This is a genomic window from Corynebacterium sp. HMSC036D03, assembly GCF_001836185.1.
Lineage (GTDB): Bacteria > Actinomycetota > Actinomycetes > Mycobacteriales > Mycobacteriaceae > Corynebacterium > Corynebacterium simulans.
Window position 1 is genome coordinate 169431 of sequence record NZ_KV827737.1, and the last position, 55663, is coordinate 225093.

Annotated in this window: 60 protein-coding genes and 2 pseudogenes (2 of these 62 only partly in view); 11 read left to right on the forward strand and 51 right to left on the reverse strand. The window is 59.5% G+C overall.

Translation table 11 applies throughout. The annotated features are described in order from the left end of the window. A protein-coding gene (gene guaA, locus HMPREF2692_RS05525) for a glutamine-hydrolyzing GMP synthase (protein ID WP_062042179.1) crosses the window boundary here: on the reverse strand, positions 1-1551 show its 5' portion. The gene continues 24 nt to the left of window position 1, outside the view; 1551 of the gene's 1575 nt are visible here — the first part of the coding sequence; the start codon lies at positions 1549-1551; its stop codon lies beyond the left edge, outside the window. Positions 1552-1672: 121 nt separating this feature from the next. After that, positions 1673-1804 (reverse strand): hypothetical protein, encoded by a 132-nt coding sequence (locus tag HMPREF2692_RS13490; RefSeq protein WP_256374585.1) that lies wholly within the window; start codon positions 1802-1804, stop codon positions 1673-1675. 9 nt (positions 1805-1813) lie between these two features. Here HMPREF2692_RS13490 and HMPREF2692_RS13540 point away from each other — a divergent pair, with 9 nt between their 5' ends. Further along, the gene (locus HMPREF2692_RS13540; protein ID WP_062042182.1) at positions 1814-2179 is read left to right on the forward strand and encodes a hypothetical protein; all 366 of its coding nucleotides are present in this window, start codon (positions 1814-1816) and stop codon (positions 2177-2179) included. Here HMPREF2692_RS13540 and HMPREF2692_RS05535 read toward each other — a convergent pair. Together HMPREF2692_RS05535 and guaB are read right to left on the reverse strand one after the other, a co-directional pair. After that, positions 2176-3312 (reverse strand): GuaB3 family IMP dehydrogenase-related protein, encoded by a 1137-nt coding sequence (locus tag HMPREF2692_RS05535; protein ID WP_070432348.1) that lies wholly within the window; start codon positions 3310-3312, stop codon positions 2176-2178. The genes HMPREF2692_RS13540 and HMPREF2692_RS05535 overlap by 4 nt on opposite strands. A 24-nt stretch (positions 3313-3336) precedes the next feature. Continuing rightward, positions 3337-4857 (reverse strand): IMP dehydrogenase, encoded by a 1521-nt coding sequence (gene guaB / locus HMPREF2692_RS05540; protein WP_062042188.1) that lies wholly within the window; start codon positions 4855-4857, stop codon positions 3337-3339. 162 nt (positions 4858-5019) lie between these two features. Here guaB and HMPREF2692_RS05545 point away from each other — a divergent pair, with 162 nt between their 5' ends. After that, complete coding sequence (locus HMPREF2692_RS05545; RefSeq protein ID WP_070432349.1) at positions 5020-5391, forward strand: DUF5319 domain-containing protein; 372 nt, start codon at positions 5020-5022, stop codon at positions 5389-5391. A gap of 52 nt (positions 5392-5443) precedes the next feature. On the opposite strand, the gene HMPREF2692_RS05550 is transcribed toward HMPREF2692_RS05545, so the two are convergent. Both HMPREF2692_RS05550 and HMPREF2692_RS05555 read right to left on the reverse strand, forming a co-directional pair. After that, on the reverse strand, positions 5444-6247 hold the full coding sequence (locus tag HMPREF2692_RS05550) for a hypothetical protein (protein WP_210385628.1): 804 nt from the start codon (positions 6245-6247) through the stop codon (positions 5444-5446). Between the two features lie 62 nt (positions 6248-6309). After that, positions 6310-6873 (reverse strand): sigma-70 family RNA polymerase sigma factor, encoded by a 564-nt coding sequence (locus tag HMPREF2692_RS05555; RefSeq protein ID WP_061920618.1) that lies wholly within the window; start codon positions 6871-6873, stop codon positions 6310-6312. Positions 6874-7176: 303 nt separating this feature from the next. Between HMPREF2692_RS05555 and HMPREF2692_RS05560 the strand changes: the two genes are divergently transcribed. Continuing rightward, positions 7177-7467: a WhiB family transcriptional regulator gene (locus HMPREF2692_RS05560; protein ID WP_061920616.1), complete on the forward strand. Its 291-nt coding sequence runs from the start codon at positions 7177-7179 to the stop codon at positions 7465-7467. Here the strand turns inward: HMPREF2692_RS05560 and HMPREF2692_RS05565 are convergent. The 11 genes from HMPREF2692_RS05565 to glmS all read right to left on the reverse strand — a co-directional run bounded on the left by HMPREF2692_RS05565 (position 7464) and on the right by glmS (position 18772). After that, positions 7464-9812 (reverse strand): ATP-binding cassette domain-containing protein, encoded by a 2349-nt coding sequence (locus tag HMPREF2692_RS05565; protein ID WP_070497816.1) that lies wholly within the window; start codon positions 9810-9812, stop codon positions 7464-7466. The genes HMPREF2692_RS05560 and HMPREF2692_RS05565 overlap by 4 nt on opposite strands. Positions 9813-9878: 66 nt before the next feature. Further along, a complete protein-coding gene (gene groL / locus HMPREF2692_RS05570; RefSeq protein WP_062042194.1) occupies positions 9879-11495 on the reverse strand; it encodes a chaperonin GroEL in 1617 nt (538 codons plus the stop codon). A gap of 6 nt (positions 11496-11501) precedes the next feature. Further along, positions 11502-11801, reverse strand: coding sequence for a co-chaperone GroES (groES, locus tag HMPREF2692_RS05575; RefSeq protein WP_269465448.1), 300 nt, complete (start codon positions 11799-11801; stop codon positions 11502-11504). Positions 11802-11964: 163 nt separating this feature from the next. Then, positions 11965-12393: a hypothetical protein gene (locus tag HMPREF2692_RS05580; protein WP_062042197.1), complete on the reverse strand. Its 429-nt coding sequence runs from the start codon at positions 12391-12393 to the stop codon at positions 11965-11967. A gap of 105 nt (positions 12394-12498) precedes the next feature. Next, positions 12499-13548, reverse strand: coding sequence for a tRNA (adenosine(37)-N6)-threonylcarbamoyltransferase complex transferase subunit TsaD (gene tsaD / locus HMPREF2692_RS05585; RefSeq protein WP_070823060.1), 1050 nt, complete (start codon positions 13546-13548; stop codon positions 12499-12501). Next, positions 13545-14015 (reverse strand): ribosomal protein S18-alanine N-acetyltransferase, encoded by a 471-nt coding sequence (rimI, locus tag HMPREF2692_RS05590; RefSeq protein WP_061920604.1) that lies wholly within the window; start codon positions 14013-14015, stop codon positions 13545-13547. The genes tsaD and rimI overlap by 4 nt, the downstream gene beginning before the upstream one ends. Beyond that, positions 14012-14680, reverse strand: coding sequence for a tRNA (adenosine(37)-N6)-threonylcarbamoyltransferase complex dimerization subunit type 1 TsaB (gene tsaB, locus HMPREF2692_RS05595; RefSeq protein WP_070823061.1), 669 nt, complete (start codon positions 14678-14680; stop codon positions 14012-14014). The genes rimI and tsaB overlap by 4 nt, the downstream gene beginning before the upstream one ends. Continuing rightward, on the reverse strand, positions 14680-15147 hold the full coding sequence (locus tag HMPREF2692_RS05600) for a hypothetical protein (RefSeq protein ID WP_061920600.1): 468 nt from the start codon (positions 15145-15147) through the stop codon (positions 14680-14682). The genes tsaB and HMPREF2692_RS05600 overlap by 1 nt, the downstream gene beginning before the upstream one ends. 65 nt (positions 15148-15212) lie before the next feature. Beyond that, the gene (gene tsaE / locus HMPREF2692_RS05605; RefSeq protein ID WP_061920598.1) at positions 15213-15677 is read right to left on the reverse strand and encodes a tRNA (adenosine(37)-N6)-threonylcarbamoyltransferase complex ATPase subunit type 1 TsaE; all 465 of its coding nucleotides are present in this window, start codon (positions 15675-15677) and stop codon (positions 15213-15215) included. Next, positions 15670-16764 (reverse strand): alanine racemase, encoded by a 1095-nt coding sequence (alr, locus tag HMPREF2692_RS05610; protein ID WP_061920597.1) that lies wholly within the window; start codon positions 16762-16764, stop codon positions 15670-15672. Before alr ends, tsaE begins: the two co-directional genes overlap by 8 nt. A gap of 136 nt (positions 16765-16900) precedes the next feature. Next, entirely contained in the window at positions 16901-18772 is a 1872-nt protein-coding gene (glmS, locus tag HMPREF2692_RS05615) for a glutamine--fructose-6-phosphate transaminase (isomerizing) (protein WP_061920595.1), read from the reverse strand. A 152-nt stretch (positions 18773-18924) separates the two neighbouring features. On the opposite strand from glmS, the gene HMPREF2692_RS05620 reads away from it, so the two are divergent. After that, positions 18925-19752 carry a dienelactone hydrolase family protein gene (locus HMPREF2692_RS05620; protein ID WP_061920822.1) on the forward strand — a complete coding sequence of 276 codons (828 nt, stop codon included), beginning with the start codon at positions 18925-18927 and terminating at the stop codon, positions 19750-19752. Positions 19753-19814: 62 nt separating this feature from the next. Here HMPREF2692_RS05620 and HMPREF2692_RS05625 read toward each other — a convergent pair whose 3' ends face one another. From HMPREF2692_RS05625 to eccCa, 10 genes are all read right to left on the reverse strand, one after another. Continuing rightward, positions 19815-20078 (reverse strand): hypothetical protein, encoded by a 264-nt coding sequence (locus HMPREF2692_RS05625; RefSeq protein ID WP_062035835.1) that lies wholly within the window; start codon positions 20076-20078, stop codon positions 19815-19817. Then, a complete protein-coding gene (locus tag HMPREF2692_RS05630) occupies positions 20078-21724 on the reverse strand; it encodes a hypothetical protein (RefSeq protein WP_070432354.1) in 1647 nt (548 codons plus the stop codon). Before HMPREF2692_RS05630 ends, HMPREF2692_RS05625 begins: the two co-directional genes overlap by 1 nt. Next, a complete protein-coding gene (locus HMPREF2692_RS05635) occupies positions 21721-22044 on the reverse strand; it encodes a hypothetical protein (protein WP_061920589.1) in 324 nt (107 codons plus the stop codon). The genes HMPREF2692_RS05630 and HMPREF2692_RS05635 overlap by 4 nt, the downstream gene beginning before the upstream one ends. 147 nt (positions 22045-22191) lie before the next feature. Then, a complete protein-coding gene (gene glmM, locus HMPREF2692_RS05640) occupies positions 22192-23535 on the reverse strand; it encodes a phosphoglucosamine mutase (protein ID WP_061920587.1) in 1344 nt (447 codons plus the stop codon). 125 nt (positions 23536-23660) lie between these two features. Continuing rightward, positions 23661-24203 (reverse strand): 30S ribosomal protein S9, encoded by a 543-nt coding sequence (gene rpsI, locus HMPREF2692_RS05645; protein WP_061920585.1) that lies wholly within the window; start codon positions 24201-24203, stop codon positions 23661-23663. After that, entirely contained in the window at positions 24203-24646 is a 444-nt protein-coding gene (gene rplM, locus HMPREF2692_RS05650; RefSeq protein ID WP_034656527.1) for a 50S ribosomal protein L13, read from the reverse strand. The genes rpsI and rplM overlap by 1 nt, the downstream gene beginning before the upstream one ends. A 324-nt stretch (positions 24647-24970) precedes the next feature. Beyond that, positions 24971-25258 (reverse strand): WXG100 family type VII secretion target, encoded by a 288-nt coding sequence (locus HMPREF2692_RS05655; RefSeq protein ID WP_061920583.1) that lies wholly within the window; start codon positions 25256-25258, stop codon positions 24971-24973. A 46-nt stretch (positions 25259-25304) separates the two neighbouring features. Then, positions 25305-25622 carry a WXG100 family type VII secretion target gene (locus HMPREF2692_RS05660; RefSeq protein ID WP_061920581.1) on the reverse strand — a complete coding sequence of 106 codons (318 nt, stop codon included), beginning with the start codon at positions 25620-25622 and terminating at the stop codon, positions 25305-25307. Between the two features lie 119 nt (positions 25623-25741). Next, positions 25742-26872: a type VII secretion-associated protein gene (locus HMPREF2692_RS05665; RefSeq protein ID WP_061920579.1), complete on the reverse strand. Its 1131-nt coding sequence runs from the start codon at positions 26870-26872 to the stop codon at positions 25742-25744. Beyond that, entirely contained in the window at positions 26869-30609 is a 3741-nt protein-coding gene (eccCa, locus tag HMPREF2692_RS05670; RefSeq protein ID WP_083323816.1) for a type VII secretion protein EccCa, read from the reverse strand. The genes HMPREF2692_RS05665 and eccCa overlap by 4 nt, the downstream gene beginning before the upstream one ends. 236 nt (positions 30610-30845) lie before the next feature. Here eccCa and eccD point away from each other — a divergent pair, with 236 nt between their 5' ends. Together eccD and HMPREF2692_RS05680 are read left to right on the forward strand one after the other, a co-directional pair. Further along, positions 30846-32249 carry a type VII secretion integral membrane protein EccD gene (gene eccD, locus HMPREF2692_RS05675; RefSeq protein WP_070823110.1) on the forward strand — a complete coding sequence of 468 codons (1404 nt, stop codon included), beginning with the start codon at positions 30846-30848 and terminating at the stop codon, positions 32247-32249. Between the two features lie 7 nt (positions 32250-32256). After that, positions 32257-33471, forward strand: coding sequence for a S8 family serine peptidase (locus HMPREF2692_RS05680; protein WP_070823062.1), 1215 nt, complete (start codon positions 32257-32259; stop codon positions 33469-33471). Between the two features lie 18 nt (positions 33472-33489). Here HMPREF2692_RS05680 and eccB read toward each other — a convergent pair whose 3' ends face one another. The 19 genes from eccB to rpsH all read right to left on the reverse strand — a co-directional run bounded on the left by eccB (position 33490) and on the right by rpsH (position 46944). After that, positions 33490-34800: a type VII secretion protein EccB gene (eccB, locus tag HMPREF2692_RS05685; protein WP_070823063.1), complete on the reverse strand. Its 1311-nt coding sequence runs from the start codon at positions 34798-34800 to the stop codon at positions 33490-33492. Positions 34801-34867: 67 nt separating this feature from the next. Further along, positions 34868-35716, reverse strand: coding sequence for a tRNA pseudouridine(38-40) synthase TruA (gene truA / locus HMPREF2692_RS05690; RefSeq protein WP_061920573.1), 849 nt, complete (start codon positions 35714-35716; stop codon positions 34868-34870). A gap of 6 nt (positions 35717-35722) precedes the next feature. Further along, entirely contained in the window at positions 35723-36535 is an 813-nt protein-coding gene (locus tag HMPREF2692_RS05695) for a trimeric intracellular cation channel family protein (protein WP_061920572.1), read from the reverse strand. Between the two features lie 178 nt (positions 36536-36713). Beyond that, positions 36714-37199: a 50S ribosomal protein L17 gene (gene rplQ, locus HMPREF2692_RS05700; RefSeq protein WP_061920571.1), complete on the reverse strand. Its 486-nt coding sequence runs from the start codon at positions 37197-37199 to the stop codon at positions 36714-36716. A 73-nt stretch (positions 37200-37272) separates the two neighbouring features. Continuing rightward, positions 37273-38283, reverse strand: coding sequence for a DNA-directed RNA polymerase subunit alpha (locus HMPREF2692_RS05705; RefSeq protein ID WP_061920569.1), 1011 nt, complete (start codon positions 38281-38283; stop codon positions 37273-37275). A 114-nt stretch (positions 38284-38397) separates the two neighbouring features. Further along, positions 38398-39003: a 30S ribosomal protein S4 gene (gene rpsD, locus HMPREF2692_RS05710; protein WP_061920567.1), complete on the reverse strand. Its 606-nt coding sequence runs from the start codon at positions 39001-39003 to the stop codon at positions 38398-38400. 21 nt (positions 39004-39024) lie between these two features. Continuing rightward, entirely contained in the window at positions 39025-39429 is a 405-nt protein-coding gene (rpsK, locus tag HMPREF2692_RS05715; protein ID WP_034656521.1) for a 30S ribosomal protein S11, read from the reverse strand. Positions 39430-39432: 3 nt separating this feature from the next. After that, positions 39433-39801, reverse strand: coding sequence for a 30S ribosomal protein S13 (gene rpsM / locus HMPREF2692_RS05720; RefSeq protein WP_034656519.1), 369 nt, complete (start codon positions 39799-39801; stop codon positions 39433-39435). 181 nt (positions 39802-39982) lie between these two features. After that, positions 39983-40201 (reverse strand): translation initiation factor IF-1, encoded by a 219-nt coding sequence (gene infA / locus HMPREF2692_RS05725; protein ID WP_004566852.1) that lies wholly within the window; start codon positions 40199-40201, stop codon positions 39983-39985. Positions 40202-40467: 266 nt separating this feature from the next. Next, on the reverse strand, positions 40468-41304 hold the full coding sequence (locus tag HMPREF2692_RS05730) for a L,D-transpeptidase (RefSeq protein WP_070456904.1): 837 nt from the start codon (positions 41302-41304) through the stop codon (positions 40468-40470). 72 nt (positions 41305-41376) lie between these two features. Next, a complete protein-coding gene (gene map, locus HMPREF2692_RS05735; RefSeq protein ID WP_061920561.1) occupies positions 41377-42171 on the reverse strand; it encodes a type I methionyl aminopeptidase in 795 nt (264 codons plus the stop codon). Between the two features lie 6 nt (positions 42172-42177). Then, positions 42178-42723, reverse strand: coding sequence for an adenylate kinase (locus HMPREF2692_RS05740; RefSeq protein WP_070497797.1), 546 nt, complete (start codon positions 42721-42723; stop codon positions 42178-42180). Further along, the gene (secY, locus tag HMPREF2692_RS05745) at positions 42723-44048 is read right to left on the reverse strand and encodes a preprotein translocase subunit SecY (RefSeq protein WP_061920555.1); all 1326 of its coding nucleotides are present in this window, start codon (positions 44046-44048) and stop codon (positions 42723-42725) included. The genes HMPREF2692_RS05740 and secY overlap by 1 nt, the downstream gene beginning before the upstream one ends. Positions 44049-44295: 247 nt before the next feature. Beyond that, positions 44296-44745, reverse strand: a complete 450-nt coding sequence (rplO, locus tag HMPREF2692_RS05750) for a 50S ribosomal protein L15 (RefSeq protein ID WP_070823066.1) — start codon at positions 44743-44745, stop codon at positions 44296-44298. 3 nt (positions 44746-44748) lie between these two features. After that, complete coding sequence (gene rpmD / locus HMPREF2692_RS05755) at positions 44749-44934, reverse strand: 50S ribosomal protein L30 (RefSeq protein WP_061920551.1); 186 nt, start codon at positions 44932-44934, stop codon at positions 44749-44751. Between the two features lie 3 nt (positions 44935-44937). After that, positions 44938-45564, reverse strand: a complete 627-nt coding sequence (rpsE, locus tag HMPREF2692_RS05760; RefSeq protein WP_005527787.1) for a 30S ribosomal protein S5 — start codon at positions 45562-45564, stop codon at positions 44938-44940. A gap of 40 nt (positions 45565-45604) precedes the next feature. Continuing rightward, positions 45605-46006: a 50S ribosomal protein L18 gene (gene rplR, locus HMPREF2692_RS05765; protein ID WP_061920549.1), complete on the reverse strand. Its 402-nt coding sequence runs from the start codon at positions 46004-46006 to the stop codon at positions 45605-45607. 3 nt (positions 46007-46009) lie between these two features. Further along, positions 46010-46546, reverse strand: a complete 537-nt coding sequence (gene rplF, locus HMPREF2692_RS05770; protein ID WP_061920547.1) for a 50S ribosomal protein L6 — start codon at positions 46544-46546, stop codon at positions 46010-46012. 14 nt (positions 46547-46560) lie between these two features. Next, positions 46561-46944 carry a 30S ribosomal protein S8 gene (gene rpsH, locus HMPREF2692_RS05775; RefSeq protein ID WP_061920544.1) on the reverse strand — a complete coding sequence of 128 codons (384 nt, stop codon included), beginning with the start codon at positions 46942-46944 and terminating at the stop codon, positions 46561-46563. Between the two features lie 353 nt (positions 46945-47297). Here rpsH and HMPREF2692_RS05780 point away from each other — a divergent pair, with 353 nt between their 5' ends. Genes HMPREF2692_RS05780 through HMPREF2692_RS05790 form a run of 3 tightly spaced genes read left to right on the forward strand, consistent with a single transcriptional unit; the run spans position 47298 to position 49134 of the window. Continuing rightward, the gene (locus tag HMPREF2692_RS05780) at positions 47298-47543 is read left to right on the forward strand and encodes a DUF6457 domain-containing protein (protein ID WP_061920542.1); all 246 of its coding nucleotides are present in this window, start codon (positions 47298-47300) and stop codon (positions 47541-47543) included. Then, positions 47543-48385 carry a formate dehydrogenase accessory sulfurtransferase FdhD gene (fdhD, locus tag HMPREF2692_RS05785; protein ID WP_061920540.1) on the forward strand — a complete coding sequence of 281 codons (843 nt, stop codon included), beginning with the start codon at positions 47543-47545 and terminating at the stop codon, positions 48383-48385. Before HMPREF2692_RS05780 ends, fdhD begins: the two co-directional genes overlap by 1 nt. After that, entirely contained in the window at positions 48382-49134 is a 753-nt protein-coding gene (locus HMPREF2692_RS05790) for a B3/B4 domain-containing protein (protein WP_070456901.1), read from the forward strand. Before fdhD ends, HMPREF2692_RS05790 begins: the two co-directional genes overlap by 4 nt. Here HMPREF2692_RS05790 and HMPREF2692_RS05795 read toward each other — a convergent pair. After that, positions 49131-49916 carry a formate/nitrite transporter family protein gene (locus HMPREF2692_RS05795; protein WP_062035873.1) on the reverse strand — a complete coding sequence of 262 codons (786 nt, stop codon included), beginning with the start codon at positions 49914-49916 and terminating at the stop codon, positions 49131-49133. The genes HMPREF2692_RS05790 and HMPREF2692_RS05795 overlap by 4 nt on opposite strands. A gap of 194 nt (positions 49917-50110) precedes the next feature. Here HMPREF2692_RS05795 and HMPREF2692_RS13340 point away from each other — a divergent pair, with 194 nt between their 5' ends. Continuing rightward, positions 50111-51133, forward strand: coding sequence for a sortase family protein (locus HMPREF2692_RS13340; RefSeq protein WP_246815644.1), 1023 nt, complete (start codon positions 50111-50113; stop codon positions 51131-51133). A 57-nt stretch (positions 51134-51190) separates the two neighbouring features. On the opposite strand, the gene rplE is transcribed toward HMPREF2692_RS13340, so the two are convergent. The 3 genes from rplE to rplN are packed head-to-tail and all read right to left on the reverse strand — an operon-like array spanning position 51191 to position 52432. Next, positions 51191-51742 carry a 50S ribosomal protein L5 gene (rplE, locus tag HMPREF2692_RS05805; RefSeq protein WP_046646792.1) on the reverse strand — a complete coding sequence of 184 codons (552 nt, stop codon included), beginning with the start codon at positions 51740-51742 and terminating at the stop codon, positions 51191-51193. A 2-nt stretch (positions 51743-51744) separates the two neighbouring features. Next, entirely contained in the window at positions 51745-52059 is a 315-nt protein-coding gene (rplX, locus tag HMPREF2692_RS05810; RefSeq protein WP_005527724.1) for a 50S ribosomal protein L24, read from the reverse strand. Positions 52060-52063: 4 nt separating this feature from the next. After that, complete coding sequence (gene rplN / locus HMPREF2692_RS05815; protein WP_061920530.1) at positions 52064-52432, reverse strand: 50S ribosomal protein L14; 369 nt, start codon at positions 52430-52432, stop codon at positions 52064-52066. Between the two features lie 531 nt (positions 52433-52963). Between rplN and HMPREF2692_RS05820 the strand changes: the two are divergent. After that, positions 52964-53893 (forward strand): annotated as a pseudogene (locus HMPREF2692_RS05820) (hypothetical protein). A 218-nt stretch (positions 53894-54111) separates the two neighbouring features. Here HMPREF2692_RS05820 and HMPREF2692_RS05825 read toward each other — a convergent pair. Further along, positions 54112-55663, reverse strand: a pseudogene (locus HMPREF2692_RS05825) (sucrose-specific PTS transporter subunit IIBC); it runs 501 nt beyond the window's last position.

Here is a 55663-nt window from a genome sequence, read left to right on the forward strand (position 1 = left end):
CGGCTTGGAGGTGCAATCCAAGACCACGCGGTTGACGTCCTTGACCTCGTTGGTGATACGGGTGGAGATCTTCTCCAACACGTCATAAGGCAGGCGGGTCCAGTCTGCGGTCATGGCATCCTCAGAAGACACCGGACGCAGCACGATTGGGTGGCCGTAGGTGCGGCCGTCGCCTTGAACGCCGACGGAGCGGACGTCGGCAAGCAGTACCACCGGGCACTGCCAGATCTCACCGTCTAGGCCAGCATTGGTCAACTCGGTACGTGCGATGAGGTCTGCCTCGCGCAAGGTCTCCAAACGCTCTTCAGTAACCTCGCCGATGATGCGGATGCCCAGGCCCGGGCCCGGGAACGGCTGGCGCGCCACGATTTCCTCGGGCAAGCCCAGCTCGCGGCCCACGGCACGCACCTCGTCCTTGAACAGCAGACGCAGCGGCTCGACGAGCTCAAACTCGACGTCGTCAGGCAGGCCGCCCACGTTGTGGTGGGACTTGATGTTCGCCGTACCGTCACCGCCGCCGGACTCCACGACGTCCGGGTACAGCGTGCCCTGGACGAGGAAGTCAACGGAGGAACCTGCGGGGGCGTCGTTAAGCACGCCTGCAACAGCACGCTCGAAGGAACGGATAAACTCCGCACCGATTGCCTTACGCTTGGCCTCCGGCTCGGTAACGCCGGCGAGCTTGGCAAGGAACGCCTCGCGTTCGTCTGCGGTGACGAGCTTTGCGCCTGTCGACGCCACGAAGTCCTTCTCCACCTGCTCACGCTCACCCGCGCGCAGCAGGCCATGGTCGACGAAGACACAGGTCAGACGGTCACCGATAGCGCGCTGCACCAACGCGGCAGCCACAGCGGAGTCCACTCCGCCGGACAGGCCGCAGATGGCGCGGCCTTCCGGACCAACCTGCTTCTGGATATCAGCGATGAGCTGCTCCGCAATGTTGTCTGCGGTCCAGTTCTGCTCGAGGCCTGCGACCTCGGTGAGGAAGCGGGTAAGCACTTCCTGGCCGTGCGGCGAGTGCAGTACCTCTGGGTGGTACTGCACGCCTGCCATGCGCTTTTCAAGGCACTCAAAAGCCGCCACCGGCGCACCCGCCGAGGAGGCAGTAACCTCGAAGCCTTCCGGAGCCTCGGAGACAGAGTCGCCGTGGGACATCCACACCTTGTGTGTGGCCTCGAGGCCCTGGTGCAGGACGCCGCCGGAAACGTTGACGTCGGTGCGGCCGTATTCACGAGAGCCAGTCGAGGCGACCTTGCCGCCGAGCGCTTGGGTCATAGCCTGGAAGCCGTAGCAGATGCCGAAGACCGGGATGCCCAGCTCAAGCAGCTCGGGCTTCAGAGAAGGAGCGCCGTCCGCATAAACAGAAGACGGGCCGCCGGAGAGAATCAGAGCGACCGGATTCTTGGCCTTGATTTCTTCCACGGTGGCAGAGTTGGGAACAACCTCGGAGTAGATGTTGGCCTCACGGACGCGACGTGCGATGAGCTGCGCGTACTGAGCGCCAAAGTCCACAACGAGGACTGGACGCGGAGTAGTGGTTGGGTTAGTCACGCGCTACAGTCTAGCCCATTGAACCGCCTTTAAATACGGGTACCCCAGTTCGTTGTGGGAAGCGGTGGCCGCTACACTTCGAGCTCTGGCGCGCGGGCGAGCGCGTGCTGCGTTGCCGTGGTTAAAGCGGCGCGGACGTTGCCGTCTGAAAACTCGTCACTCGGATAGTTCCGCGCACGAGTGAGGTCGAGGCGAGGACGCGGGACTCCGCTTCGTCGGAAAGCGCAAGCATTCGACCTGCATATTCTGCCAAAATCTCACCTTGCTCGGTAAGCCGGATACGCCGCCCGACGTCACGTTCGCAGTGCGCGAGTTGCTGCGAGATAGCGGAGTACGTGTACCGCAAAGCTTCCGCCACTGCGGTTACGGTTCCGAGGCGTTGCAGCTCGGTGCGGCGCTCGCAGTGCAGCTTTTCGACGACGGCGGCACCTGGGACCGCGAGCAGTGGCTCGCCGCAGCCGCGCTCGGACTCTCGCTGGGCATGATGAACGGCTTCTTCTACGCGGCCATCGCGCTGATTATCATGGCCTCGGTACTACAGACGATGGTGCTTGCGCGCGGCACAAAACCGAAACTGCGACGGGTGCCAAGGAAGGCACACCGCCGCAGTCGGGCAAAGGTCGGTTAGCGTACTGCCAGGCCAACCTTCTGGAAAGACTTCAGATCCGTGTAGCCGCACTTAGCCATCGCACGCTTGAGCCCACCGACCAGATTCAGCTGGCCGTGTGGCTCATTAGACGGGCCGTGCAAGATGACCTCGAGCGAAACCTGCTCCGGCTCCGATAACGGCGCGTATCCTGCCGCGATGAGGTCCATGTCCGCAGCCTCGATGACGCCGCGTGGGAAACGCGGGTGGCCAGCCGTCGACGGCCAGTAGTAGCCCTTTCCGCCTGCCTCTGCAGCGCGGGCCAAAACCGGGCCCAAGACCACAGAATCAGCGCCGCAGGCAATCGCCTTGGCGATGTCAGCGGAGGTGTAGATGTCGCCGTCGGCAAGCACGTGCACGTAGCGGCCGCCGGTCTCGTCGAGGTAGTCGCGGCGAGCGGCAGCGACGTCGGCAATGGTGGTTGCCATCGGCACATCGATGCCCACGGTCTCGGCGTTGGTATTAACGCCAGAGCCCACGATGATGCCGGCAGCGCCAGCACGCATCAGGTGCAATGCGGTGGTGTAATCAGCCACGCCGCCAGCGATAACTGGCGTATCGATGGAACCGATGAACTCCTTCAAGTTCAGCGGCTCCCCGCCCTGCTGGACGTGCTCCGCGGAAATCAACGTGCCCTGGATGAACAGGATCTCAGCACCCGCCTTGATGACCACCGGTGCCAATTCCCGCGCGCGCTGCGGCGAAACACGCACCGCCACGGTCACGCCGGAGTCACGCACCTGTGCGATGCGCTCTGACAACAGCTCCTCATTCAGCGGCGCTGCATGCAGCTCCTGCAGCGTGGAAAGGTCAAAAGGATTCTCGGTGACCTTCGCCAAGGCTGCCTCTAGGTCCGCGTGACGGCCCCACAGGCCCTCCGCGTTGATGACGCCCAAGCCGCCCTGCTTGCCCATCTCGATGACGAACTCGGGCGTAGCCAACGCGTCGGTTGGGTGGGAAACCAGCGGGGTATCGAAGGTATAGGCGTCGATGTTCCAAGTGGTGTCGACGTCTTTAGAAGAACGGGTACGGCGGGTAGGGACCAAGGAGATCTGATCAAGATCGTAAGTACGGCGTGCCTCACGGCCGATACCGATTTCAACGTAATCGCGCATGTTCTCTTTCCTCGAAAGATTCGTTTAGCGGTAGTTCGGAGCTTCGATGATCTGCTGCAGGTGGTGCGGGTGAGATTCCTTCAGGCCCGCCGCGGTGATCTGGACGAAGCGCTTGGTCTTCAGCTCCTCGATGGTGGCCGAACCGGTGTAGCCCATGGAAGCGCGCAGGCCGCCGATGAGCTGGTGCACAATGGCATCGATGTCACCGCGGAAAGGAACGCGACCCTCGACGCCCTCCGGAACCAGCTTGTCCTCGCTCTTAACGTCGGCCTGGAAGTAGCGGTCCTTGGAGTAGGAGCGCTTCTCGCCGGTAAGGCCGCGGCCCTGCATAGCGCCCATGGAGCCCATGCCGCGGTAGCGCTTGTATTGCTTGCCCTGGACCACGACGATATCGCCAGGCGCCTCGGTGGTGCCTGCAAACATGGAGCCCAGCATGACGGTATCTGCACCGGCAGCCAATGCCTTGGCGACGTCGCCGGAGTACTGCATGCCGCCATCGCCAATGACCGGCACGCCAGCTGGACCAGCCACCGCCGCAGCTTCCATGATGGCCGTAATCTGCGGAGCACCAACACCCGCGACGACGCGGGTGGTGCAGATGGAGCCTGGGCCGATGCCGACCTTGATAGCGTCCGCGCCGGCCTCAATCATGGCCTTCGCCGCCTCGCGGGTAGCGAGGTTGCCGCCTACGACGTCGACCTTGGAGCCGAAGTCCTTCTGTACACGGGAAACCATCTCCAGCACGCGGTTGTTGTGCGCGTGAGCGGAGTCGACGACGAGGACGTCAACGCCGGCGTCGACAAGCGCGCCTGCACGAGCATAGGATTCCTCACCCGTGCCGATACCCGCTGCCACCAGCAGTCGTCCGGAGGAATCCTTGGAGGAGTTCGGGAACTGCTCGGTCTTTACGAAGTCCTTGACCGTGATCAGACCAACCAGCTTGTTGTCATCATCGACGATAGGAAGCTTCTCAACCTTGTTGGAAGAAAGCAGCGCCAGCGCCTCCTCCTTGGCCACGCCCTCCTTGGCCACAACCAGCGGCATAGGGGTCATGATCTCGGAGACTTTGCGGCCGAAGTCCGGCTCGAAACGCATATCGCGGTTGGTGCAAATGCCCAGCAAGGTGCCTTTGTCATCGACGACCGGCAGGCCAGAAATGCGGAAGCGTGCGCACAGCTCGTCGACTTCCTGGATGGTCATATCCGGGCTAGCGGTAACAGGGTCCGTCACCATGCCTGACTCAGAGCGCTTGACGATTTCCACCTGGGTTGCCTGATCCTCAGTGGACAGGTTGCGGTGCAGGACGCCGATACCGCCCTGGCGTGCCATGGCGATTGCCATGCGCGCCTCGGTAACGGTATCCATGGCGGCAGAAGCCAGCGGAACGCCGAGACGAATGTTGCGGGTGAACTGCGCCGAGGTATCCACCTCGGACGGAACGATGTTGGATTCTGCCGGCAGCAGCAGAACGTCATCAAAAGTCAAGCCGTACAGGGCTACCTTGTTTGGGTCATCGCCGCCGGTGAGAATGTGATTATCGCTCATGGGTTAAGGACACTCCTTAAATAAGGCCAAGATGGTTTCGCGGTAACCACAACTGTAGTGCTTAAAGCACCCCGAATGGTAGCCGGGCCGCCCCGTAAGAAAGGTATGCAAGCCCCTATGAGGAATTGCCTAAAGGGGGTAGAAGTTTATAGGCTCGCAAAGGTGAACTTCTTCGCCAATATGCCACGCGACCCATTCGCAGACGATCCCAATGATCCCGCTTCCTTCCTGGAGGAAGACGAGCAGGTCATACCTTTGTCCGAGGAAGAACGCTTGGCTATCATCCACGACCTCGCCTTGGTGCAGGAATTCGCACGCGTGCTGGGCCCGCGCGGAATCGACGGCATCTTCTTTCTGTGCGAGGATTGCGAAGAAAACCACTTCTACGAGTGGGACATCATGGCTGCAAACATGCGCGCCACTTTGGACGGCGAACTCGCCCCGGTACACGAGCCAGGCGCGCAGCCGGACCCCACGCGCTATGTTCCGTGGGATTATGCGCTCGGCTACATGGACGGCCTAGACGCCCGTTAAAAAGAAATTCCCTACCTCGCTGTGAGGCAGGGAATTTTTTAATACTGCTGGTTTACTGCTGCTGGTTTTCGCCGAGGTAACCATCAGGGCCTTGGCCCTCAGCGGTGTCCGTGGCGACTGAAGTTGGTTCGGTCTGCTCGCCAGTTTCCTGCGAGGGCGTATCCGGAGCCACAACCGTAGAGGTGATGGTCTGGTATTCCGTTACGGTTACCGGCGCTGGCTCTGGGCTAGATGCTGGGACTTCCTTTTCCAGGGTCTCCGTCGCAGTTACCGTAGAACGCGCTGCGGGGAATGGCTTGGTAGCCGGCGTGGCCGAGGGCTTTTCCGCGGAGGTAGGCTCCGGCTGCGAGTTGCGTGATTCGTCGATGATACGGCGCGCTTCATTAAGCAATTCGCGAGTGCCGGCCATGTCGCCATTTGCGGAACGACGGTCCATTTCCTCGAGCGTGCCTGCAAGCTCCACGGAGGAAGCATCCGAGCTGCCAAACATGGACTTGTGCACGTCGTAGAGCGGAGAACCAGGGCCTGCGTTGTAGACGGCAGTACCAGTACCGGCAATGACCAAGGTCGCCGCCGCTGCACCAATTAGGCCGTTGACGAAAGGCCGCGAACGACGCCTCTTGGAGGCCGCGGCCAGAGAGATAACCTCAGCTTCCTCGTCGGCGCCTTCGATAACCGGAGCTGGCGGCATTTGCTTTTCGACGTCGTCACGCAGCTCGAGAAGCAAGCCCGCCAACTCGTCTTCCCCAGCAGAAGGGTCCTGGCCCTGAGAAAGGCTAGTCAGGAATGCGTCATCGTCGACCAAAGGCTGCAGTTGCTCAGAGATATTGAGCTGTGGCTCATCCTTCTTCGCCATGATGGCCTCCCTTCCTTGAATGAGATATGGACATATGAGATTTGAGAAGATACGCGCTTGCGCTATTGACCAGAGGCGCCGATAGCCTTGCGCAGTTGTGCCAATGCTCGATGCTGCGCCACGCGTACCGCACCCGGTGTAGATTCCACGATTTCCGCAGTCTCCTCGGCTGTAAGGCCCACGAACACGCGCAAGATGACTATGTCTCGAGCTTTGTCACTTAATGTATCGAGCAACTCCCGCACTCTGTTACTACCATCCGTGACCAGCGCAGATTCCTCTGGATTTGCGTCTTTGGCCGCGCTTTCCGGGACTTCCTCGGCGGGGTTGGAGTGGTCTCGACCCATGGCGCGGTGCGCATCGGTGACCTTGTTGAAGGCAATGCCATAGACGTAGGCCATGAACGGGCGGCCTTTGTCCTCGTAAGAGTCGATGGATGTGGCAACAGCGAGGCAGATTTCCTGCGTGACATCTTCTGGCGTGGGTTGGCGCCCGCCGCCGATGCGTGCGCGGCAGTAGCGCAGCACCTGCGGGTGGATAATCCGCATGATCTTCTGGAGTGCGCGACGGCTGCCGTCAGCAGCTAGCGGCACGAGGTCCGCTAGCTCTTTATCGGTATCGCTCACTGTTTTTCCTTGGGGCTTTCCTTGGGGTTTACTGTTTTAGTTTTCGCCTTGGTTCTTACACCCTAGCCCGTTCGGGTGGATTTATATCCTTTTACTCCCGGCGCGCCAAAAGTTCATACACCGTTTACCTTTGCTGTTCGTGCAGTTCAGACCCGCTAAAAATGCCCTCCGCGTAAAGAATCCATATAGGGGAAACAATCCGGTAACCATTCGTTTACCACGTGCGTCGAAACTTCTATATCGTCTTATTCCTCCATTGTGCGAATTCATGCGCGCAGGGTATTTACTAAAGGAGTTTTGAACATGTCTCAGCCCCATTCACTTCCCGGCCCTAACGCTGACTTTTGGGATTGGCAGCTGCAGGGTGCATGCCGAGGAGAGAATTCGGACGTGTTTTATCACCCAGACGGCGAGCGTGGCCGCGCTCGCGCCCAACGTGAGAACCGCGCTAAGGCAATTTGTCAGTCCTGCCCGGTCCTCGAGCTATGCCGCGAGCATGCGCTAAGTTCCGCGGAACCGTACGGCGTGTGGGGCGGCATGAGCGAATCCGAGCGCGTGGCTGCTTTGCGCACCCGCGCTACGGTCACCGTTTAGGCCACATATTCAGCGAGGTAACGCCCAGTCACAGAGGAGGCGTTGCCGGCGAGTTCGCGAGGGCTGCATGCGGCAACCAACCCGCCACCTGCGGAGCCTGCCCCGGGGCCTAAATCAATGATGTGGTCCGCGTGTGCGACCACAGCTAGGTGGTGTTCCACGCACACCACGGTGTTGCCTTCCTCGACCAGGTGGTCGAGGAATTCGAGCAGCTTATCGACGTCCGCCAAGTGCAAGCCCGTCGATGGCTCATCCAACACCAAAACATCAGCCTGCGCCTTCTTGTCCGCCATGTGGACGGCCAATTTCAGGCGCTGACGCTCACCGCCGGAAAGAGTGTTGAGTGGTTGGCCCAAGGTGATATATCCCAGCCCCACGGCGACCAGGATCTCACAGACCTTCTTCGCAGCGGCAACTTTATTTTCCGCGAAGTAAGCCGCAGCCTCAGCAGCTGGCGTTTCCAATACGTCGGCGATGTTTTTGCCGCCTAGCTCGTAACGCAGCACGTCTTCGGAAAAGCGCCTGCCTTCACAGACCTCACACGGCACGTCAGCGCCGTCCATGAATCCGAATTCCACGTAGATGACTCCCGCACCATTGCAATTTGGGCACGCGCCTTCGGAGTTCGCAGAAAACAGGGCAGGCTTGACGACGTCGCTTTCAAAACTGTTCGCCTTCGCAAACGCCTTGCGGATGGAGTCCAACGCGCCGGTATACGTCGCGGGGTTGGAGCGACGCGAGCCTTTGATCGGGGTTTGGTCGACGAAGAAGATGCGTTCTTGGACTTCTTCTGGCAGGCACGCCAAAAGCGAGGACTTACCGGAACCGGCCACGCCGGTAATCGCGCTGAGCACCCCGAGCGGGATGTCTACGTCGATGCCGCGTAGGTTGTTGCGCTGGGCGTTATGGATTTCGATGGCGCCCGAAGGAGTGCGAGTTTCTTCCTTGAACTGGGCGCGGTCCGCTAGGTGGCGGCCGGTTAAGGTATCCGCCTCGCGCAGTTTATCGACGGAACCGGTAAAGACCACTTCCCCACCCTGGCTGCCAGCGCGGGGCCCTAAGTCGACGACGTAATCGGCAATAGCGATGGTCTCCGGTTTATGCTCCACCACGAGAACGGTGTTTCCCTTATCGCGCAGCTGCAGCAGGAGTTTATTCATCCGGGCGATATCATGCGGGTGCAGGCCGGCGGTGGGCTCGTCGAAGACATAGGTGGCGTCGGTAAGCGCGGAGCCCAAGTGACGGACCATTCGGGTGCGCTGCGCCTCGCCGCCTGAGAGCATGCCCGTGGCACGACTCAAGGTAAGGTAGCCCAAGCCGATTTCCACCGCATTAGCCACCGAGCGCCTAATCGAGGCCAGCAGCGGCGCGGCGGACGGGGCGTCGATGGCAGAAAGCCACTCGTCGAGCTCTGCAAGCTCCATGTCGGAGACGTCGGCGATGGACTTGCCCGCAATAAAAGATTCGCGGGCATGCTGCGCCAGACGTGTGCCGCCGCAGTCGGGACAATCCGCAAAGACCACTGCGCGTTCCACGAAGGCCTTCATATGTTTTTGGAGGCTATCTTTGTCCTTCGACAGCACGGAGGCCTGCAAGCGCACAACAAGACCTTGGTAGCTCATGTTGATGCCGTTGATTTTGGTCTTGACGTCGCTCAGGTAATACAGCGCGTGCTTTTGCTCCTCGGTGAAATCCTTGACCGGCTTATCTGCCGGGTACAAGCCCGACTCTGCGTAGGCCTTCCACAGCCAAGATCCGACTTTCATGCCGGGATACAAGATGGCGCCGTCGTTGAGGCTCAAGGACTCGTCCACGACTTCTTTCAGGTCGATTTGCGAGGCACGGCCCGTGCCCTCGCAGGTCGGGCACATTCCGCCCGTGCGCTCGAAGCGGCGAACCTCTTTCACGCCGTTGACCTCGATGGCACCCTGCCCGCTTGCGGAAGGAACGTTGAAGGAATACGCCGCCGGGCCGCCCACGCGCGGAGAGGCAATGCGCGAGAAAAGCACGCGCAGAGCGCCGGTGATATCCGTTGCGGTACCGAAAGTGGAACGCGAGTTGGCTGCCATCCGCTCCTGCCCCACCACAATGGCGGCGGTAAGGCCGCTGAGCTCGTCGACGTCGGGATGGGCCTGGGATTGCATAAAGCCCTGCACGAAACCCGGGTAGGTCTCGTTGATAAGCCGCTGAGATTCTGCAGCGATGGTTCCGAATACGAGAGAGGACTTGCCAGAACCAGAGACACCGGTGAACACGGTGAGTTTCCGCTTAGGGATATCGACGCTTATCTCTTTGAGATTATTATCGCGCGCGCCGACAACGCGGATGAATTCTTGATTGTGCACCTAGCCATCCTAAGACGAAACCCCGGGCCTCCACGTGGGAGACCCGGGGTGATTCGCGGCTAAAAATTAGTGGTGATGGCCATGAGAAGCAGCGGGAGCTTCTTCCTCAGCTGGCTTTTCCACTACGGATGCCTCGGTGGTCAGAACCATGCGAGCAACGGAGGTGGCGTTAACCACTGCGGAGTGGGTGACCTTAACTGGGTCGATGATGCCCTGCTCCAGCAGGTTGCCGTACTCCAGGGTGGCGGCGTTGAAGCCGTGGCCGTTCTCGAGTGCGGAAACGTGGTCAACGATGACGGAACCGTCCAGGCCAGCGTTCTGCGCAATCCAGTAAGCCGGACGGGTCAGCGCGCGGGATACGGAGAGCACGCCGGTCTTGGCCTCGCCCTCGAACTCCTCGGCAAACTTTTCCAGTTCCTTGGAGATCTGCACGAGTGCGGAACCGCCGCCTGCGATGACGCCCTCATCGACGGCCGCGCGGGCAGCGTTGATGGCGTCCTCGACGCGCAGCTTGCGCTCGTTGACCTCGGTCTCGGTAGCAGCGCCGACGCGGATGACGGCAACGCCGCCGGACAGCTTCGCCAGACGCTCCTCGAGCTTCTCGCGATCCCAGGTGGAATCGGTGCGCTCGATTTCGCGGCGCAGCTGCTCGCGACGCTCCTCCACAGCGCTAGCTTCGCCAGCGCCGTCAACGATGACGGTGTCTTCCTTGGAAACCGTCACGCGGCGGGCAGAGCCCAGCACCTCGAGGCCAACCTCGTTCAAGTTGATGCCTACCTCAGGGTCCACAACGGTGGCGCCGGTGACAACAGCCAGGTCATCCATGAAGCCTTTGCGGCGCTCGCCGAAGTACGGGGCCTTCACGGCGGCAACCTTGAGCACCTTGCGGATGGAGTTAACAACGAGTGCCTGCAACGGCTCGCCTTCCACATCTTCCGCGATGATCAAGGTAGGACGCGACGACTCAGCAATCTTCTCCAGCAGCGGCAGGAAGTCCGGCAGAGAGGAGATCTTGTTGCGGACGAGGAGGATGGCTGCGTCGTCAAGCACTGCGTTGTAGGTCTCTTCTTCCGTAGCGAAGTACGGAGAAAGGTAGCCCTTGTCGAAGGAAATGCCCTCGGTTACGTCCACGGAGGACTCGATGGACTGGGACTCCTCGACGGTTACAACGCCGTCTTTGCCCACCTTGTCCATGGCGCCGGCGACCATCTCGCCGACCTCTGGGTCGCGGGAGGAAACGGTTGCCACCTGCGCGATTTCCGACGCCGAGTTCACCGGCGTTGCGCGCTTCATCAGCTCTTCGACGGTCTTTTCCGCCGCCGCAGCGATACCGCGGTTCAGCTCAACTGGGTTGGCACCAGCGGCAACGTTGCGCAGGCCTTCAAAGATGAGCGCCTGCGCGAGCAAGGTTGCGGTGGTGGTGCCGTCACCGGCGATGTCGTTGGTCTTCACGGCCACGGACTTCACCAGCTGTGCACCGAGGTTCTCAAAAGGCTCCTCGATGTCGATGTCACGGGCGATGGTCACGCCGTCGTTGGTGACGGTGGGGCCGCCGAAGGCCTTGGACAGCACAACGTTGCGGCCGCGGGGGCCGAGGGTGACCTTGACTGCGTCGGCAAGCGTGTCAACGCCGCGCTGGATGCCCTCGCGAGCTTCCTGGTCAAATGCAATCAGCTTTGGCATGAAGGCCTACTTCTCGATGACTGCGAGCAGGTCACGTGCGGACAGCAGGAGGTACTCCTGGCCGTCGTACTTCAGCTCGGTGCCGCCGTACTTGGAGAAGATTACGGTGTCGCCCTCGTTGACGCCGACCGGAACGACCTCGCCCTTGTCATTGGTGCGGCCTGGGCCGACGGCGATGACGGTAGCCTCCTGCGGCTTTTCCTTAGCGGAGTCTGGGATAACCAGGCCGGAAGCGGTGGTGGTTTCTGCTTCTACGATCTGGACGAGAACCTTGTCCTCAAGTGGCTTGATGTTTGCCATGGTGATTCCTCCGAAATTTGAATCAGTTAGTTGTATGTGCCGGTTGTGGATGTCCAGCACAGCCGTCGTCGCGGGTGAACAACTGTGGGTCAAACAACCTTCCTAGCACTCTACCCTTGCGACTGCTAACCCTCAACAAACTCCGGAGGCGCGGCGAAGCCTATAAAACTTAGACGGACTTTTCAGAATTGATGACCGCCGCGCGCCAGAGGCCATACTCTTCTGGGTAGTCTTCGCGGTAATTGCTAACGGCACGGATACCGTGCTCGACTGCCTCGATGACCTCGTCGAAGTTCTCAGACTCACCGTCTGCTTCGACGAAGATGACCGGACCACTAATAGCGCGGATTGGGTCCTGCAGGAATGCCGAGTTACCGGTATCGGCAGCATTGCGCGCCAGGGAGGCAACCGGATTCGGCTCCGCGCCCTCCGCCTTGGCATTGGGGTTAAAAAGCGCGGCATAGGTGGAACCGTCGTCTTGGAACACGACGGCGACGCGGTCTTCGGTGGTGCCGCCCAGGAACTGGTTGGCGTGCTCAAGATCGAATTCGATCTTGCGGCGGGTCAAATCTGGATTAACGAGAAAACCGGTGGTCATGATGGGGTAAGGCTCCTTCAATAGCCAGTAGGGCAATATCGCTTCCGCACATTACCGTCGCTTTAACTACCCCGCATCCGGAGGAAGGCAAACTTTTGGTGAACGTTAGTCTGCGCTAACGAGCGGGACTTCAACCTCAAGCTGGGTATCGGTGCCGCACGCCAGGCCGGAAGGCTCCGCCCCTTCATGAATAAGCTGCGCCGCTACGGCCGCAATCATCACGCCGTTGTCGGTGCACAGCTTAAAACGCGGCACCCGCAGCTCGATGCCCGCCGATTCACAACGCTTGGCCGCCAGTTGCCGCAGGCGCGAATTCGCAGCCACGCCACCGCCCAGCAACAGCACCTTGGCGCCGGTGTCCTGGCAGGCCCGCACGGCCTTCGCGGTCAGCACATCCGCCACGGCCTCCTGGAAGGAAGCGCAAATATCCTCGATGGATACGACGCGTCCTTCCTTCTCCGCCTTTTCCACGTACCGCGCCACGGCGGTCTTCAAGCCGGAGAAAGAAAAGTCATGGCGATGCACGCCGCGCAGATCCTCCGCACGCGAAAGGCCCCGCGGAAAGTCGATGTTGGCCTCGCCTTGCGCAGCCAGCTTGTCGATGACCGGTCCTCCCGGATAGCCCAGCCCCAAAAGGCGGGAGACTTTGTCGTAGGCTTCGCCGGCGGCGTCGTCAAGCGTGCTGCCCAATTCCTTCATGGGCTTTCCCACCGCCTCAACCTCAAGCAGCTGGGTGTGGCCGCCGGAGACCAAAAGCGCCACTGCGTGCGGCAGCTGTTCACCTTCGAGGTTGGCCACTGCTACGTGCCCGCCCAAGTGATTGACGCCGTAGAAAGGCACGCCCCAGGCGGCCGCATAGGCCTTCGCCGCGGAAGCGCCCACCAGCAAGGCACCCGCCAGGCCCGGCCCCACCGTCGCGGCAACGGCATCCGGCTTGGAAATCCCCGCCTCCTCCAGTGCTGCGCGCATCACCTGCGGCATAGCCTCCAGGTGGGCACGCGAGGCGATCTCCGGAACCACGCCGCCGAAGCGAGCGTGCTGCTGCATCGACGAGGCAACGCTGTCAGCCAGGATTTCCATATGGCCATCCGCGTCCAGCTCGATGATTCCTACACCGGTTTCGTCGCAGGAAGACTCGATTCCGAGGATTTTCACTTCGCGGTCCTTTCGCTTTTACGCGGGCGGAACATAGTGTGCGCGTCCGCGCCTGAAGGTTGATAGTAATTGCGGCGGATGCCGGTCTTAATAAAACCGTAGGCTTCGTACATGGAAATGGCGGGATCGTTGCCCACACGAACCTCGAGAAAAACCGGGGCATCTTTCAGGTCAGCGATATAGACGATGTTATCCATCATCATCCTGCCCACCCCACGGCGCTGCATCGCGGGATCGACGCCGATGGTATGAATTTCGAATTCCGGGTCGGTAACAGGTCCCATCATGCCGATGCCGGCATAACCAACCAATACGTCCTCGTCTTCCACGCCTAGATAAAAGGTGTGGCCGTGTGCGATTTCCTGCACGAAAGCCTCCGCCGGCCACGGCCCCTCCCCTGCAAAAAGCACTTTCTCCAGCTCCGCGCAGCGCTGCGCATCGACGGCGGTTAGTTCGCGCAGCTTCACAGACTTAGCCCGGAAATGTCGGGAAGGGCGGCTGAGCGCGGCTTTGGCTTCGGCGGCACGGCGTCTGGACGACGCAGGTACAGCGGGGTCAACGGAGCTGGCGTCGCGGAAAGGTCGGCGACGGCAACCAAACCGGCCGGGCGCGGATTCGCCGCCACGTGCGGCAGCGCCTGCAGGGCCTCGGGCAGCTTTTCAACCAGGTTACCTGGGATAACTACCGCTTCCACCTCCACGGCTATCTCGCCCGGCTTGACGAGGCCCGGGCCTTCCACCCGCACGCCTTCTGCATAGGTCGCCCAGTAGATTTCCTTACGCCGTGCATCGGTTGCCACGAGGATGCGCCTATCCGCGCCGTGTTCGGCAGCGATGGCGTCGTGGGAGCAGACGCCGTGGACCGGGATACCGAGGGCGTCGCCAAGCGCGGATGCGGTGGCCATGCCTACGCGCAAACCCGTAAACGGGCCCGGGCCACACCCCACGACGATTGCGTCCAAATCGGCAAAGCCCATTCCCTTTTCCTCCAGCAGGCGCTGGATAGTGGGAATCAACTGCTCGTTATGCGCGCGGGTATCGGTGATAATCCGCTCGCTGACCGCACCGGATTCGGTATCTACTACACCGGTAACCAGGTCAGTCGTTGCGGTATCAATGCTTAAAACCAGCATTAGGCGCCCAGCTTCCAGGTATCGCCTTCCTTGATAAATGGCAGCAGAGACTGGGTGGCAGCAGGCTGCAACGGCTGGCCCGTCGGGCACAGGTCGATCTTTTCGCGGTTGAGCTTCTCTGCGTAGAACTCATTGTTGCCGCCGATGGCAACGAAGTAGTTGGTGTCCGCGTCGACGTCTTCATCAATGCCCAAGGCTTGCGGGTCGATGCCGTACATCTTCTTGATCTCATCCAACTTGGTGCCAGCGCAGATGGTGGTCATGCCCTGCCAGTTACGGCCCAGAACCTCGCTCGGAGCGACGGCGCTGACAGTCAAGTTGGTCTTATCGAGGGAGTCGACAGCGCTTTCTAGGGTGCGCTCCACGGGTGGCTGCTCACGCATGCTCGACAGCGCAATCATCGCGCCCAGGGCGATGATGAACAATCCGATGAGGAATGTGGTGATGAATTGACCGACCTTGGTCATATTGAAAGCGCTCCTTGCACGTCATGTGGGGGTTAGTTGACCCCGCTTATCCTACAAGAAGGCAGTTAACCTACCCAGTTCCAGGTAAACACGCGAGTATCGTCTGCGGCCTCACGGTTGATGTTGATCAGCAAAAAGGCCTCCGCGAGCTGGTCCATGAAGCCGCCGCCCCACTCGGCGACGACGACGGCGTCGTCAAGCTCGGTGTCCAAATCCAGCGCGTCGAGCTCGCCTAGGGGATCGTCGGAGTGGTCCAGCAGGCGGTAAGCATCGACGTGGACGAGCGACGGGCCGCCGACGGTCGAGCGATGCTCGCGGGCGATGACGAAAGTCGGCGAGGTGACGCGGCCTTTGACCTGCATGCCTTCGGCAATGCCTTGGGTGAAGGTGGTCTTGCCTGCGCCCAGCGGGCCGTCGAGGATGACGAGGTCGCCAGCCTCAAGCGCCGCCCCCAGTTCCTTTCCCAGCTCGCGGGCGGCTTCGGCAGTAGCTACCTGCTTTTGGCCCTGCTGCGGAAACTGGCTACGCATGCCCGATTCCTCCCTCAAAGTGGCGGGCGGTGCGGCCAGTGGGACGGCAGATGATTTCGTAATTGATGGTTCCGGTGGCCTCCGCCAGATCCGTCGCGCTCAGGCCGCCTTCGCCGAAGATAATGGCTTCGTCGCCTTGCTCGACGCCGTACTCGTTCTCACCCAAGTCCACGACAATCTGGTCCATGCACACGCGGCCCACCTGTGGGTAAAGCTTGCCGCCGATGCCGACCTTAAGCCTGCCCTGAAAGTTGCGCGGCAAACCGTCGGCGTATCCGCACGGAATCGTGGCCAAAAATCCCGGCTTCTCGGCCTTCCACGTGAGGTTGTAGCAGGTGCCCTCGCCTGGCTGAATCGGCTTGACGTTGACGACGCTCGCCGCCCAAGTCATCGCCGGCTTCAAGCCGTGCTCGAGGCCGGGGATCGGCTCCAGGCCATAACAAGCCAAGCCCGGACGGACCATCTCGAAATGGGAGGAAGGTCGGTCCAAAACAGCCGGGGAATTGGCCAAGTGATTTACTGGGCATTCCAGGCCTGCAGCCCGGGCCAGCTCCAGCGCACGGCGAAAATTAGCTTCCTGCTCGTCGTTGAAGGGATTATCTGGCTCATCCGCGCACGCAAAATGCGACATGAGGCCTAGAACCTCGACCTGCGGGGCGTCGCGAAGCAATGCGAAAGTAGCATCCCAGTTCGCTTCCTCCACGCCGGAGCGATGCAGACCGGTTTCAACCTTGATATAAACCTGCGCCGGAATCTCCGATTCCACCAAGCGGCGCGCGTGTACCAAGGAGGGCACTGCAATGTGGATGCGGCATGCCAAAGCCTCCGCGATTTCCTGCGTGGAGTCCCAAATCCACGCCGCAATCGGCTGATCGATTCCGCTGCGCCGCAGCTCAATGGCCTCTTCGAAAGTCGCCACACCGAAAGCATCCGCACCCGCACGCGCCATCACTGGCGCGACTTCTTTGACGCCGTGGCCATAGGCATCCGCCTTCACCACGCACATGAGCTGCGCGGGAGCCACCTTTTTCTTTAACAAAGAAACATTGTGGGCGATGGCGTCAAGGTCGATTCTGGTACGAAGCATGGGTCTATTGTGCCACTGCACTGGTGTGCAGGACTAACGCAGCAGCACGCGGCGCGGATTTCTCGTGCGGTTAAAACGCAAAATCCGGAAGCACCCACCATAAGGCGAGGGGTACTTCCGGATTTAAAGCGAGCTTTTACTCGACGGTGACGGACTTAGCCAAGTTACGCGGCTGGTCGACGTCGTAGCCCTTTGCGGTGGCAACGCCACAGGCGAAGATCTGCAGCGGAACCGTGGCCAACAGCGGCTGCATCAGCGTCGGGGACTGTGGAATGCGGATGACGTGGTTAGCATATGCCTCCACAGCATCGTCGCCTTCTTCAGCAATAACGATGGTGATTGCGCCACGGGCACGGATTTCCTGGATGTTGGATACGACCTTGGAGTGCAGGGAATCGCGGCCACGCGGGGAAGGAACGATGACGAAGACCGGCTGGCCCTCCTCAATGAGCGCGATTGGGCCGTGCTTGAGCTCGCCGGCAGCGAAGCCCTCGGCGTGCAGATATGCGATCTCCTTCAGCTTCAGCGCGCCCTCAAGCGCAACTGGGAAGCCAACGTGGCGGCCCAAGAAGAGAACGGACTCGGCGTTTTGCATGGAGTTAGCAAGATCGGTGACCTGCTTCTCGTTGTCGATGACTGCTTGGACCTTCTCCGGCATATCGCGCAGCTCCTGCAGAACCGCGTTTACTTCGTCGGCGAACATGTTGCCGCGCAGCTGCGCCAGGTACAGGCCGAGGAGGTAGGTCGCGGTGATCTGCGCCAAGAAGGCCTTGGTGGAAGCAACGGCGATCTCCGGGCCGGCGTGGGTGTACAGCGCAGCGTCGGCCTCGCGAGGGATGGAAGAGCCCTGGGTGTTGCAGATAGCGATCACCTTGGCACCCTGCTGACGGGCGTGGCGCACCGCCATCAAGGTATCCATGGTCTCGCCGGACTGGGACAAAGCGACGACCAAGGTCTTCTCGTTGACGATCGGATCGCGGTAGCGGAACTCGTGCGCCAGCTCGACCTCGGTTGGGATACGGCACCAGTGCTCGATTGCGTAACGCGCAACGTGACCTGCATAAGCAGCGGTACCGCAGGCGATGACGATGATCTTATCGATGGACTTCAAAACCGTCTCATCGATGTGAACCTCGTCCAGGGTCAGCTTGCCTTGGCCGTCAAAGCGGCCGAGCAGGGTGTCACGTACAGCAGCTGGCTGGTCGTGGATCTCCTTTTCCATGAAGGAGTTGAAGCCACCCTTTTCTGCGGCAGCTGCGTCCCACATGATTTCGAATGGCTTGCCCTGTGCAGCGTTGCCTTCGTAGTCAGTGATGGAAACTTCGTCAGCAGTGATGGTAACGACCTGGTCATTTTCCATCTCGACGGCGGACTTGGTGTAGTCGATGAAGCCGGAGACGTCGGAGCCCAGGAAGTTCTCGCCCTCACCCAGGCCAATGACCAGCGGGGAATCGCGGCGGGCGGCAACAATGCGGTCAGCCTGCTCGGAGTGGATTGCCAGAAGGGTAAAAGCACCTTCCAGGCGCTTGCCGGTCAGCTGCATCGCCTTGGTGAGGTCACCTGCAGCTTCATTGTGGAAAATATCGCCCAGCAGGGTGGCAGCAACTTCGGTGTCGGTCTCGGAAACGAAGTTATAACCCTTGGAGGTCAGCTCGGCCTTCAGCTCAGCAAAGTTCTCGATGATGCCGTTGTGAACAACTGCCAGCTTGCCGCCGTCAACTACATGCGGGTGGGCGTTCAGGTCGGTCGGGCCGCCGTGGGTTGCCCAACGGGTATGTCCGATGCCCAGGACAGAGTCCTGCAAAGGGCGGGAAGCAATTTCTGCTTCGAGGGCAGCAACTTTGCCGGCCTTTTTGCGCCAGCTAATTTCGCCATCGACGTACATTGCGACGCCAGCAGAGTCATAGCCTCGGTACTCAAGACGGCGAAGGCCTTCCAGCACAACGTCCAGGGCATAGTATTCACGGCCACTGGATGCGTGACCTACGTATCCAACAATTCCACACATAAGCCTCGATCCTACCTCATAGGAATTGGAACCTCTTCACTGCAAAGTTAAAGCTTTTCTCTCACCGCTAACCGCGAAAGAAAACCCGCATTCTGAACCATCAATATGGCTTATCCCCCGCCGCCGTGCTTTCTTCCTCTATTCTGGAATACGTGTCTGCGAATCTAAAGAAGCATCTAGGAACTCTATCCAAGCGTGGCCCCCACCGCGTCCTCGTCGGCGATCTTTCTTATGCCGGCATCAACGGCAAGGTTTATACCCCAGCTGAGGGCAAGGGCCTGCCAGCTGTGGCCTTCGCCCACGATTGGACGAAGAAGGTTAAGAATTACCACGCTACCCTGCGCCATTTGGCTAGCTGGGGCATCGTGGTGGTTGCCCCTGATACGGAGACGGGTATTAACCCGAGCCACCGCAATCTCGCTGCGGACGTCGAATCTGCACTGCAAATTGCAGCTGGCGTCAAGCTGGGCACGGGCAACATCGCGGTATCGCCTTCCAAGCTCGGCATCGTCGGCCACGGCATGGGCGGCGGCATCGCCGCGCTGGCAGCGGTTGATAACCCAAAGGTTCGCGCCGTAGCGGCGCTGTACCCGGCAGATACTGCGCCTTCGTCTTATGCAGCGGCTAAGTCCATCACGGCTCCGGGCCTGATTATCGGTTCCGAGCGCGAGGATCTTTTCCGCGCTGGCAACCCTGCGCAGTTGGCTGACAACTGGGGCGGCGAGGTGGCTTACCGCGAGCTGGCCAAGGGCACCCAGGCTGGTTTCACTGAGGATCGCCTCTTCAAACTGGCCGTCGGTTCCGGTGCGTTCCAGTCAGGCCCGACTGAAACCGCACGCGCTTTGGTCACCGGCTTCCTGCTGTCGACGCTTGCAGGTGAGTCCAAGTACGACGGTTTCGCCGAAGCTGATGCAAGCGCTAAGGGCGTGAAGAGTATTTTTGGTGAAGAACTGCGCAAGAAGGCCGGTATTCACCGCTAATATTCGCAGTCACTGCACCGCCTAGCCAGTCCGCACAACGCGGGCTGGCTTTTTATTTACCGCTATTGGTTGCGCCGCAGCACAGATTTGATTTGCCCGCTTCCGCGGCGCTTGCCGTGGGTTAGGAAGGCGGAGTGCTGGCGCGACTCGCTTGCCGACGCCGCCTGCCGCGTGTTCATCTTCGCCCTCGCCGTTGCTTTTTCAGCGGACTTTTCGAGTTGGTCTTGGGCTTGAGCCATTGCCTTTTCGAATTCGAGGAGGCGGGCGGCAGTCCGCTCCCTAAAGCCACGCGCAAATTCCGCGAATTCATCATTTACTGCTGCCATTACCACTGCCCTGCCTTCCGTGCGTGAACTGTTTTATCTTCTGGTACTGGTGCTGGCTCCGGAGCCGGTGGTGCTGGTGCTTGCGTAGCCTCAGGCGCCGGACCTGACTCAGGTGCTGGAGCCGGCTCTGACGGTGGCGGCGGCGCTGGTGCGCCCGCTGCCTGCATGTGCGCAACCTTCTCCGGCGGCGGTGTAGGCTCTTCTACTTCCGCAAGCTCTGGCGGAGGTGGAATGACGCCATCCTGCGGCGGCTCAGGCGCCGGTGGTTCTGGCGCTGGCGGCGGACATGGTTCCGGCGCTGGCGGTTCAGGTGCCGGCGGTTCAGGCGCTGGCGGCGGTTCCGGGCATGGTTCTTCAGGAATCGGCATATTCTCAAGGCACTCAGCTGCAGCGGCAGCCAGCAATCCCACGCCGATGATGGCAATGCCGACGCCCAATGCGCCGAGGCAACCACAGCACGACTGCTCCGGTGGACATTGTTGGGCTACCCGTGTGGTTTCCTGCTCACACTCGACTATCTCTTGCTCACACTCAGCTGTCTCCTGCTTAGTTTCGGCGTCATGCTGTACTTCGGTGTCCTGCTGGACTGTAACCTGCCGCGGCTGTTCCTCCGGACACGGCGTCTGTGCAGGTTGGATTGGCTCGAGCGCCACCGGCGCCTGCGCTGGCTGCGTACAAGGCTGCTCAACAGGAGCTGCAGGAGGCGGGCAAACCGGCAACTGCGGCGGCAGTGTCGCAACCGGTGGCGCTACAGATGGAACTGTAGGCGGCGCAGTAGGCGGCACGGGAGACGGTGCAGGATTCGGTGCAGGATTCGGTGGAGCTGGTGGTGCACCAGCGGGAGTGGTGCAGGTAGGCGGTGTCTTCGAAGGTGGTACTGGAGCATTGCACACTTCGGCCGGCGGTGTTTGGGCAGGCTGCGTAGTATCGGCAGGCGGCTGGCCGGTGACGGTGGGCGGGGCGGATGGACACGGGGCGTCGGCAAGCGGGGGTGTACAACCTCTCGCAGGCTCAGGCGGAGTCTCAGGAAGCTCCCGTTCACATACCTTGGAGCAGCACTCCTCGAACTTGTCGTAGCATTGCTCGATTGCGGAATCGCGGTCGCGGCAGGTGGTCATCACCATGTCATTGGTTTGCTCGATGAGGTTGGCGCCGATAGACGAAATAATCGGGACGATGAACCGACCGAGCGGATGTTTGGAAGCGATCATCGTCAAAATGTTGAGCAAAGGAACCACCGCGGAAAATAGCTCCGTCAAAGAAGTATCCGAAACGCCGACGATGTCCTCGATGGCATTGGAACACTGCTGCGCCTTACCGGTTAGCTCATCGGCCTCGTCGCGCTCTTGCTCAAAGTCCTTCTGTACTCCGCCGAGGTGATCCATCAGGGCATTTCCCGCGATGCTCAGCACCGTTCCCACTAGGAAGCCTTTCAGCCCACCGCCACCGCGGGCAGGCCGGCGTCCGCCCATCGCGGCGGAAGTACCGCGCACCAGTTCCTGTGGCTTGATTCCATCGACGGAACCAATCATGCTGCCCAGCAAATCTAGTGGCGTGCTGGGGCCTGCATAGCTGCCCTGGCTGGCGGCCTGAAACTGGGAGACGGCCTGCGAATAATCCCCTAACAAAGACTTCGTGGTGCTCATCGGACCCCACCGCCAAAGGATGGCTCCACGTGGGTAAGGCTTGCCGCGTTGGCCTCGTCCAAGGCAGAGAATTCCTTAATCTGGGCGCGGGCAGCCTCCGCGGTGGCGGTGATGTTATCCAAGCGCCAGACACCGCGCGAGTGCAGCCTTTCCAACATGGCCTGGATGCGCGCGCCTTGCCCGGCAAAGTCGCGGCCTGCCGCCGCCGGGGAAAAGGCGGGAACATCCGCCATGTGGGCGCTGCGCTGGGCTTGGTTTTCCTCAATCACGCGGTTTAAGCGCTGGGATACATCTTGCTCGTCGAAAAATACGTCAGTCACTGTGGGCACTCCTTGGCCTGCCAAGATTCATTCTTGCCCTTATTGGACTGTCCACAACCGCCTTCGGTTCCCCACTAATTGCAAAAGCCAGCCCACCACGGAAAATTCACCGCACAGGCTGGCTTTTAAATTATGCGCAAAGGCTGCTTATACAGCAGCAACGACAGCTGCAAGACGTCCTGCTACCTTGCGTGCCTGCTCTTCTTCAGCTGCCTCAACCATCACACGGAAAAGCTCCTCCGTGCCAGAAGGACGCAGCAAAACGCGGCCGGTGCTGCCGAGCTCAGACTCGGCCTCAGCGATTGCGTCCTGGACTTCCTGGGAAGCCATGATGCTGGACTTATCGGAAACCGGGACGTTGATAAGCACCTGCGGCAACACGGTCATCACGGAAGCCAGCTCCTGTAGCGACTTACCGGACTTAGCCATGCGAGCCATGATGGAAAGGCCGGTCAGCGTGCCGTCGCCAGTGGTGCAGTCATCCGGCAGCACCAAGTGACCAGACTGCTCACCACCGAGCGAATAATCGCCGCGGTTGAGCTCTTCCAAGACATAGCGGTCACCGACGGCGGTCTCCTTGACCTCAATTCCCTGCTCCTGCATGGCAAGCTTCAGTCCGAGATTGGACATCACCGTTGCAACGAGGGTGTTGAAACGCAGGTCATTTTCTTCCTTCATGCCCACTGCCAGAAGGGCCATGATTTGGTCACCGTCGACGACGTTTCCCTCGGCGTCGACAGCCAGGCAGCGGTCAGCGTCGCCGTCGTGTGCCAGGCCGAGGTCAGCGCCGTGCTCGACGACGGCCGCCTGGGCCTTCTCGATGTGGGTAGAACCGCAATCCTCGTTGATGTTGAAGGCGTTCGGCTTATTGTGGATGGCAATGACCTCAGCACCCGCGTCCGCGTACGCCTTCGGTGCGACCTTGGAGGCGGCGCCGTTTGCTGCATCCACAACGACCTTGATGCCGCTGAGGTCGGTAGTAACGACCTCCGCTAGGTGCTTCAGGTAGCGCTCGCGGCCGTCTGGTGCCTCGGAGATGATGCGGCCCAGCTTGGTGCCCGTTGGACCATGTTCGGTCAGCGTCTCCATGGCGGCCTGGATCTGATCCTCGACGTCGTCAGGCAGCTTCTTGCCGCCTGCGGAGAAGAACTTAATTCCATTGTCCGGCATCGGGTTATGGGATGCGGAAATCATCACGCCCAGGTCTGCCCCATAATCATCGGTCAGGAAGGCAATAGCTGGGGTGGGCAAAACGCCCACCCGCACGACGTCGACGCTACGGGAGGCCAGACCGGAAGCAATAGCAGCATCCAGCATCTCGCCAGAGACGCGGGGATCGCGGCCGATGATGGCCAGGGGCCGCCGCTCGTAGGACTCGCGGTTGGCGGTAAGCACTTCCGCCGCTGCTTGTCCCAGCTGCAGAGCCAAGATTGGGGTGAGCTTCGAGTTCGCAAGACCGCGAACACCGTCGGTTCCAAAAAGTCGAGTCATGGATCCAATTATGCACGTTGGCCCCACCACCACGCAGCATGAGGTAAGCCTTGCGGGGTGCGAAAACGGCAAAAGCCGCTGCCTCCAAAAGGAAGCAACGGCTTGAGCTGTACGTAAGCGAAGGATTAACGCTTGGAGTACTGCGGGGCACGACGTGCCTTGTGCAGACCAGCCTTCTTACGCTCGACGGCACGTGCGTCACGGGTGAGCAGGCCAGCCTTCTTGAGGGCAGCGCGGTCAGCCGGGTTGTAGACGTTGAGTGCACGAGCGATAGCCAGACGCAGAGCGCCTGCCTGGCCGGTCGGGCCGCCACCTGCAACGGTGACCTTGATGTCGAACTGGCCTTCGCGCTCAAGCAGGGTCAGCGGCAGGAGGATGTCCTGCTGGTGCAGCTTGTTCGGGAAGTAGTTCTCGAAGGAACGACCGTTAACGGTGATTTCGCCGGAACCAGCAACGAGGCGAACACGAGCGACGGCGCGCTTACGGCGACCGACGGTCTGGATCGGGCCCTCGTGGATCGGAGCAGCGGCCTCAGCCTCTGCCTCGGTGGAAGTAGCGATGGAATCACCGATGGTGTTGGTGAACTCCTCGGTCGCAGTGGTTGCTGCAGCGATGTCGGCAGCGTCGGCTACGTTGTTGTCAGCGTTTGCGATGTTCTGCTCGGTCATTACTGTGCCACCTGCTTAAACTCGAAGGTCTCCGGCTTTTGACCGGCGTAAGGGTGCTCCTCACCAACGAAGACGTGCAGCTTCTTGATGGAGGCGTCGGAAAGCTTGTTGTGCGGCATCATGCCCTTAACAGCTTCTTCGATAACGCGAACCGGGTTGGTGTCCAGGGACTGACCAAGAGTCATGGACTTCAGGCCGCCCGGGTAACCGGAGTGACGGTAGCGCATCTCGCGCTCGCGCTTGTTAGAGGAAACGTGGATCTTGTCCGCGTTCAGGATGATGATGTGGTCGCCGCAATCAACGTTCGGTGCGAACTGTGGCTTGTGCTTACCGCGCAGCATGTCTGCAACGGTGGAAGCAAGCTTGCCCAGTACCACATCGGTAGCGTCGATGACGTACCACTTGCGGGTGATGTCACCGCTCTTCGGGTGGAAAGTAGACAAAATGACTCCTTGAAAGTCTGTCTGAGGACTGCCGGCCAACGCTATGAATGCCCAAACGCTTTGCTACAGCGGCCGGTGGGGACCTGCAGAAAACGCGCGCTATAAAACAGCGCGAACACATAGGGCTATAACTCTACTCGGGCGCAGCTTAAAACCCAAAACGCCGCTAAAACGCCAAAAGTCCCCTGCCCCACTAAAGGCTGTTGCCAAAAGTAGTGCAAGGAACTTTTCTAAAACACGCAGCTGGTTGCGTTCGCCTCCTGAAACCCCTGCTCTAACGGTGAAATTCTGGGCCCGGCTGCGCGCTTGTGCGCGTGAAAGCTTTTACCCCCAGCTTGCAGCTGCGCGGCGGTTGACGTCGCTCATTGCGTCGTTGCCCTGCGAGACGGTCTTCGAGATGGTGGCCAGCACGGTGTTGAGCTCCGCCGCTGCCTTATCCCACTTAGCCTGTGCTTCGTTATATGCAGCAGCCGACTCGCCTTCCCACGTAGCAACCATCGGCTGCAGGGTGGATTTCAGGTCACCGAGCAGACCGTTGATGCGGCCGGAGGTGGAGTTGATATCAGCGGCAGCGCCGGCGATGGCACCAAATTCGTACTTGATGGCAGACATGCTTTCTTCCTTTTCTTCTTGTCCAGTATTTGCCAATGATGTGTGTTTAAAGCGCGAGGCCCGCGCCGCCGACGTTGCTGAATGCCTGTGCGTTGGTGGCCTCGACGTCATCGAAGTGACGTGCGTTGTCACGGATATTGTCAGAAATCGAGGTCAGTGCCTCGCGCAGCTGCTGCGCCGAGGTGTTGTAGCGCTGCATCAGGTTGTCGAAGGAGACCTGTGCACGGCCGTCCCAGTTAGCTCGTACAGAATCCACTACGCCCTGGAGACGAGTCAGTTCCCCCTGCACTTCATCGTTGGTGGTGTCCACGCGGCCAGCGGTGGCCACCATTACATCGGCTTCAGTCTTGAACAGCTGAGTCATTTCTTGCCCCTCCCTTTGGGCTCAAGTGGTGTGTATTTCCCCCGAAAAAGCCGAGTGCGGCTTTCTCATCTTTATTGGACTGTCCTTTTCCGCAAGCGGTTCCCACAGCGCCAGATTTTTTAGATCTTTTTGACCAGCGATTCCACGGCCATGCGGCAGGCAGCCTTTTGCACCACGTTGGCCTCGTACCTTGTATGACAACCCACGGATAGCTGATGGTCCTTGTCAGCCCACGTCATCCACGCGATCTTGGAACCATCTCCGGGGTCTTCTGTGTAAGAAAGCCGGCCTGCTTCTTCGTGAGCCTCGCCTAGGGCGGGATCGGCCTCGATTTCGGCATGGAGTTCCTTCAAGAGCATGTCGGCTGGCACTGCATAGAGTGGATCGGCTGCAAGCAGAATTCGCAGGTTGGGGTCTTCGCCAGTTGCCGTGACGAGCCCGTCTTTGACCTCCGTTTGAAATCCAAGGGGCAAGACCACGTGCATGCCCTCAACATCGAGTTCTTTTTGGCCCGGCGCGAGTTCCGGCTGTGCCTCATCTTCCGTGTTAGCGCTCATGCTTTCTTTTGCAGAAGCGCTTGGCGATGCCTCCTCTTCCGAAGGCACCGCCTTCGCCGCTGGTGCAGTCTCGGTACTTCGCCCCACTGCCCACCATGAAAGGACAGCGACAATGAGCACGATTGCCGCTATGGAGGCGTAGAAGGGATCGAACCAGCCCGGCAGCGCCACCTTGCTTACAATGCCGTCCTTTTTAACGCGTAGTTTTTCTGGCTTAAGGCTGGTGTTATCACCGGATTCTTCGCCGTTATTTGTTCGCAACATTTGTGCCGGTTGTCCGGCTGAAAATTCAGCGTTTTCTACCGCTTCATTTTCTAGTGGCCCACTCTCTGGTGGGCCGGGTTGCGAGGCAGGCCTCGCAAAGTCTTCTTCCTCACTGGGAGCTACGGATACTCCGGTTACAGCGAGCTGGCGACGCAGAATTTCTGCCGCTTCGAAAGATACGGCGGTACCGGAAATATCAACGATCACCTCGGCGTTAACCTGCGGCCATTGCGGACCGCAGATTTTCACGCATTGTTCCACGACGGCGTTTAACGCCCAGCCTTCGACGATGCCCGTGCCTGGCAGGTCATAACGGTAGACGGTTTCAGGGCCTTCAAAGATGGTGGCAGCATCCAAAATGGTAACGACGAGAGTTTCGGTTTCTGTCCAACCAGTAGCGGGATTGTCGCCGGTCAAGATGGAATTCATGAGTCATTCTCCTGGTTTGGTTCGGTGTAGAGAGATTGGGCAATGCCGATAAGCGCCCCGCGGACGGACCATTGGCCCCGGCCAGCTGGTTGGACCGCTGGCTTAAGTCCGAAAATGGTGCCCTCCTCGCGATCGGAATCAAGAAGGAATACCGCCGGCTGCAGGTCACGTACTGCAGAGAGGAATTGGCTAAACAAGGCGCGCGAGATTCCGCCAGACTTGCGGCTGATGATGAGGTGGAGGCCAATGTCCCGGGCATGCGGAAGCAGCTCAAGGAGCGGCGCCAAAGTGATCTCGCTTATGAGATCAAGGTCCTCAATGACTAGATAGATCTCCGGCCCCTCCCACCACGAGCGGGCCGCCAACTCGGACGGGGTCACTTCCGCGCCGGGCATTCGGGCTTCCAGGGTGCGTACGGTATCGCTGATGACTTGTTGGCAGGCGGCGGTGTTTGCCGCGTAAGCAGCGACCATCTCAGGGTTGAACTCCCCCAGGTGGGCGCGGCGCTGATCCAAAACAACCAAGCGGGCTTCCTCACGCGGGAATGCCTCGATTCCACGAACCAGGGTGCGCAGGAAGGTAGATTTTCCGGAGCCTTGAGAGCCCACGCAAACAACATGCGCAGTCGTGTCTGGGTTCCAATAAAGCGGCTCGAGATCCGGTCCACCAATTCCCCATGGGATACCAGCTTCTGCATCTTGAGCGGGTACCTCATCAAGCCTATCCGGCAGCATTTTCAGAGCCGGGGCAGGAAGTGAGTCCGCATGCAGACGCCCGACGTGAGCGATGTCCTGATTGGCAGTTACCGCAATGAGCATGTTCTCGCCTTCCCCAGTAAGGCCCCGCCCCGGCGCGCTCGGCAGTTTTTGCTGGGCCTTTCGGTCGATGAGCGAATCCATCGCCTCGCCGAGGCGCAGCTCCAATCGTTGAGAAATAAGGTCACGCACGTTTGGCCGCAGGCTGGTCCAACGGTTCGTGCTTACCGCCACATGGATATTGGCTGAGGCACCATCGGCAACGATGCCGGTGATAGCTTCAGATAAATCCTCGTATTCCGCACCAGCCGTACCAATGTGGTGCCAGCCATCGATTACCAGAAAAGTATGGGTCTCACTTGGACACCGAATATACCCTACTACTTCATCCACGATGCGGCGGACCTTTTCGGGTTCTGCTCGTCCAGCCACACCGGCGACATGCGGGAGACGCTCCAATGGAGCTAAGTCCCCGCCGCCTAAATCGATGACGTAGAAGCGCACCTGTGTAGGCAGGTTCAGCACCGCCAAGGTGCTCACTAGACTGCGCAACGCCATGGATTTACCCGATTGCGGCCCGCCGCAAATGGCTAGATGGCCGCCTTTTTCTGCGAGGTTTACGAGGAGGCGATCCTGGCGCTGGTGATATGGCCTATCGATGATGCCGAGCGCCGCTTCCAGGTTCGGCGGCCCTGCTTGTTCTGCCAATTGCTCGCGGGTATTACCCACCACCTTGGAAAGCTCCACTACATCAGGCAGCGGCGGCAACCAGATACGATGTGCTTTCTGCTGACGGCGTTGTGCCTCACTTGCGGCGGCGGAGACCACGGCGTCGAGAAGCGTTTGTGTATCGTCCACCACCGTCTGCGTATCTGGTTGTGAAGGCTTTGCATCCTCATCCGTATTTTCGGACCAGCCATTGAAAAGGCTGACTCGCCCGCGCGCGACATGCGCAGCTACCTCGCCTTCCTCGGAGGAACCGACAGCCACGGGAATTTGGCGTTCAACCGGACCCGATACATACGTGGCCTGGAAGCTTACTGGGGCATCGGCATCCGTCTTGAGATAGCCCGCGCCCGGCTGGGCTGGCAGATGATAAGCATCCGTGACACCAAGTACCTGACGGGATTCGGCTGCGGAAAACGTTTTCAAACCGATGCGATAAGAAAGGTGCGAATCCAGCCCGCGCAATCGGCCTTCTTCCAGGCGCTGCGATGCCAAAAGCAGGTGCACATGCAAAGACCTGCCCAACCTGCCCACCGCGACGAAAAGCTCTGCGAAATCAGGATGCTGCCCCAATAACTCCGAGAACTCGTCGACCACGATGACTAGCGCCGGCAACGGACCGAATTTTCCAACCGCAGACGCCGAAGCATTGAAGGCATCGACGTTGGCGAAGTTACCCGCCGCACGCAGCAGCTCCTGGCGGCGATTCATCTCGCCGGAGATAGCATCGTGCATGCGCTCTACTAGCGTGGATTCATCCTCCAGGTTGGTAATCACCGCCGAGGTGTGCGGTAGCGAATCACAGCCCAAAAAGGTGGCGCCGCCCTTGAAATCCACGAGCACCAGGTTCAACTCGGCCGGCGTATGTGTGGCCGCCAAAGACGTCACGAGTGTTCGAAGGAGCTCGCTCTTGCCACTGCCGGTGGCGCCGATACATAGCCCGTGTGGGCCCATTCCGCCCTGGGCGGATTCTTTCAAATCGAGAAAGACCGGCTGCCCAACCTCGTCCAAGCCAATCGGCACTTTCAGCCGCTGTTCCCCGGCGCGGCCATGCCACATCCCGCTGGCAGCAAGCTCATCCACATCACGCACCCCGACCAGATCCAGAAGGTCATTTTTGTGCTTGCGAGTCTTAATCCCGCGATAAGAATCTGGCCTGCGAAAGCGCGCTAAGTTTCGGGCAAGCAATAAAGCATCGGGCGCTGAAACCATGTCCGGCACACCGAGAACTTCCTCCCCGGCGGCGGTTACTACCTGTAGCTTGTCATCGGCCACCAAGAAGATGCCGTCTTCTTCGGCCCTTTGACCAAGCGGCGTAAAGCGTTGCACTCCTACACAGATATAGGCCGTTATTTCCTCTTCTGCCCAAAGGTCCTCATGCGGTGGGATTGCTGTGGCGTCGACAAGCACGATGCGAAAGCGCGCCTTTTTCGGGGCGCGTGCATGGGGCAACCACTTCACCCATTCCCACGGCCCACTGGCCTGCGGATAAACCTCAATTCCCAGCGTTTCCGGGCCATGCGCCACTGCCAAATGCGCCACCATAGCGCGCGCTACACCAGCGGCATTTTCTCCGCTAAGCCCCAGATAATTGAAAGCCTGAATCTGTATGACCACCGGCATCTGCGCCAACGTGCGCAAAGCATTGACCGTATGGCGCACACTGACCGCACAGACTGGGTCAAGGTCTTCCGTAGCTCCTGAGTCCGGCACGTTGATAGGCACACACAGCGACATCGGGCCAGTTCCCACCCGCACCTCCAATGCATCCGGGGCATCGGCATTGCGCTCCCACATCCGGTAGCTTCCCACCAACGCCGCGACCTGAGCCGGCGCCGGGTTGCGATGTTCCTCATGCGCGCGCTGCGCGGCAGAGACCTCAAGAACCTTCTCCCGCAGCGCTTTCAAATGCCGCAAGTAAGTCCGCCGCGTCTCATCCGGATCCTGGGAGCCACCCTGCGGATTTATCATCATGAACACAGAGGCCAACATCATGAGCGGGAACATCAAGCTCATCGGGCTAATACGGCGGCCAGGCCCTGCTCCCAACACCATGAGCGCGACCATGCCCAACATCGCAGCCACCATGACAATCGGCATGAGCAGCCTAATCAGCGGCACGGGCTGCGGGCGTACGGCCTCCGGAACTGGCTCTGCATCAATGCCTGCCTGCGGAAGCGGCGGAGCCGGCTCGCGAAGTGCGCTGTCTAAAGGTTCGACAATTTTCTCGCGCGAAAGCCCAAGAATGGACATCATTCCCCCCAATAAAATCCCTCCGATTTTTGTGCCGCGCCCACACGCTTTTCCTGCTTATCTAAACCACGAGGCAGCACCCCAGCTACCTTCGTGGCCAAACACGCAGACACCAAAATGTTGACTGCGGTGGACACGTTGCCACTAGTAAGCCACAATGTGTGCCTATAGGCAAGGGGGAGAAGGCAAAAGCCAATAATTTTGGCGCCTTCAGGATTCTCGGGGGAGGATTTTTGCACATGAGGCATGCGCCAAGCATCGCGCCCACACAATCTGTGCGGCTTACGGTTCGATTCAACATCGGTGAATTCCGCAAAGAGGCTGACGTTTGTTTGCCCTTAAACGTCAGTATCGGGGAGGCATTGGGCGAGCTTTTGCTGCTTGTCGACGCCCCTATCTTCACCGTCCCGCTCCAAGCCAGCACCGCTGGTGGAAAGGCCATTGCGCTGAGCACGGCTCTGGAGCGCACGCCACTGCACGATGGCAGTCTGCTTCTCATCGAGCAAGTCACTGACAAGCCTGCGCCCATCGTGCGCGATGCGGCAGAAGCACTTGCACACGATGCCGCCGATGCTAAACCCGCGCGCACTGCCACGCTGTGGGCAAGTTGTGGTTTGCTCGGCGCCAGCTGCATCATCGCGGCGCTCGCGGGTCTCGCAGCGGCGGCAGCGGCGTGTGCCCTTGGCGCATTCGCCCTCGCGCTATGGACGCGTTCGACGCTTATAACGAGCCTTTTCATCCTTGCTGCTAGCGCAGCGGGCTGGCTGTTTGTTGCGCCCGCGCAAGATGAAATGCCGTGGGGAATATGGGCCGCCTGCGCCGGCGCACTTCTTGCTTTATGTGCCTGCCATATGGCGCGACTCGGCGGAACCCGACTGGCCATGTTGACCATCTCCGCCGCGATACTTTTCGCAGTTGGCGCGGCCGGCAGCTATCTACCCGGCGCGCAGTCCGCCGGACTCGCTGGTCCCACAGCCCCCGAGGTTGTACCTGCTGCCGGTGCTGCCTGTTTGTTGCTGGCCATGGTCTTTGTCTTGGCGAACGCCGCCTCACTGTCTACTCACCTAGCCGGGCTCAAGGTCCCGCAACTTCCCACCGCTGGGCAAAGCCTCAACGTCTCCGACTCGGTACAAAGCGACGTCGATGCGCGGGCACAGCGCGCCGGGCTTGCATATGAGGGCATCTGCATCGGCGCAGCCATCGCCGGCATTCCCAGCCTCATGGTTGTAGCAGGAATGCCGTTGAGCCGTTCGGACGCCGTAGCCGCATTATTCGCACAGCTTTTATGCCTGGCCTTAGCCGGTGCCACGGTATTGCATTCCGTGCGGCACGCCCGGGTGGTCTCCAGTTGGGCGCTTTCCACGTGTGCGCTGGCGGCCGGTACCGCCGCTGTGGTGCTTGTGGGACGGGGTTGGCAAGAGCTTGCTCATCCAGCCCCGTGGAGCCTGTGGGTGATGAGCGTGCTTGGGTTCATCATTGTGGCGGCGATGGCCTCTACCCCGCTGTGGTCGCACAAGATTGCAGCGGCTGAGCCCACCACGATTGCCTGGTACGAACGCGCCGAAACCATCGCGGTGGCCGCGTGCTTGCCGCTCGCCGCGCATGTGGCAGGCCTGTTCTTCCTCATCCGCGGACTGGGATAGGCCCAACATGGTGAACTCAAAAGTCGTCCAGAAAAAGCTCGCCGCACTACTGCTAGCGGGATTTCCCTCGGCAGCAGCAATTTCTGCATTTACCGCGCCGACCCTAGCGTCGGCGCGTGAACCCGACGTCGCCTGTGCACAGCCGATTGCCGCAGCGCAGTCACCGCATACCTCAGCGGAGCAAAGCGCATATCGGGCGCGGTTGCATTCCTTTGCCACGGGCGAGGGAATCAAAGTTGCCATCATCGACACTGGTATCAGCCCACACCCGCAGCTGCGTGCTTTGCGCGGCGTGGATGACTTTGTCACGCCCGAAGAACCAGATCCTTTGCGGGACTGCGATGTACATGGCACCGCGGTTGCGGGCGTCATCGCAGGCTATGACATCGGCATTGCGCCGCGGGCGGAGATTTTATCCATCCGGCAAACCAGCGCGCACTATCGGCACCGCGCTGCCGACTCAGAAAGTACCTCCGGCACGCTGGAGACTTTGGCCGCCGCATTAAACCGCGCCTTGGATGAACAGGCCAAGGTCATTAACATCTCGGTGGTTTCCTGCGTTCCAAGCGACGCCGCCGACCGCGTCGACACCCACGATCTCAACGCCGCGCTCCAACGCGCAGAGCACGAAGGAACGGTCATCGTTGCGGCATCGGGCAATGCTTCTTCCGATGGATGCACCAAAGAAGACACCGTCTATCCAGCACATGCGGATACCGTTCTCGCAGTGGGCGCGCTTTCTACCGCGCACGAGGTCGCGGACTATTCCATCCCTGCCCGCAATGGAGCACCAGAGCTAAGCGCCGAAGGCCACGTCCCGCTCGCCCTTGCACCGGGTAATCAGTGGGCAGAAGCCAAAAGCACCGATGGCAAGCAGACTGCCGCGTTCCACGGCACTTCTTTTGCAGCGCCAGTGGTCACGGGAACCGTGGCACTACTCGCCCAACGCTATCCGCACGATTCAGCGGCGCAGCTGCGCGAGCGTATCTATGCCGCCGCCGAGCCAGGCCACGGCTTCATCGATCCGCTGCAAGCCCTCACCATTCACCGGTCACAAGACGATGACAAAAACGCTGAGGCAGAAGACGAAGAAAAGACAGTCACCGTCTACCCAGCTGCCGTGCATCGCAGCCAGGCACCAACCCGGCTTATGACTTTGCTTGGCCTGCTCGGCCTTGCTGGCGTTATCGCCGCAACGCTGCGGCGCGCCAAGCAGCACTAGAAATTAGAAGCTGGCGCTCTACTCGGTTCCCTCATCGCCGCCCTGGCTCGCCAAGGCGTTTTCGCGGTCTAGAGGCGAGCCCTCCGGCAGCAACCGCAAGATTTCCCACGGGACTTTTGCCTGCGTGGTCGTGCCCAGTGCTTCGACCAGTGCACCTTGTGCCACGGAGTGCCTGATACCCGTCGCCGAAACCACATGGAAACCGTGGCCGCTGTCTATGCCTACACCGCCAGCTTCCAAGCCAGCGAACCGATCAGCAGTGGCCTTGCCGACAATAGACACAGTAGCCTCAACCGCGGGGCTAAAGACCGTTCCGCCCCGCTCATCCGCGCAGAGCCAACCACGACCTGGAGACAGGAAATCATATGAATTGGCGGGCAGGTTGAAGGGTAACGCGGCGTCGGAAAGCGCGGCGACTTCGGCGCCATCGACCGATTCGCGCGAGGCGCCCATGCCTGCCAGCATCTCTGCCTGCGTAGGAGTAATCGAGGCCACGCTCTGCTCATCGCCTGCGCCTACGCGCACCCACAGATCATCGCCGGTGTCTAAAATCTGCGGGGTTTGCTCAGGAAAGCGCAGCGGCGGAAGCTCCGCGTAGGCATTCAGCAGATCCTCCGGGATCTGCCACACATAGGAATCATCGCGCACGCCAATGCCGCGGCGTAGCACGCGGCCCTGCGTCGAGGCAGCAGAAGGCAGCTCTACGCGCCCTGCCGAAGTCAATAGCCATTCCTTGCCACCTGTGGAAACCAACGCCGCCTCCGCACTGCGGAGGTGCTCAACCTTGGCGTTGGCCAGTACCACAGTCTCCCCGGGCCGGCTGCCTTCCCCATCAATCGTGGTGGGATTTTCTTTGTCCTCGTCAGCTGCGGCCGCATAACAGGCCGCCCAGCCTTGTGCCGGGGTTGCAGGATCGGCCAAGTAATCTGGGGCATCGGCAATTCCTAGCGGAGTGCCAAGCCGCGCATTGCTCAAGAACTCATTGCCCATGGCCTGGGGCGCCGCCGGCTCTCCCGCGATAAGGCGCGCGGAGGCCAAATTGCTCACCGGATGATAGGACTCATTAACCAGAACGAAAAGCTGGCCTTCCTGCGAGCGCACGATGGGTGCATCGCCCGGATTGGGATTGGGCTGGAGCCACGCGAGCATTCCCGAGCCGATAGCCAGAAACGACACTGCGATGATCCCAAAGATGAGGGCGCGGCGCCGGCTCGCTAAAGGATCATGAATCATGCGAATATCGCCAAGTACCAGGCCATGCTCCACGCGGCGCTGCAAAAATTTATGCCCGGATACCTGTGCTTTCGTCGTCGGCATTGGACGTGACATGCAGAATTTCCCCCCTCAAACAAGGCAGCACCCCTACTGCCCTAGTTTTGTCATTCCACGCGTTAGCTTAACCCAGCGAAAGCTCATCCGCAGTGCGACGGTCACGGGTCTGCGCAGCACGCGCCGCCAAATCAGCATCTGCCGGATAGTCCACCTGGACCAGGCTAAGCCCCTTTGCCGGCGCTAGCGGAATGTGGGAAGAACGGGAGTTCAAAGCGAGCATCTCCGCGGCAAAGTCGATTCCCCGGGAGCCCTCGCCTACCCGCAAGCAGCAACCCACGAGTGAGCGAACCATCGACCAGCAAAAGGCGTCGGCGCCCACGCGGGCTTCATAAAGCTGCGGCTCGCTCGGGGTAGATACATCGACCCACTCAAAAGACAAAAGGTCGCGAATTGTCGTGGCATGCGGCTTTGCCTTACAAAAGGCGGCGAAGTCATGCAAGCCAACTAACTGCTCCGCGGCTTGCTGCATTGCCTCGATGTCCACCGCCTTCGGCCAGACCGCAGTGTCGCGGGCGCGCGTCGGCAATGCCCCGCGCGGATGCGTCGTGATGCGGTAAACGTAGTGGCGCTCAAGGGCCGAAAAGCGCGCGTCAAAGCCCTCTGGTGCTTGCTGGCAGTCATGTACGCGAACGTCTTCCGGAAGGAGCTTCGCTAGGCGACGCACGAGCTTTACCGGGTCCCCATCAATCGATCGCTGCTCGAGTGCACTAGCTGGAATGTCGAAGTGCGCGACCTGGCCTGCCGCATGCACACCGGCATCCGTGCGCCCTGCCACGGTCAGTTCGACCTCATGGCGCAGGATCATCGAAAGATTGTCTTCGAGAACCTGCTGCACCGTACGCAGCTCGCCCTTCTGCCGGGCCCAGCCATGAAAATCCGTGCCGTCATAGGACAGATCGATACGCAGACGCATGCTTAATTAACTCCCTTGTCCAGGGCCATCACTGTTGAGATCCCAGTCTTGTTTATTGCGCGTCATGCGCAAGCGCATCGGCGGGCGCAGCTTGCTCATCGCGACGTAGCTAGCCCGATCTAAGTGCAGGGTCCGCTTTGCCTTTCGCGCACCCGCTTTGACCATGCGCGCAGATAGGCGAATTCGCGGGTCGATGGGCTGATCTGCGCCTCTGTATTCGAAAACCGGCAGCCCCTTGCCGTAATACATCGACGCGATGCGCGCCAAGAAGGCAACGACAACGGTGATGATCGCGGCGTTGTGCTCACCAACATCAACGTGAAGCAGGCCCATGTAGACGCAGACCGCGAGCAGCGAAATCGAGGCGTAGAACTCGCCAGAAAATACGAGCGGGACGCGGTCCGAAAGCAGGTCACGCAGGATGCCGCCAAAGACACCGGTGATTACTGCCGCTGTTGCTGCAATCAAGAAACCATGGCCCAAATGCAAAGCCTTCTGGGCGCCGAGCACGCTGAATACAGCAAGGCCTAGGGCGTCGAGAAGCAAGAAAAGGTGCCTAAAGTAGTGCATCAAAAATGACATGGACACCGTGACAATCGATGCGGCGAGCACCACTAGGAGATACATCGGCTCGCCCACCCAGGTCAAGGGATAAGCACCCAAGACAATGTCACGCACCGTTCCGCCGCCTAGAGCAGTAATCGACGCTATGAGCATCACGCCAAACAGATCTAGCTTCTGCCGGCCCGCAGAAAGGGCGGCGGTCATCGACTCAGCGGTAATGCCGATGACGTACAGAACGGAAAACAGTGGAGTCATTTCGAGAGATTTGGGACCTTTCTGCAGTATTAGGAGTATTAGGGTTGTTGCATTTTAGCGACTGCCCAGTTTAACAAAGCCGAATACGGCAAAAGCCGCACCCCTTGCCAGTCTCCCCCAACTCTAACGGGCTGGAAAAGATGGCGCGGCGGTGCGGCCTTTTAAGGATTAGGCAGAACTACTCTGCGGACTCCTCGGAGGAAGCCTCGGTGTTTTCTGCCTGTGCTTCCTCAGCCTTAGCTTCTTCAGCCTCAGCCTGCTTGGAAGCGGCTGCGCGGGTAGCGCGGGTTGCCTCGGAGGTCACGGTCTCCTCGAGAACGAGGGAGATCTGGGACATCGGGGCGTTGTCGCCGGTACGGTTCTCCAGCTTGATGGTGCGGGTGTAGCCGCCCTCACGGCCTTCGAACTTCGGGCCCAGCTCGTCGAACAGGTGCGCAACAACATCCTTGTGCGGGATGAGCTTCAGCACTGCGCGGCGGTCAGCAAGGGTGCCGGACTTAGCCTTGGTGATGATCTTCTCAGCGTAAGGACGAAGCATCTTCGCCTTAGCATCGGTGGTCTTGATTGCGCCGTGCTCGAACAGGCTAGCAGCCAGGTTGCTCAGCAGGTGAGCCTGCTGGGTAGCGGAGCCGCCGAGACGGGCACCCTTCTTAGGGGTTGGCATTATGTACTCCTCGTGTGCGGATAAAGTGAGCGCGCGGCGAGCATAAGCTCGGGCCGCAGGTCAGTGTGGTGCTTTACTCGGAATCGTCCGCAGACGGATCCTTGAAGTCACCGGTTTCTGCGTCGTAACCCTCAAGCTGGGTTGGGTCGAAGTCCTCAGGGGTGTCCTTGAGAGCCAGGCCCAGGTTAGCCAGCTTGATCTTTACCTCGTTAATCGACTTCTGGCCGAAGTTGCGGATATCCAGCAGGTCCGACTCGGTGCACTCTGCGAGCTCACCAACGGTGTGGATCTCCTGACGCTTCAGGCAGTTGTAGGAACGAACGGAGAAGTTCAGGTCCTCGATAGGCATGCTGTAGGCCGCGATGTACTCCGTCTCCTGCGGGGACGGGCCAATCTCGATGCCCTCAGCAGCATTGTTCAGCTCGCGAGCCAGGCCGAAGAGTTCGACCAGGGTGCCGCCGGCGGAAGCCAGGGCGTCGCGGGCAGAAATCGAGTTCTTGGTTTCGACGTCGATGATCAGCTTGTCAAAGTCGGTGCGCTGCTCAACACGAGTTGCCTCGACCTTGTAAGAGACCTGCAGAACCGGGGAGTAAATCTGGTCAACCGGAATGCGTCCGATTTCACCAGAGGTCGGTGCTGCTGGAACGTAGCCGCGGCCACGCTCGACGACGAGCTCCATGTCCAGCTTGGCGGTGTCGTTCAGGGATGCGATGTGCAGATCCGGGTTGTGGATCTCCACGCCAGCCGGCGGCTGGATATCGCCCGCGGTAACAACACCTGGGCCTTCCTTGCTCAGGTACATAACAACCGGCTCGTCAGAGTCGGAGGACAGAACCAAGCCCTTGATGTTGAGGATGATCTCAGAGACGTCTTCCTTCACACCGTTGATGGTGGTGAACTCGTGGAGAACACCATCGATCTTGATGGAAGTTACTGCTGCACCCGGGATGGAGGACAGCAGGGTACGACGAAGGGAGTTACCGAGGGTGTAACCAAAGCCCGGCTCGAGCGGTTCGATGACGAACTTGGAACGAGACGGCTCGATGAATTCCTCGGTGAGCTGAGGACGCTGGGAAATGAGCATTGAATATCTCCTTGTCGACGCCCGCTATTTGACGTCGGTAGAAGGGGTAAAGATTGAGGTTTCGAAGATTCACTCTTCTCCGAATGCCACAAACGGGGCACTCGGTTACTAAGTTTACTTCGAGTAAAGCTCGACGATGAGCTGCTCCTGCAGCGGAACGTCGATCTGAGCGCGCTCGGGCAGCTGGTGCACGAGGATGCGCAGGGTCTCAGGAACAACCTGCAGCCATGCCGGTACGTTGGCATCGACCAGGCGGTCCTGAGCGTCTTCGAACCATTCCATCTTCTGGGAACGCTCACGAACATCGATGATGTCGTACTGCGAAACCTGGAAGGAAGGAACGTTGATCTTCTTGCCGTTCACGGTGAAGTGACCGTGGGAGACAAGCTGGCGAGCCTGGCGACGGGTGTTTGCCAGGCCAGCGCGGTAGACGACGTTGTCGAGGCGGGACTCGAGCAGAACGACCAGGTTGTCACCGGTCTTGCCCGGGCGGCGGTTAGCCTCGGCGTAGTAACGACGGAACTGACGCTCAAGAACACCGTAGGTGTACTTAGCCTTCTGCTTCTCCTGCAGCTGCAGCAAGTACTCGGATTCCTTGATGCGGTTGCGGCCAGCTTGTCCCGGTGGGTACGGGCGGCGCTCGAATGCCATGTCGCCGCCGACCAAGTCGACGCGCAGACGGCGGGATACGCGGGTAGCGGGGCCAGTGTAACGAGCCATTTTCTTACCTCTTCCTTTCCCTTAAACCTTGCGGCGCTTGGTTGGACGGCAGCCGTTGTGCGGCTGTGGGGTTGCATCCGTGATCGAGGAAACCTCGAGGCCTGCAGCCTGCAGGGAACGGATGGCGGTCTCGCGGCCGGAGCCCGGACCCTTAACAAATACGTCGACCTTCTTCATGCCGTGCTCCATTGCCTTACGAGCAGCGTTCTCAGCAGCCATTTGTGCAGCGAACGGAGTGGACTTACGGGAACCCTTGAAGCCAACGTGGCCGGAGGATGCCCAAGAGATAACAGCACCGGACGGGTCAGTGATAGACACGATGGTGTTGTTGAAGGTGGACTTGATGTAAGCGTGGCCTGCGGCCACATTCTTCTTTACGACGCGACGGCCAGTACGACGCGCGCCGGAGCGAGTCTTTGGAGGCATGAATTACTTCTTCTTTCCTGCGATCGTCTTCTTCGGGCCCTTGCGGGTACGAGCGTTGGTCTTGGTGCGCTGACCACGAACCGGCAGGCCACGACGGTGGCGAATGCCCTGGTAGCAACCAATTTCAATCTTGCGACGGATGTCAGCCTGAACCTGGCGGCGGAGGTCACCCTCGACCTTCCAGGTAGCTTCGATTACGTCACGCAGCGCCGACAGCTGATCATCGTCGAGGTTGTCGGTGCGCAGGTCAGGAGAAATGCCAGTCTTTTCCAGCAATTCCTTGGCACGGGTTGGACCGATGCCGTAGATGTAGGTGAGAGCGACCTCCATACGCTTGTTGCGTGGAAGGTCAACACCAGCTAGACGTGCCATGTGGCGTGTCCTTTCGGGTTGTTACGATGGTTTTCTCCCTATCCGCCCCGCTCCATGCAGCACTTCGCCCGGGCCGATGCCGGATCTGTGGGCTACTTACCAGTGCGGGCTCAGGCCATCGCAGCCTGAGGTGGGCTAGACATAGCGCCGCTATGTCAGAGGGTAAGGAGGCTTACAGTGTTTACTTGTAGCGGTAGACGATGCGTCCGCGGGTTAGGTCATAAGGGGACAGCTCTACAACCACGCGATCCTCTGGGAGGATGCGAATGTAGTGCTGACGCATCTTGCCAGAAATGTGTGCAAGAACTTTGTGTCCGTTGTCGAGCTCGACGCGGAACATTGCGTTTGGCAAAGGCTCGATAATACGACCCTCGACCTCGATTGCGCCTTCCTTAGCCATAACCTCTACTTTTCTAGGTGACTTCAAGTGAGTGTCACCTGCATGTTTGGTGTCTACTGCTTGGCGACGTCGCGGTAAATAAGACCGCAAACATACACCAGCGCTTTAGCATACGCTGCGTGCGAGCAATAAACAAACTCCTCTACCTGCGCACTCTTAGAGACACGCGCCAAAGCGGCAATAAAGCAAAAATTCTCCCCGGGGAATTATCTTCCACGGGGAGAATTCTCTTTGAAAGAGATTAAAAGCGTCTGCGCTTTGGATGCTTAGTAGATGAAAACCTTGGAGCCGACTGGCACATCGTTCCAGAAGCGAACAGCATCCTGATGCGACAGGTGGATGCAGCCGTTGGACTCGTAAGCCGGGGAACCCTCGTGGAAGGCGTGGCCGGAGTTGGTGAAGTACATGGAGTAAGGCATCGGCGCGTTACCGAACTCGCGGGAGATCTCGTCTTTGATCTTGCGGTTGATGTAGAAAGTGCCGCGCGGGGTTTCCTGACCTGCCATGCCAGCAGACATCGCAGATGCTACGTAAGAAACGTTGCCGTTGTCCTGCAGCCAGGTGCGCTTGCCGTTCAGGTCAACGCAGACGCGTGCATCCGCCGGGCAAGGGCCGCGGTCAAACTCGTTGCGCTTGCGCTGTGCTTCGGCCTCACGTGCAGCCGCCTCAGCCGCAGCATGTTCGCGTGCAACCTGCTCTGCGTGCGCACGCTCCTGCGCCTCACGTGCCGCACGTGCTTCCGCGTTCTTTTGGTCAATCAGGCCTGGGAAGATAGCGTTGACTGCAGCGTCAACAGCCGGCTGAATAGCATCTGCCGCAGCAGGGTTTAAAACCTTGACCTGATCGAGAATCTGATTACGCGTGTTCCAAGCCTGCTCGCGGGACTGACCGACGAAGTTATCGATCTGTGCGCGGGCGTCCGCGGTCAGGGCATCAATCTGTGCCTGCGCATCGGAGCTCATGGACTCGATGGAAGGAACGGTCTGTGCGGAAGCAGCTGGGGCGCCTGCCAAGACGGAGACGGTCATGACGCCGGCGGTCATAGGGGCAACTAGGGCACGACGTGCCTTAGAGGACACGTTGCGGGGGCGAAGTTTAGACATGGCAACGAGTATAGACCCTCACGTGGAATCCGCATACTCGACGCGACCCCAGTCCTCCCCCGTGATTTTCAGCTAATAGCGACGAGTAAGGATTCGCGGGCCGTTAGCAGTCGCGGCTACGGTGTGTTCCCAGTGAGCGGCGAGGCTGCCGTCAAGGGTGACCACAGTCCAATCGTCGTCAAGCACGGCGTTATCTTCCGTACCCAGGGTAAGCATCGGCTCAATCGCGAGAACGGAACCTTCTTGAATGAGCGGACCGCGGCCCGGCTTTCCTTCGTTCGCGAGATAAGGTTCTTCGTGCATGGTGTGGCCAATGCCGTGGCCGCCGTAGCCATCCACAATGAAAAGATCAACGCCGAACTTATCTTCAGCGCGGTAGGTTGCTTGCTCAAGAGCGTGCGAAACATCCGTCAAGCGGTTGCCCGGGACCATCGCCTTGAGCCCTTCAGCCAAAACCCATGCCGTGGCGTCGTTAAGCGCGGTTGCTTCGGGGGCCAGCTTGCCCACGCCGAAGGTCCACGCGCTGTCTCCTACCCAACCGTCGAGCGTTGCGCCGCAGTCGATGGAGACCAAGTCACCTTCCGCCAACACGATGTCTTTGCCCGGAATGCCGTGCACGATGACATCGTTGACGGAGGCACATATGGAACCCGGGAAGCCCTCGTATCCCTTGAAGGTAGGGGTAGCGCCCAAGTCCCTGATTGTTTGCTCGGCTACTTCATCGAGCTCGAGCGTAGATACGCCAGACGCCGCAGCGGCGCGCACGGCTTGCAATGCTTTGCCGACGATTTCTCCGGCGGCCTGCATCGCGTCCAGTTCACCTGGGGTGCGTGCGGGAATGGTTTTGCTGCGGCGTCTAAATCCCATGGCGTATTACTTGCCCATAGCCTTCAGGGTACGCTCGTTGATTTCCTCAACGGTGCCCTCAGCCTTGACGTTGATGATTTCATCGCCGTAGTGCTGGATGAGCGGGAAAGTCTCGTCGCGGTAGACGCCGAGTCGGGTGCGGATGGTCTCCTCGTTGTCATCAGCGCGGCCACGGGCCAGCATGCGCTCGACGACGACGTCCTCGGAAACCTCGAAGTTGATAACTCCGTCGAGCTTGACGCCCTTCTTCTCGAGCAGCTCGGCCAGAATGCCAGCCTGCTCCACGGTGCGTGGGAAGCCGTCCAGCAGGAAGCCGTTTGCAGCGTCGTCCTGGTTAAGGCGATCTTCAACCATGCTCGCGGTGACGTCGGTCGGAACGAGCTTGCCGGCATCAATGTAGGACTTTGCCTCAACGCCCAGCGGGGTGCCCTCACCAATGTTGGCGCGGAACAGGTCACCGGTGGAGATGTGCGGAACAGACAGCTTCTCGCTCAGGATTGCTGCTTGGGTGCCTTTGCCGGCACCGGGAGGGCCGAGGAGTACGTAACGCATTACTTGAGAAGTCCTTCGTAGTTGGATTGTAGGAGCTGGGACTCAATCTGCTTGACGGTAGTCAGAGCAACCGAGACCATAATCAGAATAGCGGTACCGCCGAAAGCGGAGGTGCCGTTTGCGGAAGAATGGCCAACGCCGAGATCCAGCAGGATATTCGGCAGAATAGCGATCAACGCAAGGTATAGGGAGCCTACGAACAGCAGACGGTTCATTACGAAGCCGAGGTACTGTGCGGTTGGGCGGCCCGGACGAATACCCGGGATGAAACCACCATACTTCTTCATGTTGTCTGCCTGCTCGGCAGGGTCATACTGCACCGAGACATAGAAGTAAGAGAAGAAGATGGTCAGCACGAAGTACAAGACGATGTACTGCCAGGAGCTCGGGGACTGCAGGTGCGCAATCACGTTACGCTGCCACCAGTTATCCGGCACGTTACCGGAACCAGAGTTAACGATCTGGGTGATAAGCACCGGCATATAGATTAGCGAGGACGCAAAGATAACCGGGATAACGCCGGCCTGGTTGACCTTCAGCGGCAGGTAGGTGGAGGAGCCACCGTACTGGCGGCGACCAACCATGCGCTTTGCGTACTGTACTGGGATGCGGCGCTGGCCCTGCTCGATAAAGGTAATGCCAACGACCAACACGATAAGACCCGCGGCGACCATGGCGAAGACCAGACCGCCGTTGTTCTGCATGATGCCCACGCCGTCGGTTGGCAAGCGCGTTGCAATGCCGGCGAAGATCATCAGGGACATGCCGTTGCCGATGCCCTTTTCAGTAATGAGCTCGCCCATCCACATAACGAGGATGGCGCCCGCGGTCATGGTGATGACCAGAACGATAAGGGTAAAGAAGTTACGGTCTTCAGCCAGAACCGGAACGCCCTGGCCCAGCAGCTGCTCGCGGTCCGCCAGGGCCACGATGCCGGAAGACTGCAGCAACGCCAGCGCGAGCGTGAGGTAACGCGTGTACTGCGTCATCTTGGCCTGACCGGACTGGCCTTCCTTCTTCAGCTGCTCAAAGTGCGGGATGACAACGGTCAGCAGCTGGACGATGATCGAAGCCGTAATATACGGCATGATGCCGATGGCGAAGATAGACAACTGCAAAAGCGCGCCACCTGAAAACAGGTTAATCACGGAATACAGATTGCCGGACTCCTCCGTCAGAGAACGCAAACGACCGGAGATCGAAGCGTAATCAACGCCCGGGGATGGAATCTGGGCGCCAATGCGGTAAGCAATAATCATCAAGATAGTGAAGATGATCTTCTTACGCAGGTCGGCGTCCTTAAAAGCCTGCAAAATGGCGGACACTACAAAATCCTCCTGGCCTTCCGGCGCTATCAACATTTAAGGGAAAATAGGTGACAACGCTCGGAGGTGGAACTCATCTGTCCCCTAACATGGGGAAGGTTGAACACTTATGACCATGCAAGCCTACCAGCCACGCGCTATTTAGCCACATTTAAGGTAAGGATTGCCAGCCAACTAATAAGGAAAGCGCCCGCCTCCCGATCACTCGGGAAAGCGGGCGCTTTAATGCTTTAAGTAACGCAGTTGATTACTTGGTTGCGGTGGCGGTGCCGCCAGCAGCCTCAATCTTCTCAACAGCGGACTTAGAGAACTTGTCAGCGGTGACATTCAGCTTGACGTTGATGAAGCCGTTGCCCAGAACCTTGACCGGCTGGTTCTTACGAACCAGGCCTGCGGAGACGAGATCTGCAACGGTGACGTCGCCACCGTTAGCGAATGCCTCTGCGAGGTCTGCAACGTTGACTACTTGGTACTCAACGTGGTTCGGGTTCTTGAAGCCCTTCAGCTTCGGCAGACGCATGTGGATCGGCATCTGGCCACCCTCGAAAGCAGCGGAAACCTGCTTACGAGCCTTGGTGCCCTTGGTACCGCGACCAGCGGTCTTACCCTTGGAAGCCTCACCGCGGCCGACGCGGGTCTTAGGCTTGTTTGCTCCTGCGGATGGGCGCAGGTCGTGCAGCTTGATGATATCAGCCATGGTTTACTCCCCTGCCACTTCTTCGACGGTGACCAAGTGGCGTACCTTCTGAACCATGCCGCGGATGATCGGGGTGTCCTGCTTTACAACAGACTGGCCGATCTTCTTGAGGCCGAGAGCCTCAATGTTCTTGCGGTGATTCGGCTTGGTACCCACCAGGCCCTTTACCTGAGTAATCTTCAGAGCCATTGCTTATGCCTCCTGACCTGCGCGCTTACGCAGCATCTGGGCCGGAGCAACCTCTTCGAGGGACTTGCCACGACGTGCGGCAACCTCTTCAGGGCGAACCAGCTGCTTGAGGCCGTCCACGGTAGCGCGGACGACGTTGAGGGCGTTGTCGGAGCCGAGGGACTTCGACAGAATGTCCTGCACACCAGCGCACTCGAGCACCGGACGTGCAGCACCACCGGCAATAACACCGGTACCAGGTGCGGCAGGCTTCATCATGACGATGCCAGCTGCGTCGCGACCCTCGACCGGGTGGGTGATGGTGCCGGCGATCATCGGGACGCGGAAGAAGTTCTTGCGAGCCTCTTCTGCACCCTTCTGAATTGCGGCAGGGACTTCCTTAGCCTTGCCGTAGCCAACGCCAACCATGCCCTGGCCATCGCCTACGACGACGAGAGCGGTAAAGGACATGTTGCGGCCACCCTTAACGGTCTTGGAGACGCGATTGATGGTGACTACGCGCTCGATGTACTTATCGCGCTCGTTGTCCTGCTGATTACGACGATCGTTGCGACGACCGCCATTGTTGCGGTCGTTATTACGACCGTTCTCGGCGGAGCGTCCGCCGTCACGCTTTTCACGGTCCGACATTAGGCGTTCCTTCCGTTGATGTTTCCGTTTGCCATGATCATTAGAACTTCAGACCACCTTCACGAGCTGCCTCTGCGAGAGCGGCAACGCGACCGTGGTACTTGTAGCCAGCACGGTCGAAGACAACTGCCTCGATGCCAGCAGCCTTGGCGCGCTCAGCGATCAAGGCGCCAACCTTTGCGGCCTTTGCCTTCTTGTCGCCCTCGAGCGCACGAACGTCAGCTTCCATGGAGGAAGCTGCGACCAAGGTGTGGCCAGCCAGGTCGTCGATGACCTGGACGTGCATGTGGCGGGAAGAGCGGTGAACGACCAGACGCGGTGCCTCAGGGGTGCCGCGCAGGGTCTTACGGATGCGGAAGTGACGGCGTGCGCGTGCTTCGCGACGGCGGGAGGAGATGTCCTTGCCGATTGGGGTGCGCTTTGCGTTTTCAGTGTTAGCCATTGCTTACTTACCCGTCTTTCCGACCTTGCGGCGGACCTGCTCGCCTTCGTAACGAATGCCCTTGCCCTTGTAAGGATCGTCCTTACGCAGGCGGCGAATGTTAGCGGCGACCTGTCCGACCTTTTGCTTGTCAATACCAGATACGGAGAGCTTGGTTGCGCCATCCACAGCGAAGGTGATGCCCTCCGGAGCCTTGATGAGGATCGGGTGGGAGTAACCCAGAGAAAACTCGAGGTCGCTACCCTTCTGCTGAACACGGTAGCCGACACCGAAGATTTCCATCTTGATGGTGTAGCCCTCGGTCACGCCAATAACTGCGTTGTTGACGAGAGAGCGAGACAGGCCGTGCAGAGCGCGGTTCTTGCGGTCATCATCTGGACGGGAAACCGTGATTACGGAATCCTCGACTGCGATGGTGATTGGCTCTGGCAGAACGACGGTCTGGGTACCCTTGGAACCCTTAACCTCGACCTCCTGGCCGTTTACCTTGATTTCAACGCCGGATGGTACGGCGATTGGTGCTAGACCGATACGAGACATGTGTCAATCCTCCCTTACCAGACGTAGGCGAGAACTTCTCCGCCTACGCCCTTCTCCTGAGCCTGACGGTCGGTCAGCAGACCCTGAGACGTGGAGATGATAGCCACGCCCAGGCCGCCAAGGACCTTCGGCAGATTGGTGGACTTTGCGTACACACGCAGACCCGGCTTAGACACGCGACGCAGACCAGAGATGGAGCGCTCACGGTTGTTGTACTTGAGGGTGAGCTCGAGCTCGCGGCCCTCAACGGAGTAGTCAGCGATGTAGCCTTCCTGCTTCAAGATGTCGGCGATGTTTGCCTTGATCTTGGAGGTCGGCATCGACACGGTGTCGTGGTGCGCATGGCTTGCGTTGCGCACGCGCGACAGCATGTCGGCGATAGGATCAGTCATGGTCATGTGAGTGACCGTTACCTTTCTCGTTGCGGTTCCCGTACCCACCAAAGCGTTTTCCGTGTGATTTCGGGCTACTCACGCTCCTCACGGTCAATACCGTAAGGCGCTCGCCACCCTTTGATACATACAACGGGCCGCCGAAAACGGCGGGGGGCCTACAACAAAGTTGATGATGTTCAGTTCTTGATTCAGGCTCTACGTTTCTGCAGCTTGTAGGGCTAGATTTCATTTGCCATCTGGGCACACTACAGCCTCGACGTGAGTCCGAACTGCAACACTACCCGCTAACCTGCAGTTTTCCAAATCTTTTTTAGCGTCGAAGCTGCATGTCACTCTCGAGGACTAGAGTGGCCGTCATGACTGCAGAAAATGACCCTATCCACTCCGCCCACCAGTGGTTGGAGGAAGCGGCAGAACTAATCGGCGTCGACAAGCAAGATGCCACTGCCTTGACCCGTGAGCTGCTCGACCTTACCCGCGACGTCGCACACAGCACCTCGCGCCCGGCCGCTCCCCTGACGGCATATTTGGTTGGGTTGGCCTCGCGGGACTCGGACGAGGCGCGCGCGAACATCGCCAAACTGCGGACGGAGCTGAACTAGTGGCGGGCCGGGCAACAAAGTCCTTTGCTGTTACCAAGGTTCACTTGGATGGCACGGAGGTAACCCAGGTGGATACCCGCGCCGACATCGTCACTGGCGAGGAGCCGCTGGAGATTCGTGTCGGCGGGCAGACCCTGACCACCACCATGCGCACTCCGGGCCATGATATTGAGCTAGCTCATGGCTTTTTGCATTCTGAGGGCCATATCGCCACGCTTGCCGACGTCTCCGAAGCCCGCTACTGCGCTGGTTCCACCGTGGACGGTATGAACACCTATAACCTGCTGGATATCGATCTGGCCCAGAAGAATGTCATTGGGCTAAAAGATCTGCGGCTTACGCTCACCAACTCCGCGTGCGGCGTATGCGGCACCAGCTCCATCGAGGATTTAAACAAGAAATCGCGCTACGCGCTCCCCAACATCCAGATTGACCCAGCCGTGGTTGCGCAGCTGCCCGAAAAGCTGCGCGCCGAGCAAAAGCTCTTCCGCAAGACCGGTGGTATCCACGCCGCCGGCGCATTCACCTTAGACGGCAAGCCCATCGTTGTGCGAGAGGACGTCGGCAGGCACAACGCAGCAGACAAGGTCATCGGGCACCTGCTCCTTGAAGATCGCCTGCCCGCAGACGACCTTATTTTGGTTATGAGCTCCCGCGCCAGCTTCGAGCTTGTACAAAAGGCAGCAATGGCCGGGTTCGGTATGCTCGTTGCTGTTAGCGCGGCTTCCTCGCTCGCTGTGGAGACTGCCCGGGAGACTGGCATGGCTTTGGTAGGGTTTGCCCGCGGCGATCGTTTCAACATCTACGCAGGTGAACTCAAGCCAGGAGAACTCAAGCGATGAGCAACCACTCTTCAAAAAAGATCCGCAGTACTGGGGAACTCATCGAGTTCCTTGCTGACGCCAGCATCAGCCCCGAGGTCGCGGCCTTACGTCCCGACTACCGCGCGCTGCTCATCGCCGTCGATGGCATCACGCCTGCGCCTTCCGACGCCCACTCGGAGCAGCTCTTGCGCAACGCCGAAGACGTTGCCCGCGCACGCTTGGGCAAGTGCGCCGTCACGGACTTCCCGCACATCGCAGCATGGCGCAAGGCTTATCAAGGATTCGGCGCGAAGCCATCGCGAACCCGCAACAGCACGGAGGCGCTCATACGCCGCGCGGAAAAGGGGCTGCCTCGCATCAACCGCCTCACGGACATCTATAACTCGCTGTCCGTGACTTACGAGATCCCCTTCGGCGGCGAAGACCTGAACGCCTATGTATCCGCTCCACAGCTGGTGCGAGCTACTGGTGCTGAGAACTTCGCCACTATGGACAAAGGCGAGCCTGTAACCGAGCATCCTGAACCGGGCGAGGTGGTCTGGCTCGATGCGAACGGGGTCACATGCCGCCGCTGGAATTGGCGCCAGTGCACCCGCACGGCGCTGCACGACGACACCACTGCGGCGCTGTTCATCCTCGATGCACTGGAACCTGTCGACGACGTCGAGCTGCGCGCTGTGGGTGAAAACCTAATCGACGAGCTCCGGGAGTATTCCTCGGAACTCGTCGTTGCAATGCGCATCCTGCGCGCAGAAGATAATGATTAGTCGCGGTAAGCCTCAGGGCCCTTGTTGAGCCAAGCGTAAACGCCACCAATGAGGAAGCCGCCGCCGATGACGTTGCCCACCCAAACCAGCGACCAGTTGGTGAGAACAGCGCCCAGGGTAAAGCCATCCGGCAGTGGGTTAGAGCAGAAGAAGGTCAGCGTCATCAAGCAGAAGTTTGCGATGACGTGCTCGAGGCTAAGGCCCACGAAGCAGGCGATGATCGGCACGATGACGAAGAACTTCGAGACGATGTCCTTGGCAAAGACAGCACCGACGATGGCCATGTTGACCACGAAGTTTGCGAGGATGCCCTCAACCAGCAGGCCGCCTGGGCCCTTTTCTAGTTTGCCCATGGACAGCGTTGCGATGAGGTGCGATGGGTCAATGTGCCCCAGCTTCGCGGAAACACCCATGGCAGCGGCGAAGAGTACGGCACCAACAAAGTTGAAGAATGTGGTGACGATGAGCAGCCAAAAGCCCTTGCCCCAGCCCACCTGTTTATTGATGGCACCGTAGACGACGTACATCATGCTGCCGGTAGCAAGCTCCGCGCCGAGGATGACGATGGCGAAAAGTCCAAGGCCGAAAAGCATGGCGAAGACTGGTGCACCCAGGCCCTTTGCGTGCTTGTCGACGGCCTGACCTACGACGGCCGCGAAACCGGTACCGATGGCGAGATAGACGCCGGCCAGGATTGCACGTACCGCGAAGCGGGCGAAGGACTCGTCGAGCAGAGTCACTTTCTTCTTAATTGCTGCTGCAGCAGATTCGTTGAGAGACACGAAGCTTCCTTTACCTAGAGTTATAACTGCGATAACACTACAGCGAAGTTCCAGGCTGCGCCAACAACTTTATGCCCACCACACGTGGGTATTTTCCGCGGTTATTGTTGCTAACGCCTGCCAAGGATTAAAGTTAGTTAGAAAATTCACTTACTTTTAGAACCCACCTCCCTCACCCCCTGGAGCCGCCGCCCATGCCCCCGCGTTATCCTCACGATCTGCCAGATCACAGCGCAGATCACACGCGCCCCCGGGCAGCCAGGACCAGCAGCACCAGCGCCAGTACACAGCGCCGCCCCATCAATAGCAGACCCATCGATACCCGCCGCGCCGGCAACGGCAACCCCGACGGCGAGCGCACCTACGTGCGGCGCACTCCCCCAACGCCAACGACGCCGAGGCCACCAACATCAGCAGCGGCAGCGCCGAAGCCACTACCTAACCGCCAAAAGCGCAGCCCCCAGCCAAAGTCGCAAAGCACGGGTGGCCGCCACCGCGCGCCAGAAACGACCACGCCGGCGCTCCATACTCGCGCGCTGGAATTGTGGTCCAGCTCGGGCAAGTTCCGTATTACGGTTGGTGTCCTTGCAAGTGCGGTCCTTGCAAGTGTGGCTCTTGCCGCCACGATGCATCACGTGGTCGATCCTCCTGAAGGACTAGAAAGCAACCAAGTCCCTGTGGCAGCTGCTCCAGTCATTGAGCCCTCCGCCGCAGTTGAGATGTTCATCCCTGCAATCGAGGTCCATGCCGAATTTGAAGATGGCTCCTGCCGCGTCAAAGACGGCGCGATTAACCCGGATACGATGACGGAGGCCTGCACTTATACCGCTGCGGACCGTCCGTATTCGCTGCCAGGCACTAATGCGCCAGACATCACCGTCATCGCCGGACACACCGGCGCCGGCGTTCCCGGTGTCTTCAACAACCTCTACGACGGCGGCGCAAACAAGCACAAGGTCGCCCTCGGCGACAAGCTCTACCTGCGCACTGCAAACTCCGGCGACAACTGGCTGGTCTACAGCGCCACCGACATGCACGACCCAGTAAAAGAAGGCCTCGCCGAAGACACCACAATCTGGGGCGAAGGCCCCATGCCAGGCCGCCTTCTCACCATCAGCTGCATTCAGCCGCTCAACCTCCTTGAAGCCTCCGTGCGCAATGCAGTGGTGGGCTGGCAATACGAAGGCGTCACGACCGTTACCCCACCGGCAGAGTAGGCATACAAAACGCCAAACGCCCTCACCAAAAGGTGAGGGTGAAAAGCTTAAGCCGCTTTACTTGAACGGGAAGCCGAGCTCCTTGAGGAGGCGGCGGCCTTCTTCGTCGTTGGTAGCGGTGGTGACAACGGTGATGTCCATACCACGTGGGCGGTCAACCTTGTCGATGTCGATCTCGTAGAACATGGTCTGCTCGGTGAGACCGAAGGTGTAGTTGCCGTGGCCGTCGAACTGCTGATCGGACAGACCGCGGAAGTCGCGAATACGCGGCAGCGCGATGGTCAGCAGGCGGTCCAGGAACTCCCACATGCGGTCGCCACGCAGGGTGACGCGGGCGCCGATTGGCATACCCTCACGCAGCTTGAAGTTCGCGATGGACTTCTTTGCGCGACGCAGCTGCGGCTTCTGGCCGGTGATCGCGGTGAGGTCCTCGAGAGCGCCGTTGATCAGCTTGGAGTCACGTGCAGCGTCGCCAACACCCATGTTGACAACAACCTTGGTGACACCTGGGATCTGCATGACGTTGTCGTAGTTGAACTCGTCGTTCAGGGTCTTCTTGATTTCCTCGCGGTAGCGGGTCTTCAGACGCGGAGTGTAGTTCTCGCTCATGATTAGATGTCCTTCCCGTTGCTACGTGCGATGCGGACCTTCTTGCCGTTTTCATCGAAACGGTAGCCCACGCGGGTCGGATTGCCCTCGGAGTCAACGATTGCAACGTTAGAAACGTGGATCGGAGCTTCCTGGGTAACGATTCCGCCGGACTCGGCGCCACGCTCGGTAGCGGAGTTAGCAACGTGCTTCTTCACGCGGTTGACGCCCTCAACGAGGACCTTGTCGCGCTTCGGGTATGCTTCGATGACCTTGCCCTTCGCGCCCTTGTCAGGACCCGAAATAACAATCACCATATCGCCCTTATGAATCTTCATAAGACTAGATCACCTCCGGTGCGAGAGAAACGATCTTCATGAACTTCTTGTCACGAAGCTCGCGAGCAACTGGGCCGAAGATACGGGTACCACGTGGCTCGTTGTCGCCCTTGAGAATGACTGCAGCATTCTCATCGAAGCGAATGTAAGAACCGTCCGGACGACGGGTCTCCTTCTTTGCACGGACGACGACAGCCTTAACGACGTCGCCTTCCTTAACGTTGCCGCCTGGGACAGCATCCTTGACAGTGGCGACGATTACGTCACCGATGCCAGCGAAGCGTCGAACGGAGCCACCGAGAACGCGGATGCACAGAATCTCACGTGCACCAGAGTTGTCGGCGACGCGCAGACGGGATTCTTGCTGAATCACTATGGGTCTCCTGACCTGGATTGATGTGCGGTAAGATTTCCGTCCTTACCGCACGCGGTCTACAAACTTGCGATGCTCAAGCCTTGACAACGGATTACACCGAAGGGTCTCGGACCGGCGGTTCGGAAACGCACCGCTACGGGCCGACCAGCTTTTGCAACCTATACATTCAACCACACGCCAGCGCCCTTACCAAAACGCTGCTCGACGGCTGTCGACGCCCCCTACCTCCACATTTATTTTCGCCAGTACACCCGCGTACCCCTTAGCCCTTTATTTCGATTGCACCGACACACAAACAGTCTCCAAAACTATCGGCACACTCTGCACATATAAACCTCACCTTAGCGTTCCTCAGTGCAAATCAGGTCGCACGAACATTCTAATAATCCAATTCTTCCACAGCTGTAACGCATGAAAATTACAGTTAACTTCTGATTTCCGCGTGACAACTGTGAATTATATGACTATTGTTGTTTGCGTCGCGAAAGACATTTTTGCGCTTTCCCATATTTCCCGAAGGAGAAACACATGAAGCGTTTGCCACAGACCCTGACCGCTGCTGTACTGACCGGCGCGCTCGCCTTTGGTGGCGCAGCTGTTGCTCAGGCTTAGGACAACAACGAATCGAATCAGTTCACTGAGCACGGTGATGGATCTACTCTCACAACTCGTACTGACAACTATGTACCAGGTGCTGAGAACTACAATCCGTCCAATGAAGAGGGCGAGGAAAGCACTGAAGAGCCGAACACCAACGAAGAAAGCGCCGGTGAAGTCGAACGCCACGACGTCGCTGCTGATCCGATTACCGTCGATGGTGTCGAGTACTTCAAGCAGGAAGACGGTTCTTGGCTGTCCAAGCCGGTCGCAGGCGATCCTGTTCGCTTGACTCCTGAGCAGGCAGAAAAGTTCGTGAAGGAGCAGCAGGACACCTCCGCAATTCCTGCTCCTGCCACCAAGATGGACGCTGAGGGCAACACTTGGTACCAGAGCATGAAGGATCCGAGCGTTTACGTCAACGATCCGGCCCTGGTCAACGTGGAAGTTACCGCCGAGATGCGTGACGCTTACGCAAAGGCATTCCCTTCTGAAGCTGCGAAGCCTGAATTCGACAAGAAGAAGCTCGCATGGTTGGCTCTTCCGGCAGCCCTGGTGATTGGTGGCATCACCTGGTACCTGTCCCAGGACGGCAAGACCTACGTCAAGGACGAGGCACGCAAGAACCAGGAACCGACCGCCGAGGAAAAGGCTGCTTCCGAGCAGATGCTGAACGCTAACAAGGATGCGGTTATCGCCCAGGGCGGTAAGCTCGCTGAGGGCAACGCTGCCCCGGCAGCCGCACGTGGTATGTCCGCTGAGACCGGCTCCAACTCCGTTGCACAGGCTTTGGCCGCACTGGCTGTAGCTGCGATGGTTGCCGCAGGCGCTTTCGCTGCACGCCGCAAGTTCTTCGCTTAAGCAAGAGCCTTCCTACCAAGTAGGAAACTGAATTGAGACTGGCTGCGCCGGTCGGGCTTCGGTCCGGCTGGCGCAGCTTTTTGCTATAGGCACCCTGGTGCGTCACAGTTTGCTTGGACTCAAGGTGAGCCTTCGCCCCAGAGAGCGCCGCTATTGCTAAACCGTTAAAGGCCGAACTGGGAAGGAGTTTTCCTCAGTTCGGCCTTTGTTCTTTCAAGCTAACGGGTTGTGCCTGCAGGCTCGTCAGTGGATGCAGGAGTAGCTGCATGGCCAGTGGTTGGTGCGGATGCTGGAACGGGCTTGGGATCCACAGTAAAGATATCGGTACCGAAGCCAGTGAGTTCACCCGGGCGGAAAGCCGCGGTAGGAAGAACAGGGCCGGTCTTCTTCGAATTCGAGACGACCACCGGGGTAGTTACGGGAAGGCCGGCGGCCTTGATGGCGTCGATATCAAATTCGGCGAGGACATCGCCCCGCCCGACCTCATCGCCCTTGGTGACGTGGGAGGTGAAGTGCTTGCCTTTAAGGTTTACCGTATCGAAGCCAATATGCATGAGGATATCGATATTGCCCACCACTGGGTCCTTGGTGCGAATGGCGTAGGCATGGTGGGAAGGGAAGGTAACGGTGATTTTGCCGTCGGCAGGCGCAACCAGTTTGCCCACGGTCGGCTCGATAGCCACGCCCTGGCCTAGCTTGCCGCCGGCAAACATAGGATCGCTGACCTGAGACAGGGGCACGGCGGTGCCCTCCAATGGGGAGAAGATAGTGCAGGCATCCTCGGCTGCTACCGCAGCTGGGGTGGCAGCGGCGGCTTGAGCCTCGGCCGCCGGAGGATTCACCTCATCCGGATCAATGGAGCCGTTCTTGCGGGCTAGGTAGCGGCCATACAGGTAGGCGCCGATGAAGGAACCCGCGAGTGCGATTGCAGCACAGATAAAGAACTGACTGTAATCCTCCGGGCGCATCGAAACGAAACCGATGATGCCGGCCGCGCCGAGTGCCGTTGCCTTCACGTCGAAGATGGCAATGAGAGTCGAGGCCACTGCAGAGGCAGCCATGCCGATGTAGAAAGGCCAGCGCAAGCGCAGATTCACACCGAAGATGGCAGGCTCAGTGATACCGAATAGTGCCGAGGTACCGGAAGCACCAGCCAAGCCCTTGAGCTTTTCGCTACGCGCCAGGAAGTAGACCGCGAGGGCTGCGCCACCTTGGGCAATATTCGCCATCGCTGCCGTGGCGAAGATGAAAGATCCGCCTTGATCCCACAGCATGTATTCGATTGGTGGGAAGGATTGGTGCAGGCCGGTGATGACGATTGGCGAGTAAACCAAGCCAAAAAGGAAGCCGCCGACAGGGCCTGCAAAGTCATACAAATTGGCCAAGCCAACGCCCAACCACTCACCGGCAGTGCGCAGGAACGGGCCAATGGCAGCGAAAGTGATAAAGCCGGTGACCAGCAGGGTAATCAACGGCGTGAGCATGAAGTCCACCGTGCCCTTTAGGTGGCGGTGGAGGAACTTCTCAATCGTGGCCAGGATCCACGCAATAACCAGAATCGGCAGGATGGAACCCTGGTAACCGGCCTGTGCGACATCGAGGCCAAAGATGTTCCAATACTCCATGTCGCCGGCCTCGATGGTCTCAGCCACGTTGTAGCCGTTGACTAGGTCCGGCATAACCATTGCCATGGCCATACCCGCGCCCAAAAACTCATTGCCGCCAAAGCGCTTGGTGGCAGTAAAGCCCACCAAAATGGGCAGGAAGGCA

Coding starts and splice junctions, on each gene's coding strand:
- tsaB (WP_070823061.1), bottom strand. CDS start 14,680: ATGCTGGTTTTAAGCATTGATACCGCAACGACTGACCTGGTTACCGGT.
- HMPREF2692_RS13340 (WP_246815644.1), top strand. CDS start 50,111: ATGCCCCCGCGTTATCCTCACGATCTGCCAGATCACAGCGCAGATCAC.
- HMPREF2692_RS05665 (WP_061920579.1), bottom strand. CDS start 26,872: ATGAATTCCATCTTGACCGGCGACAATCCCGCTACTGGTTGGACAGAA.
- alr (WP_061920597.1), bottom strand. CDS start 16,764: ATGCTTCGTACCAGAATCGACCTTGACGCCATCGCCCACAATGTTTCT.
- rpmD (WP_061920551.1), bottom strand. CDS start 44,934: ATGGCTCTGAAGATTACTCAGGTAAAGGGCCTGGTGGGTACCAAGCCG.
- HMPREF2692_RS05655 (WP_061920583.1), bottom strand. CDS start 25,258: ATGTCTGCCATCAAGTACGAATTTGGTGCCATCGCCGGCGCTGCCGCT.
- HMPREF2692_RS05535 (WP_070432348.1), bottom strand. CDS start 3,312: ATGCGCGATTACGTTGAAATCGGTATCGGCCGTGAGGCACGCCGTACT.
- map (WP_061920561.1), bottom strand. CDS start 42,171: ATGGGATTTAGACGCCGCAGCAAAACCATTCCCGCACGCACCCCAGGT.
- rpsI (WP_061920585.1), bottom strand. CDS start 24,203: ATGACCGAGCAGAACATCGCAAACGCTGACAACAACGTAGCCGACGCT.
- truA (WP_061920573.1), bottom strand. CDS start 35,716: ATGCGTCTGCGTATCGATCTGTCCTATGACGGCACGGATTTTCATGGC.
- rpsM (WP_034656519.1), bottom strand. CDS start 39,801: ATGGCACGTCTAGCTGGTGTTGACCTTCCACGCAACAAGCGTATGGAG.
- rplX (WP_005527724.1), bottom strand. CDS start 52,059: ATGAAGATTCATAAGGGCGATATGGTGATTGTTATTTCGGGTCCTGAC.
- rplR (WP_061920549.1), bottom strand. CDS start 46,006: ATGGCTAACACTGAAAACGCAAAGCGCACCCCAATCGGCAAGGACATC.
- HMPREF2692_RS05780 (WP_061920542.1), top strand. CDS start 47,298: ATGACTGCAGAAAATGACCCTATCCACTCCGCCCACCAGTGGTTGGAG.
- HMPREF2692_RS05790 (WP_070456901.1), top strand. CDS start 48,382: ATGAGCAACCACTCTTCAAAAAAGATCCGCAGTACTGGGGAACTCATC.
- tsaE (WP_061920598.1), bottom strand. CDS start 15,677: ATGCGTAGCCAGTTTCCGCAGCAGGGCCAAAAGCAGGTAGCTACTGCC.
- eccD (WP_070823110.1), top strand. CDS start 30,846: ATGAGGCATGCGCCAAGCATCGCGCCCACACAATCTGTGCGGCTTACG.
- HMPREF2692_RS05695 (WP_061920572.1), bottom strand. CDS start 36,535: ATGACTCCACTGTTTTCCGTTCTGTACGTCATCGGCATTACCGCTGAG.
- HMPREF2692_RS05680 (WP_070823062.1), top strand. CDS start 32,257: ATGGTGAACTCAAAAGTCGTCCAGAAAAAGCTCGCCGCACTACTGCTA.
- HMPREF2692_RS05660 (WP_061920581.1), bottom strand. CDS start 25,622: ATGACTCAGCTGTTCAAGACTGAAGCCGATGTAATGGTGGCCACCGCT.
- HMPREF2692_RS05560 (WP_061920616.1), top strand. CDS start 7,177: ATGTCTCAGCCCCATTCACTTCCCGGCCCTAACGCTGACTTTTGGGAT.
- rpsD (WP_061920567.1), bottom strand. CDS start 39,003: ATGGCTCGTTACACTGGCCCCGCTACCCGCGTATCCCGCCGTCTGCGC.
- HMPREF2692_RS05740 (WP_070497797.1), bottom strand. CDS start 42,723: ATGCGTTACGTACTCCTCGGCCCTCCCGGTGCCGGCAAAGGCACCCAA.
- rplO (WP_070823066.1), bottom strand. CDS start 44,745: ATGGCTGATATCATCAAGCTGCACGACCTGCGCCCATCCGCAGGAGCA.
- rpsK (WP_034656521.1), bottom strand. CDS start 39,429: ATGCCTCCAAAGACTCGCTCCGGCGCGCGTCGTACTGGCCGTCGCGTC.
- glmS (WP_061920595.1), bottom strand. CDS start 18,772: ATGTGTGGAATTGTTGGATACGTAGGTCACGCATCCAGTGGCCGTGAA.
- eccCa (WP_083323816.1), bottom strand. CDS start 30,609: ATGATGTCCATTCTTGGGCTTTCGCGCGAGAAAATTGTCGAACCTTTA.
- rplE (WP_046646792.1), bottom strand. CDS start 51,742: ATGAGCGAGAACTACACTCCGCGTCTGAAGACCCGCTACCGCGAGGAA.
- glmM (WP_061920587.1), bottom strand. CDS start 23,535: ATGACTCGACTTTTTGGAACCGACGGTGTTCGCGGTCTTGCGAACTCG.
- HMPREF2692_RS05580 (WP_062042197.1), bottom strand. CDS start 12,393: ATGACCACCGGTTTTCTCGTTAATCCAGATTTGACCCGCCGCAAGATC.
- groL (WP_062042194.1), bottom strand. CDS start 11,495: ATGCCAAAGCTGATTGCATTTGACCAGGAAGCTCGCGAGGGCATCCAG.
- rpsE (WP_005527787.1), bottom strand. CDS start 45,564: ATGTCGGACCGTGAAAAGCGTGACGGCGGACGCTCCGCCGAGAACGGT.
- HMPREF2692_RS05550 (WP_210385628.1), bottom strand. CDS start 6,247: ATGGCGAAGAAGGATGAGCCACAGCTCAATATCTCTGAGCAACTGCAG.
- HMPREF2692_RS05630 (WP_070432354.1), bottom strand. CDS start 21,724: ATGAGCACCACGAAGTCTTTGTTAGGGGATTATTCGCAGGCCGTCTCC.
- eccB (WP_070823063.1), bottom strand. CDS start 34,800: ATGTCACGTCCAATGCCGACGACGAAAGCACAGGTATCCGGGCATAAA.
- guaB (WP_062042188.1), bottom strand. CDS start 4,857: ATGAGCGATAATCACATTCTCACCGGCGGCGATGACCCAAACAAGGTA.
- HMPREF2692_RS05625 (WP_062035835.1), bottom strand. CDS start 20,078: ATGGCAGCAGTAAATGATGAATTCGCGGAATTTGCGCGTGGCTTTAGG.
- HMPREF2692_RS05600 (WP_061920600.1), bottom strand. CDS start 15,147: ATGACCAAGGTCGGTCAATTCATCACCACATTCCTCATCGGATTGTTC.
- rplQ (WP_061920571.1), bottom strand. CDS start 37,199: ATGCCAACCCCTAAGAAGGGTGCCCGTCTCGGCGGCTCCGCTACCCAG.
- infA (WP_004566852.1), bottom strand. CDS start 40,201: ATGGCTAAGGAAGGCGCAATCGAGGTCGAGGGTCGTATTATCGAGCCT.
- HMPREF2692_RS05730 (WP_070456904.1), bottom strand. CDS start 41,304: ATGTCTAAACTTCGCCCCCGCAACGTGTCCTCTAAGGCACGTCGTGCC.
- rpsH (WP_061920544.1), bottom strand. CDS start 46,944: ATGACCATGACTGATCCTATCGCCGACATGCTGTCGCGCGTGCGCAAC.
- HMPREF2692_RS05705 (WP_061920569.1), bottom strand. CDS start 38,283: ATGCTCATTTCCCAGCGTCCTCAGCTCACCGAGGAATTCATCGAGCCG.
- rplF (WP_061920547.1), bottom strand. CDS start 46,546: ATGTCTCGTATCGGTCTAGCACCAATCGCCGTACCATCCGGCGTTGAA.